The following is a 57,671-nucleotide window of genomic DNA, read 5'->3' as shown; positions in this document are numbered from 1 at the left end:
ACTCAAGAGCTTTGGTATTTTCCAGCACAAAGTCTGAACGTCAAACAATTAAAAGCTATTATCGAAGAATCAAAAGAAGATTATCCCGAAGATAATCCGCTACCAATTTATGGCTCAACACCTTATGAATACTATGGTGATGTGATGTTGGGTGGCAAAGAGTATTTAGCAGCGTATCAAGCCGCTGAGGCTAAGTGCAAAGAGTTAAAAGAACTCAATTAGTTTTGTCGGCAGAGTTTTTGTAGAATTATTTTAAGAGAGCAATGTCTTCGACGATGCTCCGCCTACACAAAATCTCAGAAATTCTGATTTTATTGACAAAATCAATAGGATTTACCATCGCTACCAAAATATTCTCGATAGCAGCAAATTTTATCACCGCATATATCAAAAGAAACTGCGACACGATTTTTGTAAGGTTGTCCTAATAACAGTCCTTCATCACGGAACTCGAATACAACAGTTGCATCATTACTGGTAACGCGGTCTAGAGAAGTTAATGTAATTCCCGAACTGAAAGATTCAGAAACGTATTGAAGAAATTCTTGGGCGCGTTCTTTTCCCACATTCAACCCGTGGAATTTTCCCATCGGAAACCAAAAGGTAAAATCTTCGGTAAGCATATCCAGAAATGCTTGCCATTCTCCAGTGGCTAGACCATGTGTAAAATGTTCAAATGCTTGGTGAGCAACTTTTAAAGTAGTTTTAGGGTCTTGTGTCATCATTTTCAACTGGTTATACCAATTCGTAATTCGTAATGACGCTCGCGGACTCGCTAACGCTGCGCTAACGTAATTCGTAATTAAGAAACTCTGATTTGGTCTGGGTTGTGGGGTTTGAATGTGTTGCCTAATTTTAGAGAATTGGTATTATGTAGGACTCGTGAAGGACGGGCAAGATGCCCATCTCACAAAAGCAACAAAATCATTCTGTAATTATGCACCATGAGAAGGCAGAAGTACGAAGGCAGAGGGCAGAAGGGAAAACCCCATAAATAAATTCAGGGGCTTGAAACCCTGTGGCAGAGGGCAAAAATATATTTTATTCCTTCTGCCTTCTGCCTCCTGCCCTCTGCCTTTCTTAGGTCAAAACACTGGTTATGATTTATTACCAAAATGTTTTTTACCTAAAAAGTTTTTTTCAAATTTGATATAACTACAAAGTCAGTGGCAAACAAGGAACTAATCATCGTGGCTAGTAAAGGAACAGCCTATTTACTGTGGCTTTTTTGGCTGATTGGCTTTGCAGGTGTGCATCGATTTTACAGTGGTAAGCCCGTGTCAGGAGTGATTTGGCTATTTACTTGGGGTTTGTTTGGCTTCGGACAGCTAGTGGACTTGGCGCTTATCCCTGGGATGGTAGACGAGAAAAATTTGAAGTACCTAGCATTGCGAGGTTCTAATCCAACTCCAAACAACGTCCAAACTGTTGTGGTCAATCTTGGTGGCCAAGTTAGTGGTCAAATACCAGGACAAATATCCTTTCCAGATACAGCATCTTTGCAGCCACAGCAATTACCTCAAATCGCACCAAATCCCCAAAGCGACATGGTAACAATTTTGAAACTTGCTCAAAACAAAGGTGGTAGTATTTCCCTTGTTGATGCCGTAATTGAAACTGGAAAACCAGCGCCAGAAATCCGTAATCTTCTAGAGAGTCTTTGCAATGACGGTTTAATGGAGATTGGTAATCATGAATCTACTGGGGCAGTTATCTACCGATTAGTTTAGCGCGGCAACAATGCAAGCCAAAACATTAACATTGCAGTCTGACGCATTCGCATTGCAAGCTAAAGCATTAACATTGCAGCCCGACGCATTTGCATTGCAAGCTAAAGCATTAACATTGCAGCCAACGAATTCGCATTGCAGACCGATTCACTCGTATTGCAGACCAAATGTTACAAAAATTTGGGTATCATACTTACAAAATGCGGTCAGGCGATCGCGGTATCATCATTAATAAGTCTTATCATGTCTAACATACGTCAAGAAATGCCCGTGCTGGCTCGTCATGAAGGTGATTGGATAGGAACATATACACTAGTAGACTTAGAAGGCAAAATTTTAGATAAACATGAATCTCATTTAAGCTGCCAGTTTCCAGACAACAGCCTTGATTCTTACTACCAAATCAATCGCTACAAATGGTCTGATGGTAAACAAGAAGAACATAAATTTCCTGGAATGTATCGTGATAAAACACTCTGGTTTGATACAGAACGCATCCAAGGAAAAGCCTGGGAAGTAGATAATTCTACTTTAATTTTATGGTTTTCTTATAAAACAGCACCAGCAATGTATTTATATGAAATGATTCAAATTAGCCCTGATAATAACCATCGCGCCCGCACCTGGCAATGGTTTAAAAATCATCAAATTTACCAACGTACCCTAATTCAAGAACAAAGGCTAAGTTAGTAATTGAAACAGTCAGAAATATATTTAAATTTGGTAGGGTGCGTTACACTACATTAACGCACCATTTTATGAAAAAATAAGTAGTTCATCATCTTTAACTTTAAATTGACAAGATAGGCGCATGGCAAAGACTGACAAAATTAACTTCTCAACTCCTAGTGGTTTTCCTGAATTTCTGCCTAGCGAAAAGCGCTTAGAATTATATTTATTAGATACCATCCGTAGAGTTTATGAAAGTTACGGATTTACACCTATAGAAACTCCCGCAGTAGAAAGATTAGAAGTATTACAAGCCAAAGGTAATCAAGGAGACAATATTATTTATGGCATCGACCCAATTTTACCACCAAATCGCCAAGCAGAAAGAGACAAGGCAGGCGAAACAGGTTCCGAAGCACGCGCTTTAAAATTTGACCAAACTGTTCCTTTAGCGGCGTATATTGCTCGTCACTTGAATGAGTTAACTTTTCCTTTTGCTCGTTATCAAATGGATGTAGTATTTCGCGGAGAACGAGCAAAAGATGGTAGATTTCGTCAGTTTCGTCAATGTGATATCGATGTAGTTGGACGGCGTGAACTCAGCTTATTATATGATGCTCAAATGCCTGCAATTATCACAGAAATATTTGAGGCAGTTAATATTGGTGATTTTTTAATTCGCATCAATAACCGCAAAATTTTAACTGGTTTTTTTCAATCATTAGAAATTGCCGAAAATCAAATTAAAGCTTGCATTGGCATCATTGATAACTTAGAGAAAATTGGGGAAACCAAAGTTAAACAAGAATTAGAAAAAGAAGGGATATCACCAGAGCAAACTCAAAAAATTATTGATTTTATCAAAATTGATGGCAGTGTTGATGAGGTATTAGATAAGCTCAAACACTTATCACAAAACTTACCAGAAGCCGAGCAATTTAGTTTAGGTGTTACCGAACTAGAAACAGTGATTGCAGGTGTGCGTAACTTGGGAGTTGCCGACAAGCGTTTTTGTATTGATTTAGCGATCGCCCGTGGATTAAATTACTATACAGGCACAGTGTACGAAACAACCCTCATTGGACACGAAGCTTTAGGCAGCATTTGTTCTGGCGGTAGATATGAAGAATTAGTCGGGATGTTTATCGGTGAGAAAATGCCAGGTGTCGGTATTTCCATCGGCTTAACTCGCTTAATTAGTAGATTACTTAAAGCCGGTATTTTGAATACTCTACCGCCAACACCAGCCCAGGTAGTAGTAGTCAATATGCAGGAAGATTTAATGCCAACTTATTTAAAAGTATCCCAACAGTTGCGTCAAACAGGCATTAATGTAATTACAAACTTTGAAAAACGCCCCTTAGGTAAACAATTCCAAGCCGCAGACAAACAAGGAATCAGATTTTGTGTAATTATTGGTGCTGACGAAGCCGCAGCGCAAAAATCATCACTCAAAGATTTGCAAACAGGCGAACAAGTAGAAGTAGCATTAGCAGATTTAGCTGACGAAGTTAAACGCAGGTTGATGTAAATAAAATATTTATCAAGATACTATGAATAAACCAATCAAACGAGCTTTTTTAGATACAGAAGATGGGCAAATTCATTATCGCATTAGCGGTGCGGGAGAACCTATCCTTTTGCTGCATCAAAACTTCAGAAGTAGTGATGAATTCCGTGAGTTAATACCAATTTTTGCTCAGAAACGACTAGTCATTGCTATGGATCTTTTAGGGTTAGGAGATTCTGATAAACCACCAAGAATGTATTCAATTGAGGATTACGCAAAAACTGTTATTTTACTCCTAGACGAACTAGGAATCAAAACTGCAAGTCTTCTTGGACACCATACAGGAGCTTATGTAGCAGCAGAAGTAGCAGCAGCTTACTCCGAGCGAGTCAAAAAAATTATATTATGCAATATAGATAACTTTAGTAAAGAAGGAAAAGTAGCTATATCCAAGATGTGTGAAGGTTTGAATATAAAAGCAGACGGTTCATATCTCATGGAAAGATGGTTAGCTAGATCCGGCTATATAAATTCTGCTGAATTAAAGCATCGTTGGCTTTTAGATGAATTAAAATGTTTTGGCTATCCTTGGTATGCACCTTTAGCTGTTATAGACTACTGCCAAAGAATGGAAGCAAGATTCTGTTTAATTAAAGCGCCAACTCTAATATTATCTGGTATAGAAGATATAAAAGAAATAGAAAGGCTAGGTTTTGCTAAGGTAGATAATAGAAAGTTTATTTTAGTAGCAGTTCCTGATGCAAGGATAATTAATATTGAAAGCGGAACTATGGCTATGATGAACCAAATACCTGATGAAATATCAAAGTTAGTAATTGAATTTTTAGATAATAACTCAGTAGATGAAATATAGTATTGAGGACTTTAAGTAGAAACTTATAAATTTAAGAATAAAATCGTGAGTGTGATCGCACCTACCTATCAAGCAATCAAGTCAATTACTCTAAAATCTTTTGATATAACGCCCAGTTGGTGAACCCAAAACCTGTCCATTGTCATAAATCAAATTTCCTCGCAAAAAGGTACTCTTCACCCGTCCTGTTAACTCCATCCCTTCAAAAGGTGTATAACCTTGCTGTGATTCTGACTCAGCCGCGCGTACCACAAAGCTTTCATTAGGATCTACCAACACTAAATCAGCATCATAACCAACAGCAATATCTCCTTTTTCCAACAAACCAAAGCGCCGCGATGGGTTCCAAGATAGCAATTTAGCCATGTGGTTGTAAGACATCCCTCGCTTACTACCTTCACTAAATACACCCGACAGTAAATATTCTGTACCGCCAAAACCAGACTTTGCTAACCAAATATTATTCGGGTCTTTCGCACTTCTTTTTTGTTCAGCAGAACAGCAAGCATGGTCGCTCACAATCCAATCTACTTGATTATTTAGTACCGCTTGCCATAAATATTCCACATCAGCGCGAGGACGAATCGGAGGGTTAACCTTTGCCCAAGTACCATTAGGTGTATCAACATCTAATAGTAAATGTCCAACGGTGACTTCTCGCCGAAAATTGATATGAGGAAAAGCAGTTTGCATAGTCAAAGCTGCTTCCATTGCTTTGCGAGAACTTAGATGCAACAAATTGATATTTGCACAGTTAGTTTCATGTGCCAAATAAGAAGCAATGCAAATTGCTAACCCTTCCGAATGAGGTGGACGCGCTGCACTGTAAGCGTGCAGTCCATTCAGGCTAGAATCATTTTCTACTATTTTGGTGTATGCGTTGAGAATTTCTGCAACTTCGCAATGCAAACTCAAACTAATAGTATCTCGCGCTGCTGGGTGTTCTGCCATCAAGCGAGTTATACCACGCATAATAAATTCAAAATGAGCGAAGTCGTAGCGTTCTTCTTTATTTATCATCAAAAACAGGTTTTGCTGGTCTGACAAACCATGCAACCCATAGCCGCCATAAAACATGAAGATTTTAAATGAAGTTACCCCATGTTCTTCAAACAATAGAGGTATTTCGTCAATATGTTGACTAGCTATAGGTGCAACGTGATAGCTGTAATCAACAAAAAAATTACCTGCGGATAATGCTAATACTTCTGGAAAAAAATCTTGGTAAGAACCACCTTTATTTAAATAATATTGTCCTGTACGGATGTAATTAAGACTAGTTGTGACTCCCCCCATTGCAGCGGCTTTGCTTTCAGTTACAGCATCTTGGTCAAGAGGTTGATAGATACCAATGTGCATGTGAGCATCTACAACCCCAGGAAAGCCTAGTAGGTTTTTGGCATCAAAGGCCTCTTTAGCTTGGTCTGGACTAATATTAGGCGCAATTTGAGCAAATTTCTCATCTTTAATACCTAAGTCAAGTAGTTCAACAGCATCATGATGAGGACGAACAACCCGCACATTTTTAATAATTCGATCTAATAAGGGAGATTCAGACATAGTAGACCTCACACTAAAATAAGTACATAATCCCAAAATAAGAGACAATGGAAATTTTTAATGAGTATCATTTAGACCCACAGCAATTTCCTTTTCTTAAAAACTTGCAAAATAACTGGAAAGTAATAAGAGAGGAGTTTACACACTTTATTAAGTCTGCATCTAATGAAGAGTTAAAATTTACTTACGATGTTTTGGGGCCTAAAAGTAAAACAATTAAAACTAAGGGGAACGGTAAATATAGTGCTTTTGGTATTTTATTTCAAGGTTTGTTTATCGAAAAATATATTCAATTACATCAAATACAATATCCTGATTATGGGGTAGATGATGCCTCAGCAAAAGCACTGGCAATTAGAGAGAAGTATTTCCCCAATTTGGCGCAGGCGATCGCAACAGTGAATTCTCTCAATGAAAATATCATCAGAAACGTATATTTTGGTACATTCCACCCAGGGTTAGATATCAAGCTGCATGTAAACTATAACCCGCATACAAATCGTGGCTATTTAGGATTGATTGTACCAGAGGGAGATGTAGCAATGAAAATCTGCCATGAGCAGCTTTATTGGCATGAAGGAGAATTCCTGATTTTAGATCATAGCTATCCACATTGCCCCCACAATTACACCAATTTTGATAGAACTGTCTTGGTTGTAGACTTTTTTAAACCAAATCAGCCAAGAGAAGAGGTAATTAGCTTTGAAAAAGAGCAAGTCATACAGCGTATGCAAGATAATCCTTACAGCTTAGGTGTGTTTGGTAAAAGCGATAAAGCTAAAGTAGAAGATTTTATCAAGTATGGTTTAGCTCATCAATTAGAGTGGGATAAAGTCTTAGAAGCTTAATTTGTCATTTATTATTTGTTACCTAGATTTCTTAATTTTGACTTTTGACTACTCACGTTTTTTGATCAAGCGCCGTATGGAGACGTGCTTGATCTTGCTGCGTAATATCTGGGTTATGCAGTATCCAATAACAATCTAAGCGATCGTTGGTGCGAAACAGAAGTAGTGCGCCACTTTCCGTCCAGAAGGGGCCGTGTGGAATGTGTGCTGGTCGCCAGTAGTAGCCATCTTTGCACATTGCGCTATAGCGTCTATTGAAAGGATCATCGCTCATAGACCAATGTCCCAGCACATCTCCAGAAATAACATACGCCTCCTCGGTGGTAGGATGACCAGCATAAAAGTTACCTTCAATCCACATAGGTACTAAGCCAAGAATCCATGTGGCGCGTCCGGTTTTTTTATTGGTATACAAGCTTTTACGCGCTGAACCTGGAGGTAAGAATGTTGTGCTTTCCCATTTCATCGCATGGAGTTCTTGCAATGGCACATACTCAGTCATCCGTGGGTGAGTCTGCATATTCACATGATATACAGAACTTTCAGGGATTTGCTCAAGGCTGGCGTAGTCTTCTGTGATATAAGTGGGGGTAGCATCTGGCATCCACAAAAGAATAGTGTCTTCTTCTGTTTTCCAAGGGCCAGTAGGTATGCCAGCTGGAATGAAAGAGTAACTAAGATTGCGGAGTGAAAACCCACCCTGGTAAAGTGTGCCAGTAAGTACAAAAATTTCCACATCCGTAGTGAAATGACCAATAGGTGCATTCCAACCTTTTTTTATGATAGCTCTTTGTGTAGATTCACCAGTACTTTCGTTGATGGATAGAACCTGAGCAGTACCATGTTCACCATTGATCAAGTTTGTTATCTCAAAAGGTACTTGGAGAAAGTTGAGAACTGAGTTAAGCGATTCTTCACTTTCTACATGTTTGCGACTAGTCGAGGTTTTATCGTTCATTTAAATACCGTTGTCTACGCGTGAAAGATTCACTTCATAATAATGTTAATCTGAGATTTTATTGTCTTCATGTGCTTGGTTTTAATCCCTAATAGGGATTAGGTGTGATTTTAACCAGTTGGTGGTGGATACTGGTGTATTTTTCCTGGAGGTTTCAATCCTTAATAGGGATTAGGTGTGATTTTAACAAAATGCTCTGCCTCTTTTAGCTTAGGTTTGCTAACTAGGCTAGAAAAAAATCTATCCAGCCCATAAGTTTGTTAGTGATAAAATGTCGGGCATGGGTTGATTGTGGCTTTTGAGTTGTCGTTTGGGAAGACAATAACTCTACTACATCAGCCCTCTCTCTTCACCCTCTTATTTTGGCAAAGGTATTGTTAATCAAAACTAAATTATGCTGTCCTAGCAAATTTCTTTAGGAGGATTAATTGGTTACAGAGGGGCAGATGCGGTAATATGCGATCGCCATCTCCAGCAATATCAGATTGCACAGATGTGATTACACATCTAGCTAAAAGACATGAACTACTTTGTTGAAATTCAACGCTATCTAGATGAACAAGGACGTGTGAAAGAATGGCCTTCAAAGCGGAATAAAGGCAAGTTCCAAAGGCTAGTGTTGGAATATTTAGCAACGAAGTTTGAAGTAGGTATAATTTACACTGAGAAACAAGTAAATGCGATTTTAAATGATCATCACACTTTCGGCGATCATGCTCTGTTGCGACGAGAAATGTTTGAAAAAGGACTAATTAACAGAGAGCGGGATGGTTCTGCCTACTGGTGCAATCAACAAGTAGAAGATGTTGCTCAGAATTAACGTTAAAAGGCAGTACATCTGTGGTTTGATTTGAAGGATATTAACTTTGATCCGATATCTATTCAAGTTCAAGAACTCTTATGATCACGAAGGTTGCACCTGCTGTTGTGGTACTAGGTCAAAATAGCGTAGCAATAGCCCGCAAAATAATCAGCGCCTTACCAGGAGCAACTTTATATGGTTTAGCACATCGCACATCTGGCGTTGATGTCAGTTTTACGAATTTTGGCGAAACACTACGGGAGTTATTCGCTGCGGGAACACCACTAATAGGCATTTGTGCTGCTGGTATTCTCATTAGAACCTTAGCACCTTTGATTTCTGATAAGCGTCAGGAACCGCCAGTGTTAGCTGTGGCGGAAGATGGTAGTGCTGTTGTACCCCTGTTGGGTGGACTGAATGGAGTTAATGATTTGGCACGCTGTATTGCTGAGGTATTGAATGTGCAAGCAGCAATTACAACTACAGGTGATATCCGTTTCCGCACGGCGCTGTTGTCTCCTCCGGCTGGCTATCATTTAGCAAATCCAGATGATGCTAAAAAATTTATTTCAGATTTGTTAGCTGGGGCGCAGGTAAAGTTAGAGGGAACTGCACCTTGGTTGAGTAATAGTCAATTGCCAATCGCTTCTGAAGGAGATTTGACCATTCAAGTTTCAGAACGCTTGGTGAATCCTACAGCTAATCGTCTAGTTTATCATCCCAAAACTGTAGCGATCGCCATTACTCACCCTTCTGTTACTTTAACTACAGTACAACAACTACTAGCAGAAACTGAACTTGCACCCGCATCTGTAGCCGGGATATTTGCACCCCTCACCCTCGCAACCAATTCTACAATTCATGCTGTGGCTAATGCTTTGGGTGTACCTGTCCGCTTTTTTACCCAAACCTTACAAACACAAAGTTATAGCCCTGCACAAGCGATCGCGCTGGCTGCGACAAAATCATCTGGTAAACTAATTTCTACTGCATCTGCTGAGATAGCACTTGCGATCGCGCCCGAACCGATTGACCCCCATACCATCGGTCAACCTCGTGGTAAATTAGCAATTATTGGCACTGGCCCCGGTTCATCGCAGTGGATGTCTCCAGAGGTCAAAGAAATTCTCCAAGCCGCCACTGACTTAGTAGGTTACAAAACTTACCTCGATTTAGTTGGTTCTTTTGCTGATGGTAAGCAACGCCACGAATCTGATAACCGCGAAGAAATTGCACGAGCAACAATGGCACTCGATTTAGCAGCTACAGGCAAATATGTCGCGGTTGTTTCTTCCGGTGATCCTGGTATATACGCAATGGCGGCGGCAGTTTTTGAAGTGCTTGATTGCCATCCCAAAGCAGAATGGGACAGTGTAGAAATTTACGTTGCGCCGGGAATCTCTGCCATGCAAGCAGCAGCAGCGGCGGTTGGCGCACCCTTAGGACATGATTTCTGCGCGATTTCACTGTCAGATATTTTAAAACCTTGGTCAATTATCGAACAACGCATTGCGGCGGCGGCTCAAGCTGATTTTGCGATCGCTTTTTATAACCCCGTTTCCAAAGAGCGTTCTTGGCAACTTGCAGCCACTAGAGATATTTTGCTACGCGATCGCACACCAGAGACTCCCGTAGTATTGGGTAGAAATCTTGGCAGGCCAGGACAGACAGTTAAGGTAATTACCCTTGAGCAGTTAACGCCAGATGTAGCTGATATGCGGACAGTAATTATCGTTGGTTCTAGTCAGACTAAAATTATCCAACGTGGTGATAGTAGTATCTCAGTTTATACACCTCGTCGGTATACTAATACCAATTCGTAATTCGTAATTCGTAATGACGCTCGCGGACTCGCTAACGTAATTCGTAATTAAGAAACTCTGATTTGGTCTGGGTTGTGGGGTTTGAATATGTTGCCGGATTTTAGAGAATTGGTATTAGTTCTCACAAACAATGCTGGTTAAGGGTTTCCGGCTTTATAGCTCATCGAACTCACGTCATGTTATTGTGGGTGCGGAGGGGTAGGAGCGCCGATTGAGCGGGGTTCAATGCCCTCGAAATCGAAACACAATCTTTGCAGGAATATTTCAATCATTTGTCACACGTCCAGTTAAGGAAGCGATCGCCAATAACAACTGATTGACTTCAATAGGTTTAGCAAGATGGATTTGAAACCCAGCCCTGAGAGCCTCTTGACGCTCTTCCTCTCTGGCATAGGCTGTCAGTGCGGCGGCTGGTATTTGTCCGCCTAAATCAGCACTTAACGCCCTCACCTGCCGTATTAAGTCATAACCATCTTCATCGGGCATACCGATGTCAGACAAAAGCACATCATATCTATTGGGGTTGGCTGTGAGTATGGACAGTGCTTCCTGGGCTGAAGCGGCGGCTGTCACTTCTACTCCTTCCGGCTGAAGTGCTGCGATCATTAACTGGCGGATACTTGCATCGTCATCTACAACCAGTACCCGCAAACCTGCCAGAGAGGGAATATTCTTAATTGGCACTTCTGTGCTGTCAGTAGAGACAACAGGCGCGATCGCACTTGGTGCTGGACTTGATTCTAGATTAGTTTGCAGTGGTAGCCTCACAGTAAATGTTGCCCCTTGTCCTACACCTGGACTTGCTGCACTAACTGTACCGCCGTGGAGTTCTACCAAATGCAACACAATCGAAAGCCCCAGTCCCAACCCAGGATTTGAGCGTGTTCTGCTGCTATCAGCCTGACGAAAGCGTTCAAAAATATAAGGTAGAAACTCCGCATTAATTCCTTGGCCTGTGTCGCTCACTTGAATTTCAGCATAGGAAGCAAAATATTCTAGTGTCACCTCAATTCTTCCACCTGCTGGTGTGAATTTAATGGCATTAGAGAGTAAATTCCAAACGACTTGTTGTAAGCGGATGGGATCACCTAATATTTTGTGATTAGAATTATCCAATCTGGATGTAATTTGAATGTTTTTGGTCTCGGCTGCAAGCTGGACAACTTCGATCGCTGCTTCAATCACAGAGGATAAATCTGTTGGTTCAACTTCCAGACGCAGCCTACCTGAGCTAATGCGTGAGATGTCCAAAAGATCCCTAATCAGTTGGACTTGCGCTTGGGCGCTATGCTCGATCGCTTCTAGTGCTTGCTCAGTCTTGGCTTCATTCAGCCGCTTTGTCCGCAGCAACTGTGACCACCCTAGCAAAGAATTGAGCGGGTTTCGCAGTTCATGAGAAAGAATCGACAAAAACTCATCCTTGCTCCGGTTGGCTGTCTCAGCCACAGCACGAGCTGACTGTTCTTGGGTTAACAGCTGAGTGCGTTCTGCTTCCAATTGCTTGCGCTGGGTGATGTCTTCAATCACCAAAAGAATCATCTGCCTATTTTCCATATGAGGCATTCTCCGAGCATTTAAGCGCACGGTTTTTTGTCCATGCTCAAAGTTATGCTCAACTTCCAAATCTTGAAATGGGGTATCGTTAGGCAGAATGCTTTCTAGTAGCGATCGCAATTGCGGAATATTCCATTGGCCATTCCCGATGTCAAAAATTAAGCGCTGTTCTGTTTCGGCTGGCTGAACCTGGAATGTCTCGTAAAAGTAGCGATTGGCGCTCACCACGCGTAAATCTGTATTCAATACTACGAGGGATTCTTTCACGGTATCTACAATCGCCTCTGCATAATCACGGGAGGCTCTCAATTGTTCTACACTGCGTTTGAGCGCATCTATATCAACTAATACCAACACAGCGCCGTCAATCTTGTGGTCGATTGTCCGATAAGGTCGGACTCGCAAATCATACCAATGACCTTCCTGGTCTTGCACTTCTTGAGTTTTAAAATTGAGGGTGTTGATCACCTCTAATATTTGTGGTTCTAAGTCTGAGAGATTCAAGTTATGGTTAATGTCACTCAAGGGTCGCCCCACATCCGTGGGAATGAGATTAAAAATTTTGCCTGCGGCTGGGGTAAAGCGCCGAATTCGCAAATCACCACCCAACATGAGAATCGGAATATTGATACTGCTGAGGAGATTTTGTAAATCGTTGCTGACTTGAGTTGATTCAATATTCCGCCGCTGCAATTCATCGTTAATCGTGTTTAGTTCTTCATTGGTGGCTTGAATTTCTTCTTTGGCTGTTTCTAATTCCTCATTTGTACTTTGCAACTCTTCATTGCTAGAGAGGATTTCTTCGTTGGCGGCTCTGAGGTCTTGATTGGTGGCTTGCTGCTCCTCAATAATCGATTGCAGATAATCTTTAGTAGTTGCTAACTCTTGTCTTAACTGGATAAATTCTTGCTCGTCACTCGTTTGTTTGCTTCGCTTAGACCTGAAACGGCGATCGCTCCCTACCTCTGACCCTGGAGCCACAGAAGAGTGCATCTCTTCAAACATCACTAAAAAATACTGTTCTGCGGCTGCGGCTGGTTTGAACGGCACAACATCAACCCTAACCAGCCTGACTTGATCTTGCTCTCTAACTTGCAAGCCTTCCTTTCTCACCGGCTCTAAACGCTGTTTTGCTTGGTGGATGATGGTGCGTAGCTCAATACGCAAATCTTCCTTTGCCATCTTCAGCAGGTTAAAACTTGGTCTACCGGGTGCAGGTTCTAAATAAGAACTAGTCTGTCCTCGAAATTGCAGAATCTCTAAATCGTTGTTGATCACTACACCGACCGGAGCATATTGGTTTAAAACGATGCGGTCAGCTTCCTTCTGCATTTCTAAATTATTCCATGCCTCCTCACTCACAATTGGCTGAGGGTTGATGGTTTCTACAGGGTAGTTACTAGGGACTAGATCAATACCCAGCCGCGCCGGAGCCATTTTTCGGCTATAAATCTTGTACTTTTTGTCAACTAGCGCAAACAAGTCCGAAAACTCACCTACAGTTTCCGAGGTTCCCAACATCAGAAAGCCAGTGGAATTAAGACCATAATGGAAAATGGGCAGCAGCTTTTTCTGCACAGATGATCCCAAATAAATCAGCACATTTCGACAGCTAATCAAATCAAGCCGCGAAAATGGCGGATCATTAATTAAGTTTTGTCTGGCAAACACACACAACTCGCGCACAGGCTTGCTGATCTGATAACCGTTCTCAACCTGTACAAAAAAGCGCTGGAGACGTTCTGGCGAAATATCTACTATCTGGCTGGGCTTGTAAATACCAATCCGCGCTTTTTCGATCGCTACCTCATTAATATCTGTAGCAAAAATCTGGATGGTCGGATTAATTCCTTGAACTGTTAAATACTCCAGCAAGCAAATAGCAATGGAATAGGCTTCCTCACCTGTAGAACATCCCGCTACCCAAATGCGGATGGGCGAGTCTGGAGTTCTATCCTTGGCAATTACCGGAAATACTTGGGTCTTCAAGGCTTCAAAGGCTTCAGGATCTCGGAAAAAACTGGTGATCGTAATTAACACATCCTGATACAACGCCGTTACTTCTGCTGGGTTGTCCTGAAGATAGCGGACGTAATCTTCTAGCCGATCTAACTTGTACAATATCATCCGCCGCAGAATTCGCCGCTTCAGAGTTGTCTGTTTGTAATGGGTAAAATCTACACCCTTAGCTGCTCGCAGTAAACTGAAAACTACCGAGAGAGCATCTGTGCCTTCAGGTAGTATCTCCACTGTTTTTACGAAATTTGGTTGAGTAATATAAGGATGGTGGCTGATTTTTGCGATTTCCTCAGCGATTTCTCTCGGAGTCAAGATGAAGTCTACATAACCTGAAGCAATAGCAGTGTTCGGCATACTACTGACTTGTGCTGATTCTTGACACTGGGCAAAGGTAATACCGCCAGCTGCTTTGATCACTTCTAGTCCCCGCGCTCCATCAGCATCACCCCCCGACAGCACCACTGCGATCGCTTTGTTTCCCCGCTCCTCTGCCAATGACATAAAGAAAGTATCCACTGTCATCACATGACCACGAATCTTCTGCCGTGGACTCAGTTTCAGCACCCCTTGAGAAATAGTCATCTGAGTATTAGGCGGAATTACGTAGACATGATTTGCTTCTACTATCATGCCATCCTGCACTTCCACTACCGGCATCTGGGTTGTGCGCGAAAGAATCTCTCGCAACAAACTTTTTTGATTAGGGCTGAGATGTTGAACCAGCACAAATGCCATCCCAGTATCCGTTGGCAGATTACGCAACAATTCTGTGAACGCCTCCAACCCCCCCGCTGAGGCTCCCATCCCGACTATGGGAAATAGTTCGCTTTGATTATCCTGTTGCTCCCCATTGGACTTGGATGGAGATTTCTTACCAGACCGCCTAGAGTTCATGATTTAGAACCGTTACTAAATAAGAGTATTTTGCGCTTTTATCTAAGCCAGGGATTGTTTCGTCAAAAAATGCCCGCATCGCCAGCTGATTTTACGCGATGTGCAACTTATTTTTAAAACCCCTCTGCAAACCTCTCACGCCAGTTGCTACAACGGGGAGACAGCCGCATGGGCGGGTTTCCCGACTTGAGCGGACTGTCGTGGGAACCCCCGCAACGCACTGGCTCCCCGACGCGGAGAGAGGCTTTAATTTTTGCTCCCCTTCCCTACAAGGGAAGGGGTTGGGGGTTAGGTTTGAGAGAAAGCTGCACATGGCGTTATTTTTGTTATATTTAGTATCAAATAATGAGTAACGACATTTGATTAGTGACTTAAGTAGAAAGGTGCAAATAAACCGAACTATGTAACGGAAAGTAAAGTAGGTTGAAAACCTCTTCCCTTCTGCCTTCTGCCCTCTGCCTCCTGCCTTGTCATAACGACAATTTTTAACACCGACCTACTTACTGTGACACTATCAAATACTTACCTCAATGAGCCAAGTTAGCCTTAATATTTTTTAATATTTATTTATTATTTACAAATATCTTCACGAGTCCATTTTAGGCTTAAAACGGACTCTTTCTGTGACTCATAGTTGAATTCACTTGATTTTATGTCTTTAGTAATAGGCATATTTAAGTCTGAAGATAGGATTTATTGACAACCAACTATTTTTAATCACTTCTGTTCTAAAATTCATCAAGAGTATCTTTTGAATCCTGTTATTCTGTTTTGAAGATTTCTGCTAACACAATTACTATATTGAGACAGCAGTTATGCAGGGGATAGAGTTTAAAGCTTTGATCAACATTGAAATCAACTTGTATGCACAACAGATGCTCCTTGAATTTGAGACATAGCTGGTGTAATCCACCAACTTGAAATCAGCTTTATTAGTCTGGGAAACTTCACCAAATTTACATCAGTAAATTAAAGATAAAAAATTACTGGGATTTTTGAAAAAATATTAATTAATTAGAAAAATTAAAATACTTTTAATTCACCAAAATCTAAAACATTCAGGCGAAATTGTAGGCAAATTAATAGTAATTAGGAGCGTAAAATGCAGAATGCAAATAAACATATTATTGTATGCGATGATTGTGCAGTAAATTGCTTTCTCATTCAAACAATGTTAGAGATAGAAGGCTATCAAGTTGACACAGCCACCAGTGGCAATGCAGTATTAGCCAAAATAGAATTTGAAAGACCAGATTTACTATTGCTAGATGTGACAATGCCAGATATTGACGGCTACGAAGTCGTTCGCCGCATTCAACAAAATAAAACTTTACAATCTCTGCCAATTTTAATGATTACTGGCCATGAAGAAGAGTTCATCGAAGAAAAGTTGCAAGAAAAGGTAGTTGGTATTATTCGCAAGCCTGTTACTATTGATTTACTCGTAAAAAAAGTCCAAGCAGCCTTACAGTTGGACTTACCTCTGCAAAAAAGTATGGCTTAATTGACATTGACGTGCGATCGCTTGGGTAAGTTCTTTATTGATCGTGTTTACATCCCTGCTCACAAGGGGACGGGGTTTTACACAAGATCAATAAATTTAAAAGGAGTTTTAGTTACAGCAAACAAGACTCCTTTTAATTTTCATCTAATCCCTATTAGGGATTGAAACATGAGAAGGTAGGAGGTAAAGCAGTCTGACAAATAAAGGGTTATTAAAAACTTATATTTGTTAGTCTGCACGCTTCCGACTCTACCTTCCAAGAACAAACTTAAAAATCTAAACTCGGCCAGTCTGGTTGACGGTAATAGTGGGTCATATCATCAAATTTCCGCAACTCGACGCGGTTGATGAGAAATTCTGGAGAATCTTCTAGCCACTGTTGATTCAACTCAGAAAATAGATCACTAAGATGATTGCGATCTAAATCTGGTGAAATATCACCGAAATAGCCTAACGTAATGTGAGCTGTCAAGTGATAGTGCTGTTCAATACCTAATGCAATTAACTTTGGATTTTGATAAATTGTCCGGCGAAATTGAATAATCTGTTCGTAGCAACTTTCATCTTTAGGTACTAAACAAACCCCCAAGGCTCTTGGCATAACAATCAATCCCAACATTTGCCAGTAAATTGAATTATTTCCTGATGTTATGGATTGTTGATATTGTTGAAAGATTTCCGCGCAACAAGAGCGTAATTCTTGGTCAAATTCAGGATTTTTTTCGCAAGCGTCAAGGTATGCGTTGTCCCAAATTAAGTCTGCCAAAGTTAGATGGAAGCTAACATGGGGTACGGGAACAAATAAATCATAGTTCGCCAGTAACTGCAAAAGTTGCTGCTGGTAAGTTGCTAATTTGTCATAGAAAGCAGAGTTTGCGGTTGATTCGTCCGCAGTTGGGGTAATTAGCGTATAGCCAGGAAAAGGTGCTGCTTGTCTAGTTCCAGAATGGGGTTGAAATTTAGAAGATTCCTGGATGTGCTGGACTTGGGATTTGTAAGCTTCTGGCAGCATCATTCTTGCTACCCGGTTCAGGTAAGTTTGATAGTTGTCGTCCAATCTTTAATAGCCTCGCGCTCTTACTTGATAGATTTTAGGGAAAATTACCCAGTTTTGACTAAGTTGACTTAAAAAGTATTTAGCATTTTGAAAGGGGAAGCGGGTAATGGGAGGAGAAAAGTCTGAAGGTTGCTTGCATTGTTTGCCCTATTCTGATTAGACAATCATCGCCTCCAAGATGACTATGGGAGCAATGCGATTTTGTGAGGTGAGGCAGGAGGCAGAGGGCAGGAGGCAGGAGGCAAGATACAGAAGGGTTTTAAGACTTGATCTTTTGAATGCTTGACACTAGAATCCCTTGAAACCTATCGACTTCTTCCAAAACAGGAGTAAATAATTCAGGCGATGCTAATCCGACTTCCTTAGAAATAATCAACTGAGTATCAAGTTCTCTCAGCGAACCTAAAGCAATGTGTAGAAATTGGATATATTCGTTCTGCGTCCGTCTTCCATAACCTTCAGCTATATTTGATGGCACGGAAACTGCCGAACGTCTAATCTGGCTAGTTAATCCGTAAAGTTCAGATTTCGGGAATTTTTCGGTAAGTCGATAGCAATTAATGGCAAGCTTGACACCACCCTGCCAAATAAATTGTTTTCTGTAACTCATGGCGCAAGAAGTTTGGAGTAGGAAGTTGGGAGAAATTGCATCATTATACACCTCCTGCCTCCTGCCTCCTGCCTTAAATGCAGAATTCTCACCAAATCGCGTTGCTCGCGGCAGTTAGCCACCTGAGTCAAACCATCTAGATTTACCAGTTGTTCTAGTTTATGATTTGCATATTCTGCTGTTCTCTCTTGTACCGGTTGTTCCAAAGTTTCCATAGATGTTTGTAACTGAAGTGCCATGTTGTTAAACGATTTAGCTAGTTGACTGACCGATTTCGTCTTTTGAGCTAATTTTGGCGCGAGACTAAAAACTTATTACCCCAGTAGCATTTGATGGTGTTTGAAAAACCAGTTTCTAGTTGAAATTACTCTCTACCAAATTCCAAAAATAGCCATCTGGTGCAATAAAGGAGAAACTTTTTTCCCGAAACTCATTTTCTATGATGTTCGTAAAATTTAGCACCTTACTTGACTTGATGCGATCGCAATATTCTTGTATCCCCTGCACACGGTAAGTATAGAGTGACATACCCAAACTACCCGGTTGCGCGGCTTCAAACCGCGATTCTAAATTCATCGCTTCGGGAAATCGAATCACGTAAAGTCTACCACTCCGCGCTGCCATCAAGTCAGACTGAGAAGAACGCGGATCATCAAAAGTAGTAACTATAAATTTTTCCCCTGGCTTGAGGTCAAATAAATCTCGACCGGCTGGTGAAGATTCATAGCTAGTTTCAACATCATCTCGCACCCGCAGCAAACCCAAAATTTCCTCATAAAACTTTAGGCTAATTTTGCTGTCATCTTGAACGATAATCCCCATGTGGGTAAATTGGCTGGTTTTCAAAGCAGATGTGTCGTTGATGTGTCCATAATGGGGTAGTGTGTAACCAAATCTTTGAAAGAAAACTTGTCGAGTCAAGGGTTGCAGTAATAACATTTCTCGCACCCCTACCGCTGGTTCGATAAAAGGACGACTTTTGCGTTCTTTGTTGTAGATAACCTCCCAGTATGGAATGCTGTATCTAACGGTAAAACCAGCCGCTTTCGCTTCTTCGGCATGATTTAAAATAGTTAAAATATCAGAGGTTAGAGTAGTAGCCCAACGATTTCCCTTAATTTTCATCGATGCTAACCCCAAACCTTGGTTAGTCGGATTTTGCCAAACCATCAACCTAATCAAACCATGATCTGCGTTTTGATGATATAAGCGAATTGATCGCAACCCAGAATTTACCCCATATAATTGATAGGCTGTCACCGCAGGTAATTGACCAACTTGCCCAATGCGATAACCGAATTGTTCCCAATATTGAATTGCAAAAATTGGGTCTGGAACACCGATACACACTTCATAGATACCTGCAATTTTAGTTTTTTGTCCCAGAGTCATACTCAATTTGGATGTAGAGATATTGCCCAAACCAAATAATACTAATTCGTAATTCGTAATTCGTAATTTGTAATTAATATTAATTCAAAAAATATTCACAATAGCTAAATTGCTCTTACTTCTTATCGCTAATTTGATTTAAATCTTGCAGAACAGCGGCGGCTGATTGATAGCGATCGCTAAAATGATAACACACCATTTTATCTAAAATCATGCCCAGTTCTTCACTAACTTGAACTGTGTGTTGCCACATAATATTTCCCGTCTCTTGATCTGGTTGTAATTCTTGAGGAAATATACCAGTTATTGCTTGAATTCCCATCATCCCTAAAGCATAAATATCACTAGATAAGCGCGGATGTCCGGCAAATTGTTCTGGCGGTGCATAGCCTCGCGTCCCAATAGCAACTGTGGCTAATTCTGTTTGTTCACTAGTTGGTGGGTGCATTAATTTAACTGCACCAAAATCAATCAACACTAAACGATTATCTTGATTACTTCTAATAATATTATGTGGTTTAATGTCTCGATGAATAACTCTATGCTCATGTACAAATGCTAAAACTTCTAATACACCTTTGAGCATCTCAATTACAAAACTTTCATTTTTTGCGCCTTGCACAGGTGTTAGTTCTTCATTTAAAGTATGTCCAGGGATATACTCTTCTACTAAGTAAAATTCTTGCTGATCTTCAAAATAGGCCAGTAGTGCAGGGATTTGTGGATGTTTGCCCAAAGCTTCTAAAATTTCTGCTTCAGTATTAAATAATCGACGGGCTACTTCCAAAAATTTTGTATCCCGACGTGCTGGCATTAATTGTTTCACGACACAAGTAGGACTACCAGGTCGTTGAGTATCTTTTGCTAAATAAGTGCGACCAAATCCCCCAGAACCAAGCACTCTAGAAATGTGATAGCGTCCGCCCAAAAGTAAATCACCAGTTCTTTTTTCTGTTTGGGAAATTGTTGAGGTGGAGTGAATATGTTGGTCACGAATTTTAGTAGGTGCTGTTGCAGAAGTAGTCTCTTGTAATAGGATGTTTAATTGAGCGATCGCTTCTTGTTGTTGTTCAACTTGCTGAATAATTAATTTTGTTTGGTGTTGAGTGTGATAGGTAGTGTAAACCAGCATCCCCACACTACTAAAAATCAATGTCATCGCAGGTGGAATTAGGGGTATCCAGCCAGCTTGCAAAAACAAACCAGCACAAATTCCCACCAAGCCAGCGAGGGCTGTACCTCCGATAACCAGCAGCACTAAAGGATGTCGCATTCGCCAGCCTAAAAGACTGCCTAATAAAGACCAACTAAACACCCACGCTAGTTCAAGCCAATCAGGCCAATACCAAATTAGTGGTCTACCATCCAAAACTGTACTGAGAATTTGACTGGCTATTTGTGCATGAATAAATACAGTTGATGTTCTGGCTGAATGATTTGGGGAAGAACTATAGGGCGTATATACACCAGGATGAATACTGGCTGCTGTAGTGCCAATAATTACCAAACGGTCTTTTACCCAATTGGGATTAACTTGACCTTCAAGAACTTCTGTGAGAGTGACTTCTTGCGCTAGGCGATCGGGGTGGCGATAATTTAATAATATTTGATAACCAGCAGCATCTAAACCGGTGTAGCTGCCAGAATTAGCGGTTAGAGTAAAAAAAGTTATCTTACCCAGATGAAAATTATATTTATCAGTAAAATCTACATTGATACCTTGTTTTTCTAAATAACTAATGGCAGTTAAAGCAGCAAATGAAAATTGCGTCGCACATTTATTACTATTAGTAGGTTCAGCAAATAATAAACTCCGGCGAACAATTTGGTCTTCCTGGTCATCAGGAATTAAATCGTTGTAGCTGACATTATCTATAGGGAAATTTGGCGGTGGTGGAATTTCTTGTCTACCTAGACTACTTAACAAACAAGTAGTAATGATATGCTTTTTATTAGCAATACCAGCCGCCATATTTTGTTGATTTGGTCGGTAGATATTCAGACCAATAACACGGGGTTGATAAGACTGAAGTTTTGTTAATAACTGATTGACTATGGCATCAGATAGAGGCCATTTGACTCGCTCTAAATCCTCTTCAGTAATTTTAACCACTAATAGCCGCGGATCGGATGGTTCTGGGGGACGCGATCGCAACATTTGGTCATAAGCTTTTAACTCCCAAGGTTGCAACCATTTCAGTTCCCGCATTCCCCACACCAAAGCGGTAACTCCCACACTAGTAACCACAACCATTCGCCACCAGTGAATTTTGGCAGAAGTGTCACGATAATCTTGATTTTGGGTTAACGCAATTCGGAGTTGTTGTAAGATTCCACTAATCACAGAGTTGCAGTAGAAGGCAAGAGTTAGAAGGCAGAAAACTAAAATTTAATACTACATACTTCACACTTTATACTTTATTTTCCTTACTTGCCTGGGTCATGCGTAAACAGGTAGCAGTTTGTCCCTAGACATCGTTGTTTAATTTATCACTAGAAATGATAGGTTTTATAATCTATACCTAGTAAGAGAACTAATTTATGTCAAGCGCCGTTATTGAAACAGTCATTTCCGCCTACTTTACCAACATTACTGCAATGAATCCAGAGGGCTGGATAGAGAACTTCGCTGAAGATGCTGTGAGTTATGACCCAGTTGGTGAACCACCAGTCAAGATTCGTGAAGATTATCAACAGTTTATCGGGCAATTGCAAGCAGTATTTGAGAAATTAGCCGCGAAAACTGAGCATATTTTTGTAGCTGGCAATGAAGCAGCCGTCAAGTGGACAATGCAAGGAGTTAGTAAGACTGGCAAATCTGTAACCTTCGAGGGTATTACAGTTTTTGAGATTAACAAAGACGGCAAAATTCAAACAACCCGCGCTTATTGGAATCCTAATCAGTTGGTAGCGCAATTGCGCGGTTAGAAATACTAGCCTTGGTAACTAAAGTCACAGCTACACAAATACAACCCACCTACGTGGGTTATATCCCGCTTTTGTCACTTTCCGGGAGGGCAATTGCTAGAAGTCTTATGAGGCAATCAATACAAGCTATCCTATTAGAAAAAAATGGGTCTTGTATTTGTGATTAGAAAATAATCGTGCGATCGCTTGCTATGCAAAAGCTCTAGAATTCAGCAATAGCAAATGTTTTCGGAGAGTGACAGAACAGGGATATAGCAACTGCCAAAGCCATTAGGACATTGTTAATTGCTCAAAGCCTTTAAAATTAAGTGGGTTTATACTCAGCACTTTGCTATAAAACTCGAATTTCTGCTAATCCACGCAGATAGACTTAGCCTGTATAGTGCGAATTCTATTCACCTTTTCCTACTTCCCATTCCCTACTCCCTACCTTCAATTTTGAAACGACGCAAATTTATCACAACCTGTGGTTTAACTACCTTAGCCACGCAAATACCTGTCGCTCAAGGTAAACTATCCCCAAATATCATCCTCAAACCATCACGCCTACAACCGGGAGACACGGTAGGCTTAATTTCTCCGGCGGGTGTAATTGACGCTGAAGATTTAGCATCAGCCAAGCGATCGCTCACTGCATTAGGATTAAAGATTAAACTAGGAGAGCATCTTTTAGACAGTTACGGCTATTTAGCAGGTACAGATGCTAACCGCGCACACGATGTCAACACCATGTTTGCGGATAGTTCCGTCAAAGCCATCATGACCATGCGCGGTGGTTGGGGTTGTAACCGTATTTTACCTTTACTAAACTACGCAAATATCCGCTCCCATCCCAAAATTATCATGGGGTTCAGTGATATCACATCTTTAGTATTAGCCATTTATGGTCGTAGTCGAGTTATTACTTTTCATGGAGCAAATGCTACATCTATCTGGAATGAGTTTACAGTAGATTATGCCAAACGCATCTTATTTAATGGCGAAGCAGTGACGATGCAAAACCTCAACACTGATGACGTAGAATTTGAAACCATAGTATCAGGAAAAGCAACAGGTAAACTTATCGGTGGAAACTTGTCAGTTTTATCAGCAATGGTGGGTTCGCCTTATCTACCTTCTTGGTACAAAAGCATCTTATTTGTAGAAGATATCAGAGAAGATGTTTACCGTATAGACCGAATGTTAACTCAGCTAAAAAATGCTGGTATTCTCAATCAAATTTCTGGTTTTATTTTTGGCAGATGCACTAACTGTAGTATTGGTGATGAACCATCGTTTAAATTAACTCAAGTATTGCGCGACCATATCATTCCTTTAAAAATTCCAGCTTGGTATGGTTCGATGATTGGTCATATTCAAGATAAATTTACTTTACCGATTGGTTTGGATGTAGAAATCGATGCCAATGCCGGAACTATTAGAATGTTAGAGTCTGCTGTCAATTAGTTTGATCAAAATCCCATGACTCAACTAAAATCTCAACTCACACTCCAAGAATTCTTCGCCCTACCAGAAGGCGATATCACCTACGAATTGGTTAATGGAGAGGCAAAACCCAAAATGGCACCAAAAAGATATCATTCTAGATTGACAGGCACAATTTACATAATTTTAACGCCTTGGGCAAAAAATCGCGGTGAGGTTGGTATTGAGTGGGCAGTTACTTTAAAACGCAAAGGTAGAGATTGGGTTCCTGTACCAGACTTACTTTATGTCTCTTACTCTCGCCTCAACAGTGATGTTATTGAAGATGAACCTTGTCCCATACCTCCAGACTTAGCAATTGAAATTATTTCTCCTGACCAAACTTTTGGTGAGATGAGTGCTAAAGCTACAGATTATTTAGAAGCAGGTGTTTTGAGAGTTTGGGTTGTGGATGCAAAAGCTAAAACAGTTACAGTTTTTTATCCTGATGCGCGACCTCAAACAAAAACTGGTGAAGATAGTTTAGAAGATTTTCTATTTGAAGGGCTGCAAATTACACCCGCACAAATTTTTCAACAAGCAGGAATACCATAAATATTGTGAAGTGCAATATTTGACGTTCTATGCTAGGTCTAAAATTTTAGCGATCGCCTAATTATATTTTCTAGGATTTTGATATATTTCTAAAATCAACCATTGTTTGCCAATAAGCATCTGGTAAGCCTGTATCGAAACATTTTCCTTGGACAACATAGCCAGTCATGCCCTCTGCTTGGCATATGCTATCAAGACAAGATGTTAACTGAAATTCGCCGCGATCGCGTATATTTTTATCTATATGTTCTCCTAAACAATCAAAAATTTTCGGTGTCAGTACATACAAGCCAAATATACATAAAAACTCATCCTCAGACATACCCGCTACCCGCAGATGTTGACGTGCATAATCAACAGTTGGTTTTTCATAAAGTTGTGTCACTTGCAAAATAGAATCGGTTTTTTGCCACACTCCAGTTACACATCCAGCTTTATGAATTATCGCTGCTGGCATAGTAGTCAAACTTACAATACTTTGCTGTACTTGTGAGTAAATATCTAAAACTTGACTTGCACAAGATTTATCAGTGTCAGATTTATAAACATGGTCGCCTAGCATGAGCAAAAATGGCTCATCTTGTACCCAATCTTTAGCACAAAAAACGGCATGACCATAGCCTTCTTGCTTTTCTTGGGTAAGAATTGTAATTTTGTTACCGATATCTTGCAGATATTGGCTATATTTTTGATTTTCAGGAGAAAGCTTTTGTAAAAGTTCTGGCTGTGGTGGATTTTTAAATAAATCTGCAAAAATTTCTACATCATCTGGTTGTACCACAATGCCAATTTCTGTAATTCCCGCACTAATCGCCTCTTCTACAATTGCCAAAATTACAGGTTTAGCCCTACCATCTCGGTCAATAATTGGGAATAGTTCTTTTTTCACAACTTTGGTGGCTGGAAACAAGCGAGTACCGAAACCAGCAGCCGGAATCACAGCTTTTCGGACTTTATCTTTTGGCATAGTTTAGCATTGGCAGACTGCGTTATTTTGTTTAATGAGCGCTTCTGTGATTTAAATCCTTTTTAAGAGGTTCAGGTTCCCGATTTCTTTAAAGAAGTCGGGAATCTTATTTTTTACTAATGATTTAGGACTGCTATATATTCGCCTAATACTTTTAAAACATCCTCTTAGCTGACAACAAAATTCACCAACTTGCCAGGAACTACAATCACTTTCTTAATCTCCTTACCTTCAAGGTGACGCTGTACAACTTCTGATTCACGGGCGAACTTCTCCAACACGGCTTTATCTGCTTGTGCCGGAACTTGAATATCAGCACGCTTTTTGCCGTTAACTTGAATCACTAAAGTAATTTCATCAGCTATTAAAGCAGCTGCATCAAATGACGGCCAAGTTTGGGTATGAACTGAGTTGTTATTTCCTAATAAATGCCACAATTCATCAGCAATGTGTGGCGCAAAGGGAGCCAGTAACGCCACTAAACTTTGAATACCTTCTGCATAAATTGGTGAATTTTTATAGTCGCTATCAGTCAAAGAATTACTCAATTTCATCAATTCCGAAATAGCGGTATTGAATTGATATTCATCCTCTAAGTCTTCTGTTACTGATTTAATCGCAGTGTGAATTGCTCGGCGTAATTCTTTTTCTGGTTTACTCAAATCATCTAGTTGAGCTTTCTTACGTGATACCCCAGCCGCAATATAGTCTGTTACCAAACGCCACACCCGATTTAAGAAGCGGAATTGTCCTTCTACATCGGCTTCATCCCACTCCAAATCTTTTTCTGGTGGTGCTTTGAATAAGATGAACATCCGCGCTGTATCTATACCATACTTAGAAATCACATCTTCCGGCGCTACACCATTACCCTTGGATTTAGACATGGTAGCGTAAAGGCGTTGTAGTGGTTCCCCTGTTTGGGGGTCGCGGGCGTCAGCGGGGTTAACAAGATGAGAGGGAATCCATTTATCTTTACCGCCCTTATTGGGATTCAAGTAAGTTAAACCCTGTACCATCCCTTGAGTTAACAAGCGCTCAAATGGTTCATCAAAATTCAACAAGCCTCTATCGCGCAATACTTTGGTAAAGAACCGCGAGTATAACAAATGCAAAATCGCGTGTTCAATTCCACCCACATACTGGTTTACTGGCATCCAGTCGTTAGTTTTAGCGGAGTCGAACACCTGTTGTTCGTTCTGTGCGTCAGGGAAGCGCAAGAAATACCACGAAGAATCAATAAAGGTGTCCATTGTGTCAGTTTCCCGCTTTGCTGGTGTACCACAAGTTGGGCAAGGTACATTTAACCAGCTTTCTAATTGCGTCAACGGTGAACCGCCGCGTCCAGTAAATTCCACTTCTTCTGGTAAGGTGACTGGCAAATCTTTGTCTGGTACTGGCACAATTCCACAGTTAGGACAGTGAATCACCGGGATGGGTGCGCCCCAATAACGCTGTCGGGAAATCAACCAATCTCGCAGGCGGTATTGGATACGTTCTTTGCCAAAACCTTGTTCCTCAGCATATTTTATGATTGCAGCTTTAGCATCTACGGAATTCATGCCAGTAAACTGCCCAGAATTAATTAAAACTCCTGGCTCAGTGTATGCGTGGTTGTATTCAATTTGCACGAGTTGGGTAACTTCCTCTGTCTCGGATGCGGGAGTTAATTCAAAACCTGCAACATCTTCTGGCGCAGCAATCACAAACTCAATGGGCAAATCATAAGCTTGGGCAAACTTAAAGTCCCGCACATCATGGGCTGGTACACCCATAACTGCCCCAGTACCATATTCATACAATACATAGTCAGCAATTAAAATTGGTACTTCTTCCCCGGTGAAAGGGTTTATGGCGTTACCACCTGTGGGAATGCCTCGTTTTGGTTTGTCTTCGGCGGTGCGTTCCAACTCACTTTGATTGGCAACTTCTGTAATAAATGTTTCTACTGCTGCTTGCTGTTCTTTGGTGGTGACGCGCTTGGTTAAGGGATGTTCTGGTGCTAAGACTACGTAACTAACACCATAAACAGTATCTGGGCGAGTGGTGTACACGCCGATTTTTTCATCCATCCCCACAATGGGAAATTCTAAATATGCACCTGAAGATTTCCCAATCCAGTTGGCTTGCATTAATTTGACGCGTTCTGGCCAACCTGTCAATTTATCCAAGTCGTTGAGTAATTCTTCAGCGTAGTCGGTAATCTTGAAAAACCATTGCCGTAATAATTTGCGCTCAACTTTCGCACCACTGCGCCAAGAACGGCCTTCGTTATCAACTTGTTCGTTGGCTAATACAGTTTGGTCAATGGGGTCCCAGTTGACCGCTGCTTCTCTTTGGTAGGCTAACCCCGCTTGCAAAAACTGCAAGAAAATCCATTGTGTCCACTTGTAATAATCTGGTGAACAGGTAGCAACTTCACTCTCCCAGTCGATGGATAAACCCAGACGCTGTAATTGCTGGCGCATTTGAGCAATATTTTGGTAAGTCCACTTGGCGGGTGGAACTCCGCGGTCAATTGCAGCATTTTCTGCGGGTAAGCCAAAAGCATCCCAACCCATTGGGTGTAAAACTCTATAGCCTTGCATTCGCTTGAGGCGAGCAATCACATCTGTAATTGTGTAATTACGGACGTGACCCATGTGTAAGCTACCCGATGGATAAGGGAACATGGATAAAGCGTAGAATTTTGGCTTATTGTTTTCTGTAGGGGTATTATCTAAACCAAGTTCTGCCCAAGTTTTTTGCCATTTTTCTTCAATAGCGGCAGGAGAATATTTATTTAACGCAATATCATTACCTATAGCCTTTAAATTCTCTGTCATGCTCAATCTAATGCTCAAAAGTGTAATTTTCAGTGTTTGAGAGGAGGTTTTGAGCATAATTTTAGATTTAGAGTCTATGCTCAAAAAATTCTCATTCTTTATTATCCCTTTCTCTTCCTGTTATGTAGCTCTGATTTGTCGAAGAATCGGTGTTCTAGTTCCTAGGCTTTCAATGCTGCTTCTGCTTGGGAATGCAATAACAAACCGTATTCCAACCCCTCAACCACTGCTTGATAAGAAGCTGCCAAAATATTGGTTGAAACCCCGACAGTCGTCCAGCGTTGATGGCCGTTTCCTGACTCTACTAAGGCTCTGGTTTTGGCTGCTGTACCCGCATGTCCATCAAGAATTCGTACTTTGTAATCTGTCAACTCAAAACTGGCAAGTTGGGGATAAAAGTTCACTAAAGCTTTGCGTAACGCTGCGTCTAAAGCTGCAACCGGGCCGTTACCTTCCGCCGCTTCTAAAATATTCTGGCCATTGACGGCGACTTTCACCGTGGCTAAAGCGCTGCTTGTTTCTTTCCCTTCCACTAAGTCACAGTGTACTTGAAAACCTTTGACTTCAAAAAATTCTTGGCGATCGCCCAAAGCTTCATACATCAACAAGGCAAAACTAGCTTCTGCGGCTTCAAATTGATAGCCTTGACTCTCCAATTGTTTGAGCCGTTGGAGAATTTGCCGCGCTTGGGGTGTTTGCTTGTCTAATTCAATCCCAAAAGTTCGCGCTTTTGCCAACACATTACTCAGTCCCGCCTGTTCGGAAATTACTATCCGCCGCCGATTACCGACTTGTTCCGGTTGAATATGTTCATAAGTTAAGGGATTGCGTTCGACTGCGGAGACATGAATACCGCCTTTATGAGCAAAAGCTGAACGTCCGACAAAAGGGGCGTGTTCATCAGGAGCAAGATTTACTACCTCACTCACAAAGCGACTCGCTTCTGTAACCTGAGTAAGCTGGTGTTCTCCGATACAGCCATAACCCATCTTTAGTTGTAAGTTAGGAATTAAAGAACAAAGGTTGGCGTTTCCACAACGTTCACCATAACCATTGATTGTTCCTTGTACCATTGTTGCCCCAGCCATCACAGCTGCTAGGGCGTTTGCCACTGCCAAATCACAATCATTGTGAGTATGAATGCCGATTTGAGGAATTGTTGTTTGTTTTTGTTCGTTTGTCATTAATTTTTGACAAATCATAGATGACAAATGACTATTGACAGTTTGCACACTTTCACTAACTTCGTGAGGCAAAGTCCCGCCATTTGTATCACATAAAACTAACCATTCCGCACCAGATGCGATCGCTGCCTCTAATGTCTGTAAAGCATAATCAGGGTTGTGCTTATAGCCATCAAACCAATGTTCAGCATCGTAGATCACGCGCCGCCCTTGGGAGCGAAAATACTCAATAGTATCGCGGATCATGGCCAAATTTTCCGCTAAAGTGGTCTTCAGACCCTCTGTAACGTGTAAATCCCAAGATTTGCCAAAAATTGTCACCCAGCGAGAACCTGCCGTTAAAATCGCTTGCAGCATTGGTTCATCTGCTGCGATCGTATTGGGACGACGCGTAGAACAAAATGCCACAATTTCTGCTTGTTTGAGCGGATCTTCTTGCAGTTGCCAGAAAAATTGAACATCCTTCGGATTAGCGCCAGGCCAACCACCTTCAATAAAAGGAATTCCTAGTTGATCGAGTCTCTTGGCAATGCGTAGCTTGTCTTCTATGGACACCGATAGCCCTTCGCATTGAGTACCATCTCGTAGCGTGGTGTCATAAAGCCAAATTTGAGGAGAAGGATTTGTGGTCATAAAACAAGATCATACGAGACAACGATAGAGGAAATGTGCCAATATACAACAAAAAGCCAGTTTTGTAATTTAAATATGCCCAAAGTACTAGCTCAATGTAAAAAAAATAAGTGTGCTGGGTTATGCACCCCATGTCACTTTCGGGTAGATTGAGACGTATAGTGACAATTTTGGGTTTAAATTACGAAAAATTTTGCAGCAAAATGGTGTTGACCTCTAAAACGGCGGAGCTAAGGCAAAAAACAGTCAGTTAATTAGTAGTGATGGTGCTGGTGCGGTCGGTAAAGTGATGTGTTGACTGTGAATTAGCATCACAAAGGTGGCGATCGCTTCCTTTCCATTCTCCTACAATAGACCAGCTTTGAGCCGCTCATACAGAGGATTTTACGGATTATTGGGTCAGGGTTATCGAATAGGAAAGGAAATCAAAAGGTTAGGTTACAAAGGAGAAAAACAATATGGGTAGATGGACACCGCTTATTCTCATGGGTGGAGGCTTGGCAATTTTATTGGGTACATTGCTGGGCATCAACTTTCCAATGGGTGGACAACAAACTGCCAGTAATAATACTCCCGGCGGTAAAACATCACGCGTTCTCCCAGCTAATATTAATGTTAATAGCACTGCCCCCAGCCGAGGTAGTCGTGCTTTAAGTGAAGACAGAGCCAGCACTCCCCAAGAAGATACTACCTCCACAGAAGCTAGAAGAAGTGTTAGGCAGGAAAATCTCAATACAACGACAACAGAACGCAGAAGCAGCGTTGCTCAAAATAATACTCCCAGCGAATCCTTCTCATCTCCTGACAATACATCAGATACAACTACTAGAGAAGTACAATCAACTGATACATCTTTTAGTAATAACGAGTCTGTCAGAGAACCGATTCGGGCTTTGTGGTAGGAAAAGAGGCAGGGAGGCAAGGGAGCAGGGAGCAGGGGGAAATAAATTTCTTATTGCTTAGTACCTACTACCCAATTCCTATAATTAGTCATTGGTAACAAGTTATTAGCTATAAGTTATGTAGTTGTGTACTAATGATCAATGGCTAATAACCAATGACTAATGACTAATGACTAGCGATATTTTAATTATTGGTGGCGGTGTTATTGGTTTAGCGATCGCCGTCGAACTCAAACTGCGCGGGACAAATGTCACCGTGCTTTGCCGTGATTTCCAGGCTGCTGCTACCCATGCTGCTGCTGGCATGTTAGCACCAGATGCAGAAATTATCCCAGATCAGGCAATGGGTGAGTTATGCAGGCGATCGCGTGCCTTATATCCAGAATGGACACGTAAACTAGAAGACTTAACTGGTGTAAATACTGGTTATTGGTCTTGCGGTATTTTAGCGCCTGTGTATCAAAAACCACAGTCTCCTGCACCCTGTGAATCACCTGCGTATTGGTTAGATCAAGCCGCCATTCATCAATATCAGCCAGGATTGGGAAATGATGTAGTTGGTGGCTGGTGGTATCCTGAAGATGCCCAAGTTGATAATCGGGCATTGGCACAAGCATTGTGGACTGCTGCTAAATCCCTCGGAGTGGAAATCAAAGATCACGTCACAGTGGAAGGATTAATCCAACAGCAAGGGCAAGTAATCGGCGTACAAACCAACACGGGAGTTATTCGTGCTACTCACTACGTTTTGGCTACTGGCGCTTGGTCAAATGAATTGTTACCCTTGCCTGTGAGTCCTCGCAAAGGGCAAATGCTAAGTGTGCGATTACCTGATTTTCTGCCGGAATTGCTCCTCAGACGAGTTTTGTTTGGGGAAAATATTTACATCGTCCCCAGACGGAATCGTTCGATTATTTTGGGTGCAACGAGCGAAGATGTGGGTTTTACTCCGAATAACACCCCCGCAGGCATTCAATATTTACTTCAGCAAGCTATTCGCTTATATCCACAATTACAGGATTATTCCATCCAAGAATTTTGGTGGGGTTTTCGCCCAGCTACCCCTGATGAATTACCCATTTTGGGAACTAGCCATTGTGAAAACTTGACTTTGGCTACAGGTCATTATCGGAATGGCATTTTACTCGCGCCCGTCACAGCACAGTTAATTGCTGATTTAATTTGCGAACAAAAATCCGATTCTTTACTTGCTCATTTCCACCATTCTCGCTTTCACACCCAGCCATCTACCGCCCCTATGCTGACTCACCCTGCTAATTTTACCAACAGTGATCGCCCTTCCCCACTCCCAGACTCCCCACTCGTCATTGCTGGCAAAACCTTTCAATCTCGCCTGATGACGGGAACTGGTAAGTATCGCAGTATTGCAGAAATGCAACAAAGTGTCATTGCTAGTAGTTGTCAAATTGTCACTGTTGCAGTAAGACGAGTCCAAACCAAAACTCCTGGACATGAAGGTTTAGCTGAAGCACTGGATTGGTCAAAAATTTGGATGTTACCCAATACTGCTGGTTGTCAAACCGCCGAAGAAGCAATTCGTGTGGCCCGTTTGGGGCGAGAAATGGCGAAACTTTTGGGGCAGGAAGATAATAACTTTGTGAAATTAGAAGTCATACCAGATCCAAAATATTTATTACCAGATCCGATTGGGACGCTGCAAGCCGCCGAACAGCTGGTGAAAGAAGGGTTTGCAGTATTACCTTATATTAATGCTGACCCGATGTTAGCCAAACGTTTAGAAGAAGCTGGCTGTGCAACAGTTATGCCTTTAGCATCACCCATCGGTTCAGGACAAGGGCTAAAAACCACAGCCAATATCCAAATCATTATTGAAAACGCTAATGTGCCAGTTGTTGTAGATGCAGGTATTGGTTCACCCTCAGAAGCATCTCAAGCAATGGAATTGGGTGCAGATGCCTTGTTGATTAATAGTGCGATCGCTCTGGCGCAAAATTCAGCCGCAATGGCTTATGCTATGAATTTGGCAACCGTCGCCGGTCGTCTAGCATACCTAGCTGGTAGAATGCCCATCAAATCTTACGCTAGTCCTAGTTCGCCTGTGACTGGGACAATTAATAGTTATTGAAGCGGACTTTGAAAGGAACAGATTCCCGACTTCTTTGAGAAGTCGGGAATCTGTTTGTTGAATTTTAATAATATTGTGATTTTAATTTTCTTAAAAAACTTTTTTTAATTAGTCATAAAAATATAACAAATAAATTCGCACAATTGTATTTTATGATTTATACATTTAGTTGCTAGGTTGCAATTCTAAAATCTACAATTCAAAATGGTATCACCAATTATTACAGTATCGCTATTATCGGCTTTAGCGGTCGTTTCTCCTGTGGCTGAGACTAGCGAGCCTACTGCATCTACTACACCAGCACCAGCGATCGCAAATATCTTACCAGCAGACACACCATTGGTAGGCTTAGTAAATACCAAGGCAGAAGCTTGGACATCCTTAAATCGGTTTTATTTATTTCAAAGAGCCTTTACAGCCGTATCCAAATATTTACCACCTTCTTTTAAACTCGATTATGCCAAAGAGATTGAGTCTTTGTTAGGTGATCAAGTAGCATTTGCTTTTTTGCCAAAAGTTGAGGGTACGACTGCAACCATAGATAATAACTTTGTCATGCTGGCTCCAATCAAGGATGAGTCACGCATACAGCCTTTTTTAGAACTACTTAAGAATGGAGATCCACAACGGGTAAAGGTAAGGGAATATAAAGGCATCACGATTTTAGAAGTGAAACCTCCAGAATCACCAAAATCAGATCCATCACCAGAATCACCTTCACCAACCAAGAAGCTAAGGCAATTTTCTACCAAGAAAAAACTCAAATTAGCTGCCATGCCTGTTTTGAGGAATCCTGATTGGTTAAAAAGACCACGGGGAATTGCGATCGCTACTTTACCAGGGTATATTGTCACGGGCATCACTGCTCAACCAATTGAGCAGATAATTGATGCTTCCCAAGGAAATACAACTCTTGCACAAAATACCCAATTCCAAGAAACAATCAAGCATCCTCAATATGCTAAATCCCTGCTTTCAGTTTATGAAAACTTCGTGACGTTGATTCCTTTAATCAACGACATTACCAAAGATCCCAGTCTGCCTTTTCCGATTATTGGTAGTGATGCCATTAACCTTGAGCAATTAAAAGACTACAGCAGCTTCAATGGTTTTGTAACAGTAGAATCAGAAGGTTTGCATTTTCAAGCTACCGCCTACCGCCAAACTCCTAAACCAGAAAAAGATGTCTTTCAAACCGAAAAGCACGAGGTAATACTATCTAGATTACCAGCCGCTACCTACTCTGCTGCCACTGGCCGCAACCTTAATCAGAAATGGCTACTTTTAACAGAAGCTCTTAGTACAAAGCCACAACTTAAAGAGTATCTAACACAACTTCGTAGTTTTGTCCAAAGCAGTACTAAACTTGATTTAGAAAAGGACATTACAAATTGGATGGATGGTGAATATGCCTTTTTCCTGTTTCCCTCTAAAGGCGGGTTACTTGGAGCAATCCCTAATTTGAATTTAGGCATAGGTATGGCTTTGGAAACAAATAATCGTACCGCCGCTGAAGCTACTCTCAAGAAGTTAGATGAATTCATTACATCTTTTTCAACAGGAGGAGTTGTAGTTAATACTCACAATATTAAAGGTCAAACTGTTACTAGTTGGGATGTGGGAGGAAATACCTCACAAAGCTTGTTGGCTTATAACTGGACAGATGATAATACTGTTGTTGTCACAACTGGGTTTGGAGCGATTCAAGATTTAATACCGCAGCCTTATCTTTTATTACCTTCAACTTATAATTTCCAAACAGCAACCAATTCCTTACCCCGTCCTAACTATGGATATTTCTATCTCAATGGAGGATCTACATTATCATGGATTTATGGTTTTTTACCCAGTTACTTTAATAGCCAGCAATTCCAACCCTGGAAACCAATAGTTGGCTCAATCTACAGCATTAGTGCCACAACATCTACAACACCAAACAAAGAACAATTTGATGTTTTAATGGTTTTGGCTCCTAATAGAAAGCCAATTAGTCCTGCGATAAAAGAGTGATTTAAAAGTGAGTTTTGTAGAGATGTTGCATTACCAAGTCTCTACAAAATTTAATGTTATTTCGTTTGAAAAATATTCTGCACCATTACTTTATCTGTACTACCAGCCGCTTTATCTAACTCTGCTATTTCTGTTGAGTCAAGTTGCCAACCTAAAGCACCAATATTTTCTTGTGCTTGTGCTAGGGACTTTGCGCCGGGAATAGGAATAGTTCCTTTACAGATGCACCAGTTTATGGCTACCTGTGACATGGTTTTATTTCGAGATTGTGCTACCTCTCGTAAACATGCTAACAGCGATCGCGCTCCTGGTAATAGCTGTCTAAACAACAACCCGCGAATGCCTTTGGGCAATTTCCCTTGTTCTGAATATTTACCTGTTAATATCCCTAAAGCCAGAGGACTGTAAGCAATTAGTTTAATGCCTAGTTCATCACAAACCTCTTTCAATCTCAATTGTGTTACCGGATAAGTAGACAACAGAGAATACTGTACTTGCAAGGTGGAAATAGGAACACCTCGTTCAGCAAATTTTTGATGCACAATTTTTAACTGTTGCGGGCCGTAATTCGATAGTCCAATTCCTTTAACTAAACCTTGTTCGTAGAGGTCAGCCAAACCATTCAATAGTCCTTTTTCTTGCCAAGGTGCATAATTGGCTGTAGACCAGTGCATTTGCACTAAATCGACATTTTTGCCCAAGCGTTTAGCAGAAGACTGACAAGCTTTAATCATAGATTGGCGCGTCCATCTCCAAGGGTAGGCTGCTAGTTTTGTCGCAATGCAAATATTTTCTTGATTTAATCCTTGATATTCTTGAGAGAATCGTCCCAAAAGCAACTCACTACGTCCATTTAATCGGCCAGTACCGTAAGAATCACCTGTGTCAAATAAGGTAACGCCATTGCTCACACACAAGTTAAACACGGTTTGCAACTGAGCATCCATGCTTTCGTTGTATCCCCAGAGGAGTTGGTTCCCCCACGCCCAAGTTCCGCAACCCATAGTTGAGAGGGATAGTTCTCGGCTAATTTGCATTTTTACTGGTTCTAGTAGCGCACTATCAACTGTATTATTCGCATATTATTGACGGTTAATTTTATCTAATTTATTCTGCACATGAATTAAGCCAAGTGCATAAATACAAGTTTTAGTAATTCTGCACGGGTAAATGGTTTAGTTAGATAACCAGATGCTCCGACTAATCTGGCTTTGACTTTATCGACAATTCCTCTATTGCCTGTGACAAAAATAATCGGAGTATGTTTAAACATGGAATTATTACGGATTATTTTACATAACTCATAGCCATCAATACCTGCCATGTTGAGATCCAACAAAATTAAGTCTGGTTTATGTCTAATAATCGACATGACAGCTTTGAGTGGATCATCAATCGTAATTACAGAAAAATTCTCACTTTCTAAAAAACGACTAATTTCTTTAAGAATTGTGGGGCTATCATCTACTGTAATGATTTTATAGGTGTTTTTGGCAGTTACGGTAGTAGTCGTTACTCTTTCAGGAGCAGATTTTATGGTATTTAGTATTGTTAATTCCTGAAGATTTTGTCTTGATGGTGGAAAAGTTTGTGGCGATCGCCTCCGGCGGGGCGTAGCCCATCGCACTACAGGAGTAAAATCTTCTACAGTCAGAGCCGTTTCAGGTTGACCATGAAGGTTAATGGGTTCTACTACCGTATCAATGAATTGCTTGTTAAGTAATGCTGTTGTATATCGAGAAGGCGATGCCGCTTTCGGCACATACTTAGGTAGCTGATCAAATGGAGGATCTGGTTCATGCAGTATCACCCCGCCTTTAACAATATGAGGGTATAAATTTTGAGCCAGTTGAATTTCATCTTGATTCATAATCACAGCCAGATGACGCAGACTGAAACCCTTCATCCAATTAGTTAATTCTGGCAGTAGTTGGGGTAGATTTTGGTTATGGAGCTTACTGTTAATTAATAGGTATGGACGCTGATATGGAGAAGCAATGTGGGGAGAGAAAGACTGCCAATTTCGTAATCGAATTTGGCAATTTTCTAGGGTTTTATCTACATCCAACCGACAGATTTTTGTTACTGTCTGCTGTGCATTACTTAAGGCATAACTACCAGTTTTAATTAACAAAAATGATTCAATAACTTCTTTTACCAATTCTTGAATCAAGATTGTAGCTTGTGCAGCATCCAGATATCCTTTGTTGATTAGCCAGTGAATTGCTTGATAATCAGCAGGTTGATTTGATACATTGCTACCATCAGAAATGGACTGATTTGACAACTCATGTTCAAACCTCATGCGTAATTGCACGCGGGTTTCACTACTAAGCTGATTGAGGCGGCGCAGATGACGTTCCAGCCTATCAAAGGGTTCAACTGAGTTGGTAGCGTAGGTTATTGCTCCCTGTTCTAAATAAATCGACCAGGTAACTAAGTTACTAAAAGCGTGCAAACACGTAGTGCCAACACTATTACATAGTTGTTTTAATAAACTCTGGGGACGTAAAACTGTAAATGTACCAAAATTATCCATTTTTAATAATTCTTTTCGGAAATTAACCAAAATTTATGTAAATCCGGATTCTTACCTATGTTGTACTTTATTTAGTTTTAATATGTCTCCAAGAAAATTATTTTCTGAAAGAAGAATATAAATCTATATTAAAAGTGATGGAAATCATCGCCTTACTCCTTGGGCTAGTATTTCTACTCATTCAGAAGTTGCAGCGGTGGCTTTGCCAATCAGCTGTTACACACTCAACACTTTTGTTTAGGATAAAAATGATGTATTCCACATGAAATCTTTAAACTTTTATGTAGGAAAATTTGCATATTTATTATATTCTATGTTTGCCCTACATAAATCTTCGTAGTTCCGTTAATGCCAGCAACATGAACTCTTCGTAAATTTTTGGATTCTCAACCGGAACTTGATGAAAAATTTATTAAATGTATAGAGAATTTGGTGAAAACTATTTGTTTAATAGTTAAATGAAGACTCGTCCAGCGATCGCCAAAAATTTACTTATTGCCTTTGAGGCTCCGGAAAACAAGATATATACTTTGAAAAAAGGAAAATAACACTTTGGACTATAACATAACACAAAAAGTTATGCAGGATACATTAATACTAGATGAAGTAGTAGAATTTGCGGAGAACCCAGAACCCCGTTGTCCTTGCGTGTTGTTACTGGACACATCTGGCTCAATGCAAGGAGAAGCAATAGAGGCATTAAATCAGGGCTTGCTGAGTTTGAAAGATGAATTATTAAAAAACTCCTTGGCTGCTCGCCGAGTAGAAGTAGCAATAGTTACTTTTGATAGTCAAGTGAATGTAGTCCAAGACTTCGTAACAGCCGATCAATTTACCCCCCCCATTCTGACAGCACAGGGACTAACAAGCATGGGTGGAGGAATTCATAAAGCCTTGGACATGGTGCAAGAGCGCAAATCCTTATATCGGGCAAATGGCATTGCTTACTATCGTCCTTGGATATTCATGATTACCGATGGCGAACCTCAAGGTGAACTAGATCAGGTAGTAGAGCAAGCCGCGCAACGAGTCCAAGGCGACGAAGCCAATAAGCGCGTAGCTTTTTTCTCAGTGGGTGTAGAAAATGCTAACATGACACGGCTAAATCAGTTAGCTGTGCGGACTCCACTCAAACTGAGAGGACTAAACTTTGTAGAAATGTTTATGTGGTTGTCAGCCAGTATGTCAGCCGTTTCTCACTCACAAGTTGATGAACAAGTAGCACTACCACCAATTGGCTGGGGTTCTATTTAATCGTGCGATGGGCTACGCCCCGCCGGAGGCGATCGCGGTTTAATACTTACACAGCCAGCCCAGACAAAGAATCTATGAACACATCAAAACAGATTTCTCATTGGCGGGTAGTCGCCGCCTCTGTATGTGGTACAAGCCATAGCAAAAACAAGCAGCTGTGTCAGGATGCTCACAACTGGCAGCTATTGCCAGACAATATATTAGTAGCCGCAGCCGCAGATGGCGCAGGTTCTGCCAGCCAGGGAAAAATAGGCGCGATGGTAGCCACAGAAGCAGCTGTAGAGCATCTCACCATCAAAGAAGTCTCGCGCTCTTTTTTAGCTGATGATGTGGTGGTGCAATCCTTGTTGAGTGATGCTTTACTCGCTGCCAAAAAAGCAGTAGAGGCTGAAGCCGCAGCATGTAACCAACAACCTCAGGATTTAGCAACTACCTTAATAATTACCATCGCCACACCAGAAATGGTAGCAACGGCACAAATCGGTGACGGCATGGCAGTCGCAAAAAATCGTCAAGGAAATTTAATTGCGCTGACCATACCTAATAATGGAGAATATATCAACGAAACGACTTTTTTAACTTCCTTGGATGCTATAGATACAGCACAAATGAGATTATGGCGTGAAGAAATAGTTAACGTTGGTATACTCACCGATGGACTACAAATGCTGGCTTTGAATATGGTTGTTGGCGAACCTCACAAACCCTTCTTTTTTCCTTTGTTTGATTTTATCGAAAACGCTGAAGATAAGACATTAGCCAAAGAGCAACTAGTGAGATTTTTAAGTTCTGAGCGGATTACACAACGTACTGACGATGATTTAACCCTAATTATTGCTGCCTTCAACCGCTCATAAACAAGGATTCTGCAAGTTTTTCTGAAACAACTCCCGTTAACTGTGACTTAAACATGAAGGTACTACGTTGTCTTCCCCAGCCAGAAATCATCAACCTCAGCGTCAGTTTGGGACGCGGTGGCGAAGCCTGTATTTATGCAGTGCCATCAGATGGTGATTTAGTTGCCAAGGTTTATCACAAACCTACAGCCAATCACACCAAGAAACTGCAAGCCATGCTGGCTAACCCACCGGAAAATCCCACAGCTAACTTGGGGCATATTTCGATAGCTTGGCCACAAGAGCTAATTAAGACGGCGGATGGTAGCAAAAGTATTGTTGGCTTCATCATGCCCCGCATTCGTGGGATGCGACCAATTATCGACTTTTACAACCCCAGAACCCGTCGCCAACATTGCCCTTTATTCAACTATCAATACCTAGTTCGCACAGCGCGGAATTTAGCAGCAGCTTTTGCCGCTCTGCACACTAGTGGTTATTGCGTGGGTGATGTCAACGAGTCCAACATATTAGTTAGTGACACAGCACTGGTAAGCTTGGTAGATACAGACTCTTTCCAAGTGCCAGACTTAAAAAACAATCTCGTCTATCGTTGTGCAGTGGGTAAACCAGAGTTTACCCCACCAGAACTCCAAAATAAAGTGTTCGCGCAACACGATCGCACAATCAATCATGACTTGTTTGGCTTGGCAGTAGTCATCTTCCAACTATTAATGGAAGGTACACATCCCTTCTCTGGGATTTTTCAAGGCACTGCCGAACCACCAGCCTACGAAGCCCGCATTGCTGCTGGACATTTCACCTACAGTCAACACCGCCAAGTTCCTTACCTACCAACCCCCATTGCTCCCCCTTGGGAAATGCTGCATCCTAGCTTGCAGGCATTATTTGTTCAGTGTTTTGAAGCAGGTCACAACAATCCGCCGTTACGCCCCAACGCCCAAAGTTGGCTGTCTGCCCTCTCAGAAGCTGAAGATGCTCTAATTACTTGTACCGCCAATCCCCAGCATCGCTACAGCAATCACTTACACAGCTGCCCTTGGTGTGAACGTTCTTTGCGCTTAGGCGGACGTGATCCGTTTCCATCACAGCGGGCAATTGAAAATAAAGAACATCTCAGGCCGCGCACCATCCCAACAAGACGCTACAATCGTCCTTCGCGGATACCACAGCCAGTAATGTCATTTGCCCCAACAAATTCCTGGCAGCCAGCTAAGACTCCTAATTATTCTCCTTATAAGCGTCAAAAAGCATCGAGATTTTACCCAATAGTTTTGGGTTGTCTGGGTTTGGGGATGTTGGGTTATTTGGATGTCATGGTGAAATTCACCCGTCCCTTTGTGACGCAAAATGCCTACACCCAACAGACATTGATGGCAAATTCCGCACCTAGTAATCAGGCTCTAGATTTTGCAGATTATTACAAACAAGGCCATACTGCTTACCAAGTGCGCGATTACCAGCAAGCAGTAGAAAGCTTTAGCAAAGCCATTCAACAAGAACCAAAATACGCCAAAGCTTTTATTAACCGAGGTAATGCCCGCTATAACTTAAAAGACTATGAAGGCGCATTGACAGACTATTCTAAAGCTTTGCAAATCAATCCCCAAGAAGTTAAAGCCTTCGTCAATCGTGGCAACTCTCGCTACATGCTGGCTGAGTATAGTAACGATCCAGATCGAGAATATCACTTGGCGATCGCAGATTTTAACAATGCCATCCGCTTGAATATTAAAGAAGCCGAAGCTTACATCAGAAGAGGTATTGTCCGGGCGCAAATAGCTAAGTATAGTGGTGAATCTCTCAAAGATTTCCAACAAGCAATAGCTGATTTTACCCAAGCCATTAAACTCAACGCCTCCAAAGCCGAAGCTTATTTTCAGCGGGGTTCAGTTTACTATCAAATGGCGCAATATAGCACCGATTACGCTCAACAATACCAAAAAGCGATCGCTGACTTTGACCAAGCATTACTCATTAACGAAAAACTAGCCAAAGTCTATCTCAGACGCGGCATGGTACGCTATGAAATCTCACAATATGGTGGTCAAGACGCTGACAAAAATAGCCAGACAGCAGTCAACGATTTACAGTTAGCCGCCAAACTAGCCTTAGAGCAAGAAGATACAGAAAACTACCAGCAAGCACTTAGCAGTATGTGTGTCATCATTGAAAGTCAATGTAGTGCCTTATTGCAAAGCTCCAATACCTTGAAAACTTTAGGCACAAATTAGGCGATAGTCAAGAGTCAATGATCAATAGTTAATAGTTTATCTTGATTGTTGACCATTGACTCTTGGTAATCTTCCTGCAAGTAAATTTTGTCACTCGTTTATTACTAGGAAATTTTTACTTTGCGACAACTGAAAGCAAGTAATATCAGGGTTATAGAAATATAATCCTGATTATTTATTTGGTAATATTTATATTACTTGAAATCATGAAATTTTCAGTGTAAAACTATTCATAAACCTTTTACATATAAAAGATTTTTATTTATTTCTTCTTCATACAAGTAGCAAAAATTATAGTTAGAGTATGTACTGAGAAAAGCAAAGCAAAATCAATTTTTCTCAAACCAAGTGCATCCTCTTCATCTCGATAAATTTAAAATAATAATTCCCTACAAATCTCCGAGGTAATTGCATGAAAGCGGTGATTTTGGCTGGTGGGCTTGGTACGCGCCTCAGTGAAGAAACCAGTATCAAACCCAAGCCGATGGTTGAAATTGGTGGTAAGCCAATTCTTTGGCATATCATGAAGACTTATTCGGCACATGGCATTAATGATTTCATTATTTGTTGTGGCTACAAAGGTTACGTAATTAAGGAGTATTTTGCCAACTACTTCTTACACATGTCTGATGTTACTTTTGATATGCGTTTTAACCAGATGAATGTACATTCTGGTTATGCTGAACCTTGGCGTGTCACCTTAGTAAATACAGGTGATAAAACCATGACAGGTGGACGCTTAAAACGAGTTGTTGAACACGTAGGCAATGATACTTTCTGCTTCACTTATGGTGATGGTGTCAGTAATGTAAATATCACCGAACTTATCAAATTTCATCAACAACAAAAAACATTAGCCACACTTACAGCAGTACAACCAGCCGGACGTTTCGGTGCTATTTCCCTAGAACAAGAGCAAACTAAAATCACCAGCTTCCGCGAAAAACGCGACGGTGATGGTGCTTGGGTAAATGGTGGTTATTTTGTTCTAGAACCAGAAGTTATCAATTTAATTGCGGATGATACCAGTATTTGGGAGAAAGAACCATTAGAAAAATTAGCTGACATGGAACAGCTTTCGGCTTTTAGACATAATGGTTTTTGGCAACCAATGGATACCTTACGTGATAAAAATTACCTAGACGAGCTATGGCAAAGTGGTAAAGCTCCGTGGCAAATATGGTAAAGGAAAGTATGAAGTGTGAAGTATGAAATATTGAATTTCAGTCTTTATTCTTCATCTTTATTTATTTGATAAGTGACTGATTCACAATAATTTCAAGTGCAATAATAACAATGTACGATTTTGCTATTGTCGGCGGTGGAATAGTTGGATTATCAACAGCCTTAGCCTTGGGTAAACGCTATCCACAAGCACACATTTTAGTATTAGAAAAAGAAAGTAACTGGGCATTTCACCAAACCGGCAATAATAGTGGTGTAATTCACTCTGGTATTTATTACAAACCAGGCAGCTTTAAAGCCAAATTTTGCCGTGATGGTAGTCGCTCAATGGTAGAATTCTGCCAAGAGCATGAGATTGATCACGAAATATGCGGTAAAGTTATTGTTGCTACCGATGAACAAGAATTACCGCGCTTAGAAAATCTCTACAACCGCGGCTTAGAAAATGGCCTAACAGTCCAAAAAATCAGCCCAGAAGAAGTTAAAGAAATCGAACCTCATGTCAGATGTGTAGGTGGCATTCGGGTATTTTCAACTGGTATTGTTAACTACAAACAAGTCTGTTTAAAATACGCAGAATTAATTCAAAAACAAGGCGGGGATTTACGCCTCAATACTAAAGTATTGACAATTTCTGCAAGTGGGAAAAATCAGGTAATTGAAACTAATAACGGCAACTTTGAAACTAAATTTGTAATCAATTGTGCCGGATTGCATAGCGATCGCATTGCTAAATTAGGTGGAGTAGAACCCAAGGCGAAAATCGTACCCTTCCGGGGCGAATATTACGAACTCACCCCAGAAAAACGTTATCTGGTTAAAACTCTCATTTACCCAGTTCCCAACCCTGATTTTCCCTTTTTAGGCGTTCACTTTACCAAAATGATTGATGGTACAGTCCACGCCGGGCCTAATGCCGTTCTTAGCCTCAAGCGAGAAGGTTACAAAAAAACCGACTTCGACTTGAAAGATTTTGCGGAAGTCATGACTTACCCCGGTTTCTGGAAACTCGCAGCCAAACACGCCGACGAAGGTATTCAAGAAATCATTCGTTCCTTTAGCAAAGCAGCGTTTGTCAGAAGTTTGCAAAAACTGATTCCCGAAATCCAAGCAAAAGATTTAGTCCCTACCCATGCAGGAGTTCGCGCCCAAGCTTTAATGGACGACGGCAAACTAGTAGATGACTTTTTGATCATTTCTGGTCAAAACTCCATCCATGTCTGCAATGCGCCCTCACCAGCTGCCACATCTTCTTTAGAAATTGGCAAAGCGATCGCCTCTCAAATTCCCCACCAGTCCCATCTGGAGACTGTAGTCATCGCCTAAAGGGAGTAAGTAGAGTGTGTTGTTGCGTAGCGCAACGCACTATCCGAGATTTCGGTGCGTTAAGACTAACATCCATAACGCACCCTACCAAATCAAAACTTGTGGGCATCTCAAAAACCAAGGACGGGTGAGGACAAGCATCCCACAAGAATATTTAAGACTGAATTCTGTTGAAGCACTCAGCACTTTTATAGGAATTTCCAACAATGAAAATATTAGTCACTGGAACAGAAGGCTACCTAGGTTCTCTATTGCCTCCTCTGTTAATTGAACGTGGACACGAAGTAATTGGCGTTGATACAGGTTTTTATAAAGTTGGCTGGCTATATAACGGTACAGAAGTTACAGCCAAAACCCTCAACAAAGATATCCGTCACATCACCCCAGAAGATTTAGAAGGCGTGGAAGCAATAGTTCACATGGCGGAACTCTCCAACGACCCCACAGGACAACTAGCACCCAATATCACCTACGAAATCAATCATCTAGGTTCTGTTCGCCTCGCAAACTTAGCCAAAACAATGGGTGTACGTCGTTTCGTCTATATGTCTTCGTGTAGCGTTTACGGTGTTGCTACCGAAGGCGATGTTACAGAAGAATCTCCAATTAACCCCCAAACCGCCTACGCCGAATGCAAAACCCTCGTAGAACGAGATGTCACACCTCTAGCAGATGATGATTTTTCGCCTACCTTCATGCGGAATGCTACAGCCTTTGGTGCTTCCCCTAGAATGCGGTTTGATATCGTTTTGAACAACCTCGCAGGGTTAGCTTGGACGAGTAAAGAAATCAAAATGACCAGCGATGGTACACCTTGGCGGCCATTAGTCCACGCACTAGATATTTGCAAAGCAATTGTCTGTGCTTTAGAAGCACCGCGTGACATCGTACACAATCAAATTTTTAATGTTGGCGATACTGCTAACAATTACCGAGTTAAAGAAATTGCCGAAATCATTGCTGATGCTTTCCCAGGTTGTAAATTAACCTTTGGACAAAATGGTTCGGATAACCGCAGCTATCGCGTATCCTTTGAGAAAATCAACACCATCCTACCAGGATTCAAATCTGATTGGGATGCTCAACGCGGTGCTAAACAATTATTTGATTTGTTCAGTCAAATTGATATGACTGAAGACACATTTTTGTTTAGAGGCTTTACTCGTTTAAAACAGCTAGAGTATCTGATTCGTACCGAACAAATTGACAAAGATTTTTTTTGGCATAGAAAGTAAGTTCCAATATTAGGCAAATTAGATTCCCGACTTCTTAAAGAAGTCGGGAATCTAGACAAAAATAATAAAATCTATTGTTTTAGTAAAAAAAATGAACAAACTACTCACAATTGCCATACCTACTTATAATCGGGCTGAATTACTTGATAAACAGTTATCCTGGTTGGCAAAAGCAATCCAAGGCTTTGAATCTGAGTGTGAAATTTTAGTATCAGATAATTGTTCTACCGATCATACTCAAGCTGTTATTCAGAAATGGCAAACAAAACTGAGAAATATCACCTTTAGATCCAATAAAAATCCTGAAAACTTAGGCGTAATGAGAAATATTATGTATTGCCTAAGTTCTGCCACAACAAAATATGTTTGGACAATTGGTGATGATGATCCAGTTCAAGATAGAGCTATTCCTTATGTTATCAACAAGCTCAAACAAAATGAAGATTTAGGGCTATTGTTTCTCAATTTTTCAGGACGTAATAAAATTACTGGCGAACCAGTACATCCCCCAACAATTGTTGGTAATCGCTGGTTTGATGCAGATGCAGAAGATGGCTGTGGAGATAGTAAAGGCATATTTGAACACTGCTTTGCCAAAAGTGTTGGTGCAGTTATTTTTCTCACGGCTAGTATTTACCGCACTGACTTAATAAAACGCGCCTTGCAAATTTGGCCGGATGCTGCGAATAACTGGATATCTTTAGCATATTTAGCTGGTTATTGTGCCGCTAATGGCAAAATAATTGTTACTAAAGAGACTTATTTAGAATGTATTGTTGGTGTGAGTTATTGGCAGAAAGAGCCGAAATCTGCACTATTAATGCAATATAAACACATCCCTGAAGTAATTTTGAAACTTGAAGAATGTGGATATTCTAAGCAATTTTCCAGACGGATGCTGTTACAAAATACCAGAGAAGTTAACTTAAAAGTTTTCTTTGGTGCTTTAAGAAGATGGCCTGTATCTGCAATTAAAGTAGCAATTCCTTTTGTAGCTTTAGTGAGTCTTTCTGCTCTTGATGTAATGGCTTTAAAAGACTTTAAACTCGCCGAAGCTAACGAACCATCACCGCAAGAATTACGCCCTACTAACAAGCGATCGCAACCTAAATCACTGATCAAAACAAAGTAGTCGCGCCATGCTAAACAAAATTCTAGCCAAAATGGCAGCACTAAATTCAGAGTTAGCTTATAGAATAAAACTCTGGCAGTATGCTCTTAATTTGCTGGCACTAGAAGCAGGCGATCGCTTGATTATTGGCTCTACTAAACTCCAAAGTGGAATAAGCTCTGTAATTTTTGCCAATAATTACCACAAATCAACAAATTATTCCTGCCATGCTAAACACGATTAAAAACAAAATACTTGCACTGTATTCTGATTTAGTTTGCCAACTAAAACGTTGGCAACATGCTAAAAACTTACCTGCATTAGAAAAACGCGATCGCCTAATTCTTGATACCCTCAAACGAGATGGTGTTTATGTGACAACACTGGCAGATTTGGGATTAAATTCCACCTCAGAATTACTCAAAGCTGCTTCCGAGCAATTGTTGCGGATGAAAAACGTAAATAACGAACATCTAGAACAAAAGTGGCCGCAAATTCATACAGTTACAGGTTTACCAGAATTTTCTACCTGGGGAACAGAGAAAAGGCTACTGAATATCATCGAAAATTACATCGGTCTTCCGATAACTTTTCATGGTGTTCATTTACGTAAAGATTTTCCTAGCGATAATCAGTTCGGCACATTGTTATGGCATAGCGATGCAGAAGACCGCCGCATTATCAAAATCTTTATTTACTTGAATGATGTGGAAGAAAAAACTGGGCCTTTTGAATACATTCCCCGTTCTTTAACTTCCATATTTAGCCTGAAATATTGGCGACTTTACTACCAACTTTGGAAGTCAAGTTATATGGGTATTGATGATGAAGAAGTAAAAAAAATCATTTCCAAATCAGCTTGGAAATCTTGCCCAGGAGCAGCATGTACAGTCATTTTTGTAGATACAAAAAATACTTTACATCACGGTACAGTCCGCACAAAAACGCGGTCAGCACTATTCTTTTGTTACACTGCTAACCCTCCTGAAAGACCAGAACTTTGCACCCAATACTGGGATGATACTTATCCTAGAGCAGAGCTACTTTCTTTATCAGATATAGAAAAATCTCTGGTTTAAGAATTAGCCAATATTTTCCACAATCAACATTCATATCGAGGTAATTCATGATTTTTACTGCTACAGAACTCCAAGATGCTTACATTATTGACTTAGAAGAAAGAAGCGATCATCGTGGTTTTTTTGCTAGAACTTTCTGCGCTCAAGAATTTGAAGCTCATGGTTTAAAGCCAACAGTGGCACAATGCAACTTATCTTATAACTATAAAAAAGGCACTCTCCGGGGAATGCACTATCAACTCAAACCCGCAGCCGAAACAAAATTAGTTCGCTGTACTAAAGGTGCTATTTATGACGTAATTATTGATATGCGTCCTGATTCACCTACCTTTTTGTCACACATCGGTGTTGAATTAACCGCAGATAATCATCGAGCGTTGTATGTGCCAGAAATGTTTGCTCACGGTTATCAAGCGCTGACAGATGACGCTGAAGTAGTGTATCAAGTAGGTGAATTTTACACACCAGGATATGAAAGAGGTTTGCGTTATGATGACCCATTTTTTAACATTGAATGGCCTTTAGAAGTAACGGTGATTTCAGAAAAAGATTTGAATTGGCCATTGTTGAGCATGATACCTATTGGAGATGCAGAGGTATTATCAATCACTGTATAGTTAGTGATTAAAATTATTTGTCTTTAGTGCATACACATAGCAATTAGAGGAAGTTCATGATTATTATTGATAATGCTTTAAAAGCCCGTGCTGCTGTTGGTAATCCTATCAAAGTGGGAATGATTGGTGCTGGTTTTATGGGTCGAGGAATTGCCAATCAAATTATTAATTCGGTACCGGGAATGGAGCTAGTTGCAATCTTTAACCGCAGTATTGATGGAGCCAAACGAGCTTATACAGAAGCTGGTATTGAAGATATTCAAGTTGTGAGCAGCGTTAGCGATTTAGAAGATGCGATCGCTAGTGGCAAATACGCGGTCACAGACGATGCTAAACTTCTCTGTCAAGCTGAGAGCATCGAGGCGATTATTGAAGTTACTGGCGCAGTAGAATTTGGCGCTCATGTCGTCATGGAAGCGATCGCCCATCGTAAACATGTAATTATGATGAATGCCGAACTTGACGGCACTGTTGGCTCTATCCTGAAAGTCTATGCTGACAAAGCTGGAGTAATTCTCAGCGCCTGTGATGGCGACCAGCCAGGTGTGGAAATGAATCTTTACAGATTCGTGAAAAGCATCGGTCTAACTCCATTATTGTGCGGTAACATTAAAGGACTTCAAGACCCCTATCGCAACCCCACAACCCAAGAAGCATTCGCTAAACGTTGGGGACAAAAAGCCCACATGGTGACAAGCTTCGCCGATGGTACAAAAATATCATTCGAGCAGGCGATCGTTGCCAATGCTACAGGTATGCAAGTCGCCAAGCGGGGAATGCTAGGTTACGACTTCACAGGTCATGTTGATGACATGACCAACATGTACGATATTGAGCAACTCAAAGAACTAGGCGGAATTGTTGATTATGTCGTCGGAGCCAAGCCAGGCCCTGGTGTGTTTGTCTTCGCCACTCACGATGACCCCAAACAACGTCACTACCTCAACCTATATAAGTTAGGTGAAGGCCCTCTCTATAGCTTCTATACTCCTTATCACCTCTGCCATTTTGAAGTTCCCTTATCGGTAGCGCGTGCTGTCCTCTTCCGCGATGCTGTCATGGCTCCCATCGGTAAGCCTTTGGTAGATGTAGTCACAACTGCCAAAATCGATTTGAAAGCAGGGGAAATTCTTGATGGCATTGGTTACTATATGACATACGGCCAATGCGAAAATTCTGCGATTGTTCAAGCACAAAAACTTTTACCAATGGGTTTAGCTGAAGGATGTCGCCTAAAAAGAGACATTCCTCGTGATCAAGTTCTGACTTACGACGATGTAGAGTTACCGGAAAGTAGACTTTGCGACCAACTACGCGCTGAACAAAATGCTTATTTTGCTTCCGAAAAAGTTCTGGTAGCCGTTGGATAATATCTAAGTTTAATAGGTATTAGTCACAAGTAATATTGATATATTTCACCCCCTTGATAAAAGGGGGAATTCTATCATATAGCCGTAGCCAGATAAGTTAGGACATTCTAAAACGCTAAAACCAATTCACTGCAAGCATTTCACTTTTGACTTTTAACTTTTGACTTTTGCCATATAGTCCTCCTTTTTAAGAGTAGGACTAATTTGTAGTCATCGGATAAAAATTAAATTTCTTTATGTAGCTATTTAAAAAAAATAGTACATTATTTAAAGATTTATTTTTCTCCGATGGATTTAATTTACTTTCGTTTAGATAAATATTCCCAGAAAGTATCTTGAGTAACTAATATTTATCTCTTGAAATTTTATAGTGCTAAACACAAAAGTTGTTGACAGTAAATAACTGAAAATTGTTCTCGCAAAATCTTCAAAAAGTCTGGATATAAATTATGAAAATTGCTCTAATCCATGATTATTTAACTCAGCGTGGTGGGGCAGAGCGCGTATTTGAATTACTATGTAAGCGCTACCCCCAAGCAGATGTTTTTACTTCTCTGTATGACCCAAAAAAAACCATTGATTTAGGTGAGCGAATAGTCAACACAACTTTTTTACAAAAAATTCCGGGAGCAGTCAAATATTTTAGAATGATGGCTCCTTTCTACTTTCCTGCTTTTCGGTCTTTGGATTTGCAGGACTACGATTTAATTATTAGCAGTAGCACCAGTTTTGCGAAAGCTGTGTGCAAACGTCCTGATGCTTACCACGTTTGTTTTTGTCATAATGTGACTCGTTTCTTGTGGGATACAGAAACATATTTACGGGAGTATGGAGATTATAGATATTTTGCTCCCTTGATCCAACAAATTTTTCAGTTAATGCGGAATGTAGACCTGAAATATGCTCAGGAACCAGACCTTTATATTGCTAATTCCAGCGTTGTTGCCCGCAGAATTCAACAGATTTATGGCAAACCCGCAATTGTGATCAACTATCCAATTGATACCAGTAACTTTGTTTATTCAGATACCAAAGAAGATTATTATTTGGCATCTGCACGGATGATCAGTTATAAGCGGCTAGATATAATCGTCGAAGCTTTTAATTGGTTGGGGTGGCGGTTATTAATCTCAGGTGATGGCCCAGAACAAGCACGCCTAAAAGCCAAGGCATTAAATAACATCGAATTTTTAGGACACGTCAGCGATCGGCAACGTAAAGACCTCTTTTCTAAAGCTAAATCGGTGATAGTGGCGGCCTTAGAAGACTATGGATTAGTTCCTGTTGAAGCTAACGCCAGTGGTACACCAGTTATTGCTTATGGTGCTGGCGGAGTCTTAGATACCCAAATCCACGGCACAACTGGGGTCTTTTTTAAAAGACAAACACCAGACTCTCTACAAGCTGCATTATTAGAGTCCGGACGCATCACTTGGAATTATGAAAATATTCGTAATCATGCAGTGAACAATTTTTCAGAACAAGTATTTTTCAGGAAGGTTGAGCAACTTATTGATCAAACTTGTATAACTCATTAATTATTCATCTGACTTGTTAGTTGTTCGCGTAGCGTCTCGCAGAGAAGGATAATAAAAGTGGTTCAAACTAGTCTAAACCCCAGTGTAAATACAACTGTTGACACAGACCCAGGTTATGGACAATTATTAGCAGTTTTTATTCGTAGATTTCCTTGGTTTGTGGCAGTATTTGTGACTTCAATTGCTATGGCAGCAATTATTACCGCTAAGACAAAGCCTACTTACAAAAGCTCGATGCAACTGCTAGTAGAACCTAACTATCAAGGTAAAAAAGAAACAGGCGGAGTCGAAAATCAGTTTACTGAATCAAATGTTGAGATAGACACAGCTACTCAGTTAAATCTCATGCAGAGTTCGGGACTGATTCAAAAGGCAGTTGATAAACTTCAGCCAGAATATCCAGACATCAATGTAGGTGTTATTAAAGGTGCTTTGGCCTTAAACCAATTAAAAACGAAAGAAGATAATGTCGCCACAAAAATTTTCCAAGTAGAATACACCGACAGAGACCCCGTAAAAACACAAAAAGTTCTGACGGCTGTTCGGCAAGTTTACGTGGAATATAACAAACAACAGCAAGATGCTCGTCTTCAAAAAGGTCTGCAAGTCATTAGAGAACAGTTAAGCAAAGCTAGTGAAGAGGTGAATGCAGCTGAGACAAACTTGCAAAGATTTCGTCGTAATCAAAATTTAATCGATCCGGTGGCTCAAGCCAAAGCCCTGGAAGATGCTTTGAATGTTGTTGAACAAGAACGTCGCACAACTCGCGCTCAGTATCAAGAGGCTTTAGCACGGCAAAAATCTTTAGAAGAACAGCTTAACCGTTCTCCCCAAAATGCGCTAGTTGCTTCTCGTTTGAGTCAGTCTACTCGCTACCAAGGTTTGCTCAACGAAATCCAAAAAACTGAACTAGCACTGGCTCAAGAACGCTTGCGTTTTACAGATGAAACTCCCAACGTCCAAAAGCTGCAAGAACAACTTAGTAGTCAAAAAGCGTTATTACAACAAGAGGTAGGCAGAACTTTAGGCACAAAGTCTGCTGGCGTGGTTAGTTCTAGAGAGCCGCTTTTAGAACAAGGGCAATTTGGTCAAATTGATTTGAACCTTGCTACTCAACTAGTAGAAACCCAAACAACCATAGTTGCACTGAGCGCCCGTGATCAAACTTTGGCACAGAAAGAAACTCAGTTACGTTTTGAAATTAGACGCTTCCCGCCTCTGTTGGCTTATTACAATCGTATACAACCACAGCTGCAATTTAGCCGGGAAAGGTTAGAGCAGCTGTTAAGAGCAGAGCAACAATTGCGCCAAGAACTAGCTAAGGGTGGATTTAATTGGGAAGTTGTGGAAGAACCCCACAATGGTTTCCAGTTAGGCCCTAACCTCCAACAAAATCTCTTGTTAGGTGCTGTTGTTGGGTTAATGTTGGGAGGTATTGCGGCTTTCTTACGAGAAGCATCTGATGATGCTGTACATACAACTGCTGAGTTAGAGAAGCAAGTAGCTCTACCTTTGTTAGGCACAACTCCCAAACTTCCAGCAGCCAGAGCCAGAGATTCAATTATCAAATTACCTTTCGGTAAGCCAGAAACATCTGCCCCTTGGACAATTCAGGTGTTACAGTCTCCACCTCGTTGGGAATCGCTGGATCTAATTTACAAAAATATTGAACTTCTCAATACTGTTTCTAGTTTGAAGTCTTTGATGATCACTTCAGCTTTACCTGATGAAGCTAAGTCAGGTATGGCCTTGGGTTTAGCAATGAGTGCTGCTCGGTTACACAAACGAGTACTACTTATCGATGCCAACTTACGCGATCCTAGTTTGCACGAACAGCTAAATCTGCCCAATGAGCAAGGACTATCAACTTTATTAGGTAGTGAAACAACATTACCTAATCAGATTGGTATTCAATCTTTAGGTTCAGCCTACATCGATATTTTGACGGCTGGGCCTAAACCGACAGATCCAGCCCATCTGTTAAGTTCTCCACGGATGATGCAACTGATGAGAACATTTGAAGAGAACTATGATTTAGTACTGGTAGATGCTTCGCCAGTACTAGGGTTGGTCGATGCTATGTTAACAGCATCATCTTGCCGGAGTGTGGTGTTAGTAGCCAGTATGGGTATTGTGACTCGCAACCAGCTTGCTCAAGCCACAGCCATGTTGAGTAAGTTAAATCTGATTGGGGTTGTAGCTAATGGCGTTTCTAGCTCTGACAGTAGTTTTGTTCAGTATCCTAAGGAATATCGTTTGGCTTTGAAACAAGCGGTAGAAAAATAGCAGAAACTTTGCATTGTAGAGATATGTGCGATCTCATCCCCTAAAAGAGCGATCGCACATATTTTTTTGGATATTTCTGCTAGAAGATTTTTTATTTATCTAACTTTCTAATTTATTGCAATAGCCAAGGTAGTTAAGATATCGGTAGATGATAAAACTTAGACACCAAAATATTTTCAAATCTGTCACCTATAACGTAGCACCTGTTACCTACTATATTTTTTATGTCTTGATTAAACATTTTTTATGTCAAAATTAAATCAGATTTACTTAGTAATAATTAAGTGAATTTATATCAGCTTTATAATTATGATGATAAAGTTCTACTAATTTAAAGACTAAATAAAGAATCTACTTCAGCATATAGTCATTTCCACAGATTCTTATATCCTAGAGATTAAAGCCCCTTCCAAGCATCTCAAAGACAAAAGTGGACTAGTTTATTTCAAGTGAATAAATCAAAAAATAGGTAGACAAAATTCAACAGATTTATACAGTACAGGGTAATGGAGAAAGTAGGCCATTTGTCTCTACATCTACCCGATATCTCTTATACCCATAAATGCAAGTTTACCTGCAACATTTTCCCCAATATTGATTGCTATCTACCTAGTTATTATCTATTAAGTTTCTACATCTTGACAGCGGCAAAATTTTGAAAGATGAATACTTGCCTGTCGTCTACTACTTTTTGTAAGCAATACAAGATTCAGATCAAAGTCTTTGGCATGAATCGCCTTCGAGATTAGCTCAACAATTTACTATCATACTAATCCAAAGACACATGACTAGCTCATTAGTTCGTACTTTACAGACCGCTTATAGTGTAACTCCGCAAGATCAAAGCGATGTCTGCCGACAAGAAGCAGAGCTTCTACGCTCCTCATACTGCACACTCCAATGGCGGCGGGGTCAGTTATTAGTGAAGTCTTCTGGTAAACTCAAACAACCATATTTACCAGCTTTAGAAAACGAGCAATTATTAATCGATTGCTTAAAACATTCTCCAGTTAATTTGGTAAGTGTAGACCCTAAAATTGGTGAGACTTGGGTAAAATTTTGGGCTGATGCTTGTGAAAAAGCTGATAAGCCCATGTTTCTTTGCGGATCTTCGGAAAATATACTGTTTAAACAAAATAGCCAACCTTGGAGATGGTTATTACGACTCATTGATTGGATTGCGGCTTTAGTGATGCTGCTATTGCTAAGTCCGATAATGCTGGTATTGCTGGTATTGTTACAACTTTCCTCGTCAGAATCTCTATTTTCTCGTGAGTTTTATGTAGGAGAACGAGGTAAGCTCTTTCGAGTTATTAAGTTTTCCACCACCACAAAGCGCAGCATTACACCATTAGGTCTTTGGATGCGTAAATACAGTCTCGAAAATCTACCACAGCTATTAAATGTCCTGCGGGGTGATATGAGTTTCATGTGGTGTCATTATTGGACTTTAGAAGCAGCAGTACGATTAAGTTCAGAAGGACAAAAACAACTTAACCAATTACCTGTGATTACGAGTTCGTGGCCAGTCCAGGCAGAATCCAACTTAATAATTAATAATTCATGATTACTAATTATTGGCTACCTTCTTCCTGATTACAACAACATCAATTCACAATCCATCCAGCCAAAAATCTCTACGAGCAGTGCGGTAATTGATGAATTCATTTGCCGCACTTAAGTTAGAAATAAATAATGACAGAGCATCTATAGCAACCTGTAGAAATTAGAAAATATTTGTTCAGAGACACATGCTTGTTAAACTATCCACACAGCTAAATAATTTATTTAAAGCTAGTAAATTCTGGCAAAAAAATTATTTAATATTGCGAGAATTTAAACATTTCCGTAAAGTTGCTATTCTTGCTTTAGTATTTTCTTTTTTGGCAGCAACCTTTGAAGGTTTTAGTATTGGCTTTTTGCTGTCGTTCTTGCAAAGTTTAACTAACCCTGATGCTAAACCAATTCAAACTGGCATCAAATGGTTTGATATTTGGATTTTGGCTGCCAATACTTCAGCGATTAATAGACTATATCGAATATCCTTTCTGATTTTGTTGAGTACTTGGGTACGGGCTGGCTTTAATTATTTGGCACAGGTATACACAGAAAGTACTCAACTGTATTTAGCCGATTGCCTGCGTAAGCAAATTTTTGAACAGTTACAAAGCTTGCCCCTAAGTTACTTTGCTAAAACTCGTTCTGGTGAACTAATCAATACAATTACTACAGAAATTGAACGCATCAAACAGTGGTTTAGTGGTGCTGCTTTTTTGATGACCAGAACTATAACTGCCACTGTCTACTTTATTTCTATGTTTTTGTTATCGTGGCAGCTTTCTATCGTCTCTTTACTTTTATTCACCTTAGCGGGTGTAGGATTATCAACGCTCAATGCTCGTGCTAGAGAAACCAGTTTTAGCACTTCCATTGCTAACGGTCATTTTACATCCACAGCCATAGAATTTATTAACGGAATTCGTACAGTTAAGGCATTTGCTACTCAAGATTTTGAGCGACAGCGTTTTTATAACGCTAGTGATAATGTAGTCAATACTTCCAAAAAAGTTATCTTAATTTGGGCGCTGGTAAGACCTCTAGCCGAAAGTATAGCTAGTACAATTCTTATTGGCATGATTATTTTTGCCTTTACAGTTTTTGTTGTGAATGGCACACTCCAAGTTGCTTCCTTGCTCACATTTTTCTTTGTACTATTTCGAGTTGTACCCATTATTCAAGATATTAATGGTACGAGAGCGCACCTTAGTACACTCGCAGGTGCAGCGGACAATATTAAAGAGTTAATTAGGACTGATGATAAAACCTATTTACACAATGGCAAAATTAAATTTTCTGGGTTAAAACATTCGATTGATATTGTTTCTGTAGATTTTGGTTATGACCCAAATCATCTAGTACTAAACAACGTAACATTAAGCATTGAAAAAGCGAAAACAACAGCGTTAGTAGGCGCAACTGGTGCAGGTAAAAGTACATTAATTGATTTAATTCCGAGATTTTACGATCCGACAGAAGGTCATGTAATGATTGATGGGGTTGATGTCCAAAAATTTGACATCAATTCATTACGACATAAAATTGCTGTAGTTAGTCAAGATACATTTATTTTCAACACTTCTGTGTGGAAAAATATTGCTTATGGCACATCAGGCGCAACAGCAGCAGAAATTAGAGAAGCTGCGCGTCTAGCAAATGCTATTGAATTTATTGAAGAAATGCCAGAAGGCTTTGATACAAAATTAGGAGATAGAGGCGTAAGACTATCTGGAGGACAACGCCAGCGAATTGCGATCGCGCGGGCTTTGCTCCGTGACCCAGAAATTTTGATTCTAGATGAAGCCACCAGCGCCTTAGATTCTGTTACCGAACGCTTGATTCAAGAATCATTAGAAAAGCTATCGGTAGGTCGGACAGTAATTGCGATCGCTCACCGTCTTTCTACAATCGCTAATGCAGATAAAGTCGTTGTTTTAGAACAAGGACGCATCGTTGAACAAGGTAAATATCAAGAACTCCTAGAGATAAAAGGCAAGCTTTGGGAATATCACAAAACTCAATACGAAATGGGTCAAGCAGGGTAAAAAAGTCTGAAGTATGTTCGCCTTACAGCCCTAATACCAATTCACGAAAATCTTGATAC

43 protein-coding genes (1 of these 43 running past the window's edge) are annotated in these 57,671 nt (G+C 40.6%); 30 read left to right on the top strand and 13 right to left on the bottom strand.

The genetic code is table 11. From position 1 onward, the window contains the following. On the top strand, positions 1 to 222 hold the final stretch of the coding sequence (locus IQ259_RS08175; RefSeq protein WP_193883464.1) for a hypothetical protein. Its footprint begins 255 nt before the window's first position; 222 of the gene's 477 nt are visible here — the last part of the coding sequence; its start codon lies off the left edge, out of view; its stop codon occupies positions 220 to 222. A 101-nt stretch (positions 223 to 323) separates the two neighbouring features. Here IQ259_RS08175 and IQ259_RS08170 read toward each other — a convergent pair whose 3' ends face one another. Further along, a complete protein-coding gene (locus IQ259_RS08170; RefSeq protein ID WP_193883546.1) occupies positions 324 to 722 on the bottom strand; it encodes a nuclear transport factor 2 family protein in 399 nt (132 codons plus the stop codon). A 444-nt stretch (positions 723 to 1,166) separates the two neighbouring features. On the opposite strand from IQ259_RS08170, the gene IQ259_RS08165 reads away from it, so the two are divergent. The 4 genes from IQ259_RS08165 (at position 1,167) to IQ259_RS08150 (ending at position 4,783) form a co-directional block, all read left to right on the top strand. Then, the gene (locus IQ259_RS08165; protein WP_370568012.1) at positions 1,167 to 1,730 is read left to right on the top strand and encodes a TM2 domain-containing protein; all 564 of its coding nucleotides are present in this window, start codon (positions 1,167 to 1,169) and stop codon (positions 1,728 to 1,730) included. Between the two features lie 243 nt (positions 1,731 to 1,973). Further along, on the top strand, positions 1,974 to 2,420 hold the full coding sequence (locus IQ259_RS08160; RefSeq protein WP_193883462.1) for a DUF3598 family protein: 447 nt from the start codon (positions 1,974 to 1,976) through the stop codon (positions 2,418 to 2,420). Positions 2,421 to 2,541: 121 nt separating this feature from the next. Continuing rightward, positions 2,542 to 3,930 (top strand): histidine--tRNA ligase, encoded by a 1,389-nt coding sequence (gene hisS / locus IQ259_RS08155; protein ID WP_193883460.1) that lies wholly within the window; start codon positions 2,542 to 2,544, stop codon positions 3,928 to 3,930. A 22-nt stretch (positions 3,931 to 3,952) separates the two neighbouring features. Beyond that, positions 3,953 to 4,783, top strand: coding sequence for an alpha/beta fold hydrolase (locus IQ259_RS08150; protein WP_193883458.1), 831 nt, complete (start codon positions 3,953 to 3,955; stop codon positions 4,781 to 4,783). Positions 4,784 to 4,873: 90 nt separating this feature from the next. On the opposite strand, the gene IQ259_RS08145 is transcribed toward IQ259_RS08150, so the two are convergent. Then, on the bottom strand, positions 4,874 to 6,343 hold the full coding sequence (locus IQ259_RS08145) for an amidohydrolase family protein (RefSeq protein WP_193883456.1): 1,470 nt from the start codon (positions 6,341 to 6,343) through the stop codon (positions 4,874 to 4,876). A 47-nt stretch (positions 6,344 to 6,390) separates the two neighbouring features. Between IQ259_RS08145 and IQ259_RS08140 the strand changes: the two genes are divergently transcribed. Continuing rightward, positions 6,391 to 7,191: an aspartyl/asparaginyl beta-hydroxylase domain-containing protein gene (locus IQ259_RS08140; protein ID WP_193883449.1), complete on the top strand. Its 801-nt coding sequence runs from the start codon at positions 6,391 to 6,393 to the stop codon at positions 7,189 to 7,191. A gap of 52 nt (positions 7,192 to 7,243) precedes the next feature. On the opposite strand, the gene IQ259_RS08135 is transcribed toward IQ259_RS08140, so the two are convergent. Beyond that, a complete protein-coding gene (locus IQ259_RS08135) occupies positions 7,244 to 8,149 on the bottom strand; it encodes a DUF4437 domain-containing protein (protein WP_193883447.1) in 906 nt (301 codons plus the stop codon). Between the two features lie 520 nt (positions 8,150 to 8,669). Between IQ259_RS08135 and IQ259_RS08130 the strand changes: the two genes are divergently transcribed. Further along, positions 8,670 to 8,969: a DUF2087 domain-containing protein gene (locus tag IQ259_RS08130; RefSeq protein ID WP_193883445.1), complete on the top strand. Its 300-nt coding sequence runs from the start codon at positions 8,670 to 8,672 to the stop codon at positions 8,967 to 8,969. A gap of 80 nt (positions 8,970 to 9,049) precedes the next feature. Next, complete coding sequence (gene cobJ, locus IQ259_RS08125) at positions 9,050 to 10,774, top strand: precorrin-3B C(17)-methyltransferase (RefSeq protein ID WP_193883444.1); 1,725 nt, start codon at positions 9,050 to 9,052, stop codon at positions 10,772 to 10,774. 264 nt (positions 10,775 to 11,038) lie between these two features. Here the strand turns inward: cobJ and IQ259_RS08120 are convergent, their stop codons facing one another. After that, complete coding sequence (locus IQ259_RS08120) at positions 11,039 to 15,241, bottom strand: chemotaxis protein CheB (RefSeq protein ID WP_193883442.1); 4,203 nt, start codon at positions 15,239 to 15,241, stop codon at positions 11,039 to 11,041. Positions 15,242 to 16,343: 1,102 nt separating this feature from the next. Between IQ259_RS08120 and IQ259_RS08115 the strand changes: the two genes are divergently transcribed. Then, positions 16,344 to 16,745, top strand: a complete 402-nt coding sequence (locus IQ259_RS08115) for a response regulator (RefSeq protein WP_193883440.1) — start codon at positions 16,344 to 16,346, stop codon at positions 16,743 to 16,745. Between the two features lie 268 nt (positions 16,746 to 17,013). Here the strand turns inward: IQ259_RS08115 and IQ259_RS08110 are convergent, their stop codons facing one another. From IQ259_RS08110 to IQ259_RS08095, 4 genes are all read right to left on the bottom strand, one after another. Next, a complete protein-coding gene (locus IQ259_RS08110; protein ID WP_193883438.1) occupies positions 17,014 to 17,802 on the bottom strand; it encodes a DUF1868 domain-containing protein in 789 nt (262 codons plus the stop codon). A 259-nt stretch (positions 17,803 to 18,061) separates the two neighbouring features. Then, entirely contained in the window at positions 18,062 to 18,412 is a 351-nt protein-coding gene (locus IQ259_RS08105; RefSeq protein WP_193883542.1) for a four helix bundle protein, read from the bottom strand. Positions 18,413 to 18,766: 354 nt separating this feature from the next. Further along, a complete protein-coding gene (locus tag IQ259_RS08100) occupies positions 18,767 to 19,804 on the bottom strand; it encodes a VOC family protein (protein WP_193883437.1) in 1,038 nt (345 codons plus the stop codon). Between the two features lie 115 nt (positions 19,805 to 19,919). Next, positions 19,920 to 22,148: a CHASE2 domain-containing serine/threonine-protein kinase gene (locus IQ259_RS08095; protein WP_193883435.1), complete on the bottom strand. Its 2,229-nt coding sequence runs from the start codon at positions 22,146 to 22,148 to the stop codon at positions 19,920 to 19,922. A gap of 197 nt (positions 22,149 to 22,345) precedes the next feature. On the opposite strand from IQ259_RS08095, the gene IQ259_RS08090 reads away from it, so the two are divergent. The 3 genes from IQ259_RS08090 (at position 22,346) to IQ259_RS08080 (ending at position 24,751) form a co-directional block, all read left to right on the top strand. Continuing rightward, entirely contained in the window at positions 22,346 to 22,732 is a 387-nt protein-coding gene (locus IQ259_RS08090; protein ID WP_193883433.1) for a nuclear transport factor 2 family protein, read from the top strand. A 438-nt stretch (positions 22,733 to 23,170) separates the two neighbouring features. Further along, complete coding sequence (locus IQ259_RS08085; protein WP_193883431.1) at positions 23,171 to 24,178, top strand: LD-carboxypeptidase; 1,008 nt, start codon at positions 23,171 to 23,173, stop codon at positions 24,176 to 24,178. Positions 24,179 to 24,193: 15 nt separating this feature from the next. Next, entirely contained in the window at positions 24,194 to 24,751 is a 558-nt protein-coding gene (locus tag IQ259_RS08080) for a Uma2 family endonuclease (protein ID WP_193883429.1), read from the top strand. 70 nt (positions 24,752 to 24,821) lie between these two features. On the opposite strand, the gene IQ259_RS08075 is transcribed toward IQ259_RS08080, so the two are convergent. From IQ259_RS08075 to cimA, 3 genes are all read right to left on the bottom strand, one after another. Continuing rightward, a complete protein-coding gene (locus tag IQ259_RS08075; RefSeq protein WP_193883427.1) occupies positions 24,822 to 25,718 on the bottom strand; it encodes a UTP--glucose-1-phosphate uridylyltransferase in 897 nt (298 codons plus the stop codon). A gap of 167 nt (positions 25,719 to 25,885) precedes the next feature. After that, positions 25,886 to 28,543 (bottom strand): leucine--tRNA ligase, encoded by a 2,658-nt coding sequence (gene leuS, locus IQ259_RS08070; RefSeq protein ID WP_193883425.1) that lies wholly within the window; start codon positions 28,541 to 28,543, stop codon positions 25,886 to 25,888. Positions 28,544 to 28,704: 161 nt separating this feature from the next. Next, the gene (gene cimA / locus IQ259_RS08065) at positions 28,705 to 30,360 is read right to left on the bottom strand and encodes a citramalate synthase (RefSeq protein ID WP_193883423.1); all 1,656 of its coding nucleotides are present in this window, start codon (positions 30,358 to 30,360) and stop codon (positions 28,705 to 28,707) included. 458 nt (positions 30,361 to 30,818) lie between these two features. Here cimA and IQ259_RS08060 point away from each other — a divergent pair, with 458 nt between their 5' ends. The 3 genes from IQ259_RS08060 (at position 30,819) to IQ259_RS08050 (ending at position 35,379) form a co-directional block, all read left to right on the top strand. Next, the gene (locus IQ259_RS08060; RefSeq protein ID WP_193883421.1) at positions 30,819 to 31,262 is read left to right on the top strand and encodes a hypothetical protein; all 444 of its coding nucleotides are present in this window, start codon (positions 30,819 to 30,821) and stop codon (positions 31,260 to 31,262) included. Between the two features lie 169 nt (positions 31,263 to 31,431). Further along, positions 31,432 to 33,369, top strand: coding sequence for a glycine oxidase ThiO (thiO, locus tag IQ259_RS08055; protein ID WP_193883419.1), 1,938 nt, complete (start codon positions 31,432 to 31,434; stop codon positions 33,367 to 33,369). Between the two features lie 204 nt (positions 33,370 to 33,573). Beyond that, complete coding sequence (locus IQ259_RS08050; protein WP_193883417.1) at positions 33,574 to 35,379, top strand: DUF3352 domain-containing protein; 1,806 nt, start codon at positions 33,574 to 33,576, stop codon at positions 35,377 to 35,379. A 56-nt stretch (positions 35,380 to 35,435) separates the two neighbouring features. Here IQ259_RS08050 and IQ259_RS08045 read toward each other — a convergent pair whose 3' ends face one another. After that, on the bottom strand, positions 35,436 to 36,416 hold the full coding sequence (locus IQ259_RS08045; protein ID WP_193883415.1) for an aldo/keto reductase: 981 nt from the start codon (positions 36,414 to 36,416) through the stop codon (positions 35,436 to 35,438). A gap of 86 nt (positions 36,417 to 36,502) precedes the next feature. Beyond that, a complete protein-coding gene (locus IQ259_RS08040; RefSeq protein WP_193883413.1) occupies positions 36,503 to 37,918 on the bottom strand; it encodes a response regulator in 1,416 nt (471 codons plus the stop codon). Between the two features lie 579 nt (positions 37,919 to 38,497). On the opposite strand from IQ259_RS08040, the gene IQ259_RS08035 reads away from it, so the two are divergent. From IQ259_RS08035 to hepA, 15 genes are all read left to right on the top strand, one after another. Then, positions 38,498 to 39,172 carry a VWA domain-containing protein gene (locus IQ259_RS08035; RefSeq protein WP_193883411.1) on the top strand — a complete coding sequence of 225 codons (675 nt, stop codon included), beginning with the start codon at positions 38,498 to 38,500 and terminating at the stop codon, positions 39,170 to 39,172. 74 nt (positions 39,173 to 39,246) lie between these two features. After that, positions 39,247 to 40,029, top strand: coding sequence for a PP2C family serine/threonine-protein phosphatase (locus IQ259_RS08030; RefSeq protein ID WP_193883540.1), 783 nt, complete (start codon positions 39,247 to 39,249; stop codon positions 40,027 to 40,029). Between the two features lie 53 nt (positions 40,030 to 40,082). Further along, on the top strand, positions 40,083 to 42,263 hold the full coding sequence (locus tag IQ259_RS08025; RefSeq protein ID WP_193883409.1) for a tetratricopeptide repeat protein: 2,181 nt from the start codon (positions 40,083 to 40,085) through the stop codon (positions 42,261 to 42,263). Between the two features lie 412 nt (positions 42,264 to 42,675). Then, complete coding sequence (gene rfbF, locus IQ259_RS08020) at positions 42,676 to 43,449, top strand: glucose-1-phosphate cytidylyltransferase (RefSeq protein ID WP_193883407.1); 774 nt, start codon at positions 42,676 to 42,678, stop codon at positions 43,447 to 43,449. 110 nt (positions 43,450 to 43,559) lie between these two features. Continuing rightward, positions 43,560 to 44,774, top strand: a complete 1,215-nt coding sequence (lhgO, locus tag IQ259_RS08015) for an L-2-hydroxyglutarate oxidase (protein WP_193883405.1) — start codon at positions 43,560 to 43,562, stop codon at positions 44,772 to 44,774. Between the two features lie 206 nt (positions 44,775 to 44,980). Then, positions 44,981 to 46,009: an NAD(P)-dependent oxidoreductase gene (locus tag IQ259_RS08010; protein WP_193883403.1), complete on the top strand. Its 1,029-nt coding sequence runs from the start codon at positions 44,981 to 44,983 to the stop codon at positions 46,007 to 46,009. A 91-nt stretch (positions 46,010 to 46,100) separates the two neighbouring features. Beyond that, a complete protein-coding gene (locus IQ259_RS08005; RefSeq protein WP_193883401.1) occupies positions 46,101 to 47,141 on the top strand; it encodes a glycosyltransferase family 2 protein in 1,041 nt (346 codons plus the stop codon). A gap of 7 nt (positions 47,142 to 47,148) precedes the next feature. Beyond that, positions 47,149 to 47,364 carry a hypothetical protein gene (locus IQ259_RS08000; protein WP_193883399.1) on the top strand — a complete coding sequence of 72 codons (216 nt, stop codon included), beginning with the start codon at positions 47,149 to 47,151 and terminating at the stop codon, positions 47,362 to 47,364. Beyond that, a complete protein-coding gene (locus IQ259_RS07995; RefSeq protein ID WP_193883397.1) occupies positions 47,348 to 48,199 on the top strand; it encodes a phytanoyl-CoA dioxygenase in 852 nt (283 codons plus the stop codon). The genes IQ259_RS08000 and IQ259_RS07995 overlap by 17 nt, the downstream gene beginning before the upstream one ends. 47 nt (positions 48,200 to 48,246) lie before the next feature. Further along, complete coding sequence (gene rfbC, locus IQ259_RS07990; RefSeq protein WP_193883395.1) at positions 48,247 to 48,816, top strand: dTDP-4-dehydrorhamnose 3,5-epimerase; 570 nt, start codon at positions 48,247 to 48,249, stop codon at positions 48,814 to 48,816. 56 nt (positions 48,817 to 48,872) lie between these two features. Next, a complete protein-coding gene (locus IQ259_RS07985; RefSeq protein ID WP_193883393.1) occupies positions 48,873 to 50,186 on the top strand; it encodes an NAD(P)H-dependent oxidoreductase in 1,314 nt (437 codons plus the stop codon). A gap of 449 nt (positions 50,187 to 50,635) precedes the next feature. After that, the gene (locus IQ259_RS07980) at positions 50,636 to 51,724 is read left to right on the top strand and encodes a glycosyltransferase (protein ID WP_193883391.1); all 1,089 of its coding nucleotides are present in this window, start codon (positions 50,636 to 50,638) and stop codon (positions 51,722 to 51,724) included. A 57-nt stretch (positions 51,725 to 51,781) separates the two neighbouring features. Further along, complete coding sequence (locus IQ259_RS07975; RefSeq protein WP_193883389.1) at positions 51,782 to 54,010, top strand: polysaccharide biosynthesis tyrosine autokinase; 2,229 nt, start codon at positions 51,782 to 51,784, stop codon at positions 54,008 to 54,010. Between the two features lie 784 nt (positions 54,011 to 54,794). Next, on the top strand, positions 54,795 to 55,577 hold the full coding sequence (gene hepC, locus IQ259_RS07970) for a heterocyst development glycosyltransferase HepC (RefSeq protein WP_193883388.1): 783 nt from the start codon (positions 54,795 to 54,797) through the stop codon (positions 55,575 to 55,577). 184 nt (positions 55,578 to 55,761) lie between these two features. After that, positions 55,762 to 57,612 carry a heterocyst formation ABC transporter subunit HepA gene (hepA, locus tag IQ259_RS07965; RefSeq protein WP_193883386.1) on the top strand — a complete coding sequence of 617 codons (1,851 nt, stop codon included), beginning with the start codon at positions 55,762 to 55,764 and terminating at the stop codon, positions 57,610 to 57,612. Positions 57,613 to 57,671: the final 59 nt, after the last annotated feature.

This window comes from Fortiea sp. LEGE XX443 (assembly GCF_015206815.1).
Taxonomy (GTDB): domain Bacteria; phylum Cyanobacteriota; class Cyanobacteriia; order Cyanobacteriales; family Nostocaceae; genus Nostoc_B.
The sequence above is the reverse complement of the archived record's forward strand: the minus strand, read 5'-3'. Positions and strand labels throughout refer to the sequence as shown.

Bases quoted from the DNA above. Each gene is read 5' to 3' on its own strand.
- rfbC (WP_193883395.1), top strand. From the start codon at position 48,247: ATGATTTTTACTGCTACAGAACTCCAAGATGCTTACATTATTGACTTA.
- IQ259_RS08105 (WP_193883542.1), bottom strand. From the start codon at position 18,412: ATGAGTTACAGAAAACAATTTATTTGGCAGGGTGGTGTCAAGCTTGCC.
- IQ259_RS08140 (WP_193883449.1), top strand. From the start codon at position 6,391: ATGGAAATTTTTAATGAGTATCATTTAGACCCACAGCAATTTCCTTTT.
- IQ259_RS08040 (WP_193883413.1), bottom strand. From the start codon at position 37,918: ATGGATAATTTTGGTACATTTACAGTTTTACGTCCCCAGAGTTTATTA.
- IQ259_RS08120 (WP_193883442.1), bottom strand. From the start codon at position 15,241: ATGAACTCTAGGCGGTCTGGTAAGAAATCTCCATCCAAGTCCAATGGG.
- IQ259_RS08075 (WP_193883427.1), bottom strand. From the start codon at position 25,718: ATGCCAAAAGATAAAGTCCGAAAAGCTGTGATTCCGGCTGCTGGTTTC.
- IQ259_RS07985 (WP_193883393.1), top strand. From the start codon at position 48,873: ATGATTATTATTGATAATGCTTTAAAAGCCCGTGCTGCTGTTGGTAAT.
- rfbF (WP_193883407.1), top strand. From the start codon at position 42,676: ATGAAAGCGGTGATTTTGGCTGGTGGGCTTGGTACGCGCCTCAGTGAA.
- IQ259_RS08135 (WP_193883447.1), bottom strand. From the start codon at position 8,149: ATGAACGATAAAACCTCGACTAGTCGCAAACATGTAGAAAGTGAAGAA.
- hepA (WP_193883386.1), top strand. From the start codon at position 55,762: ATGCTTGTTAAACTATCCACACAGCTAAATAATTTATTTAAAGCTAGT.
- IQ259_RS08045 (WP_193883415.1), bottom strand. From the start codon at position 36,416: ATGCAAATTAGCCGAGAACTATCCCTCTCAACTATGGGTTGCGGAACT.
- IQ259_RS08000 (WP_193883399.1), top strand. From the start codon at position 47,149: ATGCTAAACAAAATTCTAGCCAAAATGGCAGCACTAAATTCAGAGTTA.
- IQ259_RS08160 (WP_193883462.1), top strand. From the start codon at position 1,974: ATGTCTAACATACGTCAAGAAATGCCCGTGCTGGCTCGTCATGAAGGT.
- IQ259_RS08130 (WP_193883445.1), top strand. From the start codon at position 8,670: ATGAACTACTTTGTTGAAATTCAACGCTATCTAGATGAACAAGGACGT.
- IQ259_RS08035 (WP_193883411.1), top strand. From the start codon at position 38,498: ATGCAGGATACATTAATACTAGATGAAGTAGTAGAATTTGCGGAGAAC.
- cimA (WP_193883423.1), bottom strand. From the start codon at position 30,360: ATGACCACAAATCCTTCTCCTCAAATTTGGCTTTATGACACCACGCTA.
- lhgO (WP_193883405.1), top strand. From the start codon at position 43,560: ATGTACGATTTTGCTATTGTCGGCGGTGGAATAGTTGGATTATCAACA.
- cobJ (WP_193883444.1), top strand. From the start codon at position 9,050: ATGATCACGAAGGTTGCACCTGCTGTTGTGGTACTAGGTCAAAATAGC.
- IQ259_RS08145 (WP_193883456.1), bottom strand. From the start codon at position 6,343: ATGTCTGAATCTCCCTTATTAGATCGAATTATTAAAAATGTGCGGGTT.
- IQ259_RS08050 (WP_193883417.1), top strand. From the start codon at position 33,574: ATGGTATCACCAATTATTACAGTATCGCTATTATCGGCTTTAGCGGTC.
- IQ259_RS08005 (WP_193883401.1), top strand. From the start codon at position 46,101: ATGAACAAACTACTCACAATTGCCATACCTACTTATAATCGGGCTGAA.
- IQ259_RS08115 (WP_193883440.1), top strand. From the start codon at position 16,344: ATGCAGAATGCAAATAAACATATTATTGTATGCGATGATTGTGCAGTA.
- IQ259_RS08080 (WP_193883429.1), top strand. From the start codon at position 24,194: ATGACTCAACTAAAATCTCAACTCACACTCCAAGAATTCTTCGCCCTA.
- IQ259_RS08060 (WP_193883421.1), top strand. From the start codon at position 30,819: ATGGGTAGATGGACACCGCTTATTCTCATGGGTGGAGGCTTGGCAATT.
- thiO (WP_193883419.1), top strand. From the start codon at position 31,432: ATGACTAGCGATATTTTAATTATTGGTGGCGGTGTTATTGGTTTAGCG.
- IQ259_RS08150 (WP_193883458.1), top strand. From the start codon at position 3,953: ATGAATAAACCAATCAAACGAGCTTTTTTAGATACAGAAGATGGGCAA.
- IQ259_RS07995 (WP_193883397.1), top strand. From the start codon at position 47,348: ATGCTAAACACGATTAAAAACAAAATACTTGCACTGTATTCTGATTTA.
- leuS (WP_193883425.1), bottom strand. From the start codon at position 28,543: ATGACAGAGAATTTAAAGGCTATAGGTAATGATATTGCGTTAAATAAA.
- IQ259_RS07980 (WP_193883391.1), top strand. From the start codon at position 50,636: ATGAAAATTGCTCTAATCCATGATTATTTAACTCAGCGTGGTGGGGCA.
- hisS (WP_193883460.1), top strand. From the start codon at position 2,542: ATGGCAAAGACTGACAAAATTAACTTCTCAACTCCTAGTGGTTTTCCT.
- hepC (WP_193883388.1), top strand. From the start codon at position 54,795: ATGACTAGCTCATTAGTTCGTACTTTACAGACCGCTTATAGTGTAACT.
- IQ259_RS08010 (WP_193883403.1), top strand. From the start codon at position 44,981: ATGAAAATATTAGTCACTGGAACAGAAGGCTACCTAGGTTCTCTATTG.
- IQ259_RS08030 (WP_193883540.1), top strand. From the start codon at position 39,247: ATGAACACATCAAAACAGATTTCTCATTGGCGGGTAGTCGCCGCCTCT.
- IQ259_RS08100 (WP_193883437.1), bottom strand. From the start codon at position 19,804: ATGACTCTGGGACAAAAAACTAAAATTGCAGGTATCTATGAAGTGTGT.
- IQ259_RS08025 (WP_193883409.1), top strand. From the start codon at position 40,083: ATGAAGGTACTACGTTGTCTTCCCCAGCCAGAAATCATCAACCTCAGC.
- IQ259_RS08090 (WP_193883433.1), top strand. From the start codon at position 22,346: ATGTCAAGCGCCGTTATTGAAACAGTCATTTCCGCCTACTTTACCAAC.
- IQ259_RS08170 (WP_193883546.1), bottom strand. From the start codon at position 722: ATGACACAAGACCCTAAAACTACTTTAAAAGTTGCTCACCAAGCATTT.